This is a genomic window from Gordonia sp. SGD-V-85, assembly GCF_001456905.1.
Taxonomy (GTDB): Bacteria; Actinomycetota; Actinomycetes; order Mycobacteriales; family Mycobacteriaceae; genus Gordonia; species Gordonia hongkongensis.
This window is the reverse complement of record NZ_LNQO01000011.1, coordinates 57672-114477: the sequence shown is the minus strand read 5'-3', so window position 1 is coordinate 114477 and position 56806 is coordinate 57672. Positions and strand designations below refer to the sequence as shown.

The 56806-nt window shown below is 68.0% G+C and carries 53 protein-coding genes (2 of these 53 only partly in view); 30 read left to right on the top strand and 23 right to left on the bottom strand.

Annotation, left to right across the window (positions count from 1 at the left end; genetic code table 11):
• From AS181_RS14570 to AS181_RS14555, 4 genes are all read left to right on the top strand, one after another.
• On the top strand, positions 1 to 418 hold the 3' portion of the coding sequence (locus AS181_RS14570) for a TetR/AcrR family transcriptional regulator (RefSeq protein WP_171011686.1). It extends 230 nt beyond the left edge of the window; 418 of the gene's 648 nt are visible here — the last part of the coding sequence; its start codon lies beyond the left edge, outside the window; its stop codon occupies positions 416 to 418.
• A 133-nt stretch (positions 419 to 551) separates the two neighbouring features.
• Positions 552 to 1784: an acyl-CoA dehydrogenase family protein gene (locus AS181_RS14565; RefSeq protein ID WP_058252279.1), complete on the top strand. Its 1233-nt coding sequence runs from the start codon at positions 552 to 554 to the stop codon at positions 1782 to 1784.
• Complete coding sequence (locus AS181_RS14560) at positions 1781 to 2797, top strand: phosphotransferase family protein (RefSeq protein WP_058252278.1); 1017 nt, start codon at positions 1781 to 1783, stop codon at positions 2795 to 2797. Before AS181_RS14565 ends, AS181_RS14560 begins: the two co-directional genes overlap by 4 nt.
• Before the next feature lie 59 nt (positions 2798 to 2856).
• A complete protein-coding gene (locus AS181_RS14555) occupies positions 2857 to 3603 on the top strand; it encodes an SDR family NAD(P)-dependent oxidoreductase (protein WP_058252277.1) in 747 nt (248 codons plus the stop codon).
• 51 nt (positions 3604 to 3654) lie between these two features.
• Here AS181_RS14555 and AS181_RS14550 read toward each other — a convergent pair whose 3' ends face one another.
• The gene (locus AS181_RS14550) at positions 3655 to 4365 is read right to left on the bottom strand and encodes a histidine phosphatase family protein (RefSeq protein ID WP_058252276.1); all 711 of its coding nucleotides are present in this window, start codon (positions 4363 to 4365) and stop codon (positions 3655 to 3657) included.
• 83 nt (positions 4366 to 4448) lie between these two features.
• On the opposite strand from AS181_RS14550, the gene AS181_RS14545 reads away from it, so the two are divergent.
• On the top strand, positions 4449 to 4865 hold the full coding sequence (locus AS181_RS14545; RefSeq protein ID WP_058252275.1) for a VOC family protein: 417 nt from the start codon (positions 4449 to 4451) through the stop codon (positions 4863 to 4865).
• A gap of 25 nt (positions 4866 to 4890) precedes the next feature.
• On the opposite strand, the gene AS181_RS14540 is transcribed toward AS181_RS14545, so the two are convergent.
• Positions 4891 to 5967, bottom strand: coding sequence for a sigma-70 family RNA polymerase sigma factor (locus AS181_RS14540; RefSeq protein ID WP_058252274.1), 1077 nt, complete (start codon positions 5965 to 5967; stop codon positions 4891 to 4893).
• A 678-nt stretch (positions 5968 to 6645) separates the two neighbouring features.
• Between AS181_RS14540 and AS181_RS14535 the strand changes: the two genes are divergently transcribed.
• On the top strand, positions 6646 to 7809 hold the full coding sequence (locus AS181_RS14535; RefSeq protein ID WP_058252323.1) for an ROK family transcriptional regulator: 1164 nt from the start codon (positions 6646 to 6648) through the stop codon (positions 7807 to 7809).
• Positions 7810 to 7845: 36 nt separating this feature from the next.
• Here the strand turns inward: AS181_RS14535 and AS181_RS14530 are convergent, their stop codons facing one another.
• Positions 7846 to 8691, bottom strand: coding sequence for an ABC transporter permease (locus AS181_RS14530; RefSeq protein ID WP_058252273.1), 846 nt, complete (start codon positions 8689 to 8691; stop codon positions 7846 to 7848).
• The gene (locus AS181_RS14525) at positions 8691 to 9725 is read right to left on the bottom strand and encodes an ATP-binding cassette domain-containing protein (protein WP_058252272.1); all 1035 of its coding nucleotides are present in this window, start codon (positions 9723 to 9725) and stop codon (positions 8691 to 8693) included. The genes AS181_RS14530 and AS181_RS14525 overlap by 1 nt, the downstream gene beginning before the upstream one ends.
• Before the next feature lie 281 nt (positions 9726 to 10006).
• Between AS181_RS14525 and AS181_RS14520 the strand changes: the two genes are divergently transcribed.
• The 4 genes from AS181_RS14520 to AS181_RS14505 are packed head-to-tail and all read left to right on the top strand — an operon-like array spanning position 10007 to position 13057.
• Positions 10007 to 10408 carry a TOBE domain-containing protein gene (locus AS181_RS14520; RefSeq protein WP_058252271.1) on the top strand — a complete coding sequence of 134 codons (402 nt, stop codon included), beginning with the start codon at positions 10007 to 10009 and terminating at the stop codon, positions 10406 to 10408.
• On the top strand, positions 10405 to 11160 hold the full coding sequence (gene modA, locus AS181_RS14515; protein WP_058252270.1) for a molybdate ABC transporter substrate-binding protein: 756 nt from the start codon (positions 10405 to 10407) through the stop codon (positions 11158 to 11160). The genes AS181_RS14520 and modA overlap by 4 nt, the downstream gene beginning before the upstream one ends.
• A complete protein-coding gene (locus tag AS181_RS14510) occupies positions 11157 to 11972 on the top strand; it encodes an ABC transporter permease (protein WP_082652945.1) in 816 nt (271 codons plus the stop codon). The genes modA and AS181_RS14510 overlap by 4 nt, the downstream gene beginning before the upstream one ends.
• The gene (locus tag AS181_RS14505) at positions 11969 to 13057 is read left to right on the top strand and encodes a sulfate/molybdate ABC transporter ATP-binding protein (RefSeq protein ID WP_058252268.1); all 1089 of its coding nucleotides are present in this window, start codon (positions 11969 to 11971) and stop codon (positions 13055 to 13057) included. The genes AS181_RS14510 and AS181_RS14505 overlap by 4 nt, the downstream gene beginning before the upstream one ends.
• A gap of 847 nt (positions 13058 to 13904) precedes the next feature.
• On the opposite strand, the gene AS181_RS14500 is transcribed toward AS181_RS14505, so the two are convergent.
• The 6 genes from AS181_RS14500 to AS181_RS14475 all read right to left on the bottom strand — a co-directional run bounded on the left by AS181_RS14500 (position 13905) and on the right by AS181_RS14475 (position 19249).
• Positions 13905 to 14435, bottom strand: a complete 531-nt coding sequence (locus AS181_RS14500; protein WP_058252322.1) for a hypothetical protein — start codon at positions 14433 to 14435, stop codon at positions 13905 to 13907.
• 186 nt (positions 14436 to 14621) lie between these two features.
• Positions 14622 to 15527: a hypothetical protein gene (locus tag AS181_RS14495; protein WP_231742442.1), complete on the bottom strand. Its 906-nt coding sequence runs from the start codon at positions 15525 to 15527 to the stop codon at positions 14622 to 14624.
• A gap of 279 nt (positions 15528 to 15806) precedes the next feature.
• Entirely contained in the window at positions 15807 to 16232 is a 426-nt protein-coding gene (locus tag AS181_RS14490; protein ID WP_175404337.1) for a hypothetical protein, read from the bottom strand.
• Between the two features lie 143 nt (positions 16233 to 16375).
• The gene (locus tag AS181_RS14485) at positions 16376 to 17299 is read right to left on the bottom strand and encodes an adenylate/guanylate cyclase domain-containing protein (protein WP_058252266.1); all 924 of its coding nucleotides are present in this window, start codon (positions 17297 to 17299) and stop codon (positions 16376 to 16378) included.
• 65 nt (positions 17300 to 17364) lie between these two features.
• Entirely contained in the window at positions 17365 to 17982 is a 618-nt protein-coding gene (locus AS181_RS14480) for a TetR/AcrR family transcriptional regulator (RefSeq protein WP_058252265.1), read from the bottom strand.
• Positions 17983 to 18076: 94 nt separating this feature from the next.
• Positions 18077 to 19249: a TetR/AcrR family transcriptional regulator gene (locus AS181_RS14475; protein ID WP_058252320.1), complete on the bottom strand. Its 1173-nt coding sequence runs from the start codon at positions 19247 to 19249 to the stop codon at positions 18077 to 18079.
• A gap of 129 nt (positions 19250 to 19378) precedes the next feature.
• Here AS181_RS14475 and AS181_RS14470 point away from each other — a divergent pair, with 129 nt between their 5' ends.
• Entirely contained in the window at positions 19379 to 20590 is a 1212-nt protein-coding gene (locus AS181_RS14470) for an acetyl-CoA C-acetyltransferase (RefSeq protein ID WP_058252264.1), read from the top strand.
• A 112-nt stretch (positions 20591 to 20702) separates the two neighbouring features.
• On the top strand, positions 20703 to 22904 hold the full coding sequence (locus AS181_RS14465) for a 3-hydroxyacyl-CoA dehydrogenase NAD-binding domain-containing protein (protein ID WP_058252263.1): 2202 nt from the start codon (positions 20703 to 20705) through the stop codon (positions 22902 to 22904).
• Between the two features lie 150 nt (positions 22905 to 23054).
• Here the strand turns inward: AS181_RS14465 and AS181_RS14460 are convergent, their stop codons facing one another.
• Positions 23055 to 23729: a slipin family protein gene (locus tag AS181_RS14460; RefSeq protein WP_058252262.1), complete on the bottom strand. Its 675-nt coding sequence runs from the start codon at positions 23727 to 23729 to the stop codon at positions 23055 to 23057.
• Positions 23730 to 24275: 546 nt separating this feature from the next.
• Between AS181_RS14460 and AS181_RS25155 the strand changes: the two genes are divergently transcribed.
• Positions 24276 to 24446, top strand: a complete 171-nt coding sequence (locus AS181_RS25155; protein WP_165629180.1) for a hypothetical protein — start codon at positions 24276 to 24278, stop codon at positions 24444 to 24446.
• Between the two features lie 33 nt (positions 24447 to 24479).
• Here the strand turns inward: AS181_RS25155 and AS181_RS14455 are convergent, their stop codons facing one another.
• Together AS181_RS14455 and AS181_RS14450 are read right to left on the bottom strand one after the other, a co-directional pair.
• On the bottom strand, positions 24480 to 25337 hold the full coding sequence (locus AS181_RS14455) for an alpha/beta fold hydrolase (protein ID WP_058252261.1): 858 nt from the start codon (positions 25335 to 25337) through the stop codon (positions 24480 to 24482).
• Between the two features lie 22 nt (positions 25338 to 25359).
• Complete coding sequence (locus AS181_RS14450) at positions 25360 to 25692, bottom strand: ArsR/SmtB family transcription factor (RefSeq protein ID WP_058252260.1); 333 nt, start codon at positions 25690 to 25692, stop codon at positions 25360 to 25362.
• A 95-nt stretch (positions 25693 to 25787) separates the two neighbouring features.
• On the opposite strand from AS181_RS14450, the gene AS181_RS14445 reads away from it, so the two are divergent.
• The 5 genes from AS181_RS14445 to AS181_RS14425 all read left to right on the top strand — a co-directional run bounded on the left by AS181_RS14445 (position 25788) and on the right by AS181_RS14425 (position 30795).
• Positions 25788 to 27419 (top strand): ABC transporter substrate-binding protein, encoded by a 1632-nt coding sequence (locus AS181_RS14445; protein ID WP_082652944.1) that lies wholly within the window; start codon positions 25788 to 25790, stop codon positions 27417 to 27419.
• Positions 27420 to 27486: 67 nt separating this feature from the next.
• On the top strand, positions 27487 to 28560 hold the full coding sequence (locus tag AS181_RS14440; protein WP_396275659.1) for an ABC transporter permease: 1074 nt from the start codon (positions 27487 to 27489) through the stop codon (positions 28558 to 28560).
• Positions 28557 to 29423 (top strand): ABC transporter permease, encoded by an 867-nt coding sequence (locus AS181_RS14435; protein ID WP_058252258.1) that lies wholly within the window; start codon positions 28557 to 28559, stop codon positions 29421 to 29423. The genes AS181_RS14440 and AS181_RS14435 overlap by 4 nt, the downstream gene beginning before the upstream one ends.
• Positions 29420 to 30181: an ATP-binding cassette domain-containing protein gene (locus tag AS181_RS14430; protein ID WP_058252318.1), complete on the top strand. Its 762-nt coding sequence runs from the start codon at positions 29420 to 29422 to the stop codon at positions 30179 to 30181. Before AS181_RS14435 ends, AS181_RS14430 begins: the two co-directional genes overlap by 4 nt.
• Positions 30178 to 30795 carry an ABC transporter ATP-binding protein gene (locus AS181_RS14425; protein ID WP_058252257.1) on the top strand — a complete coding sequence of 206 codons (618 nt, stop codon included), beginning with the start codon at positions 30178 to 30180 and terminating at the stop codon, positions 30793 to 30795. The genes AS181_RS14430 and AS181_RS14425 overlap by 4 nt, the downstream gene beginning before the upstream one ends.
• 150 nt (positions 30796 to 30945) lie before the next feature.
• On the opposite strand, the gene AS181_RS14420 is transcribed toward AS181_RS14425, so the two are convergent.
• Positions 30946 to 31902 carry a R2-like ligand-binding oxidase gene (locus AS181_RS14420; RefSeq protein WP_058252256.1) on the bottom strand — a complete coding sequence of 319 codons (957 nt, stop codon included), beginning with the start codon at positions 31900 to 31902 and terminating at the stop codon, positions 30946 to 30948.
• Positions 31903 to 32302: 400 nt separating this feature from the next.
• On the opposite strand from AS181_RS14420, the gene AS181_RS14415 reads away from it, so the two are divergent.
• Positions 32303 to 33430 (top strand): NDMA-dependent alcohol dehydrogenase, encoded by a 1128-nt coding sequence (locus AS181_RS14415; protein ID WP_058252255.1) that lies wholly within the window; start codon positions 32303 to 32305, stop codon positions 33428 to 33430.
• A 24-nt stretch (positions 33431 to 33454) separates the two neighbouring features.
• On the opposite strand, the gene AS181_RS14410 is transcribed toward AS181_RS14415, so the two are convergent.
• Together AS181_RS14410 and AS181_RS14405 are read right to left on the bottom strand one after the other, a co-directional pair.
• A complete protein-coding gene (locus AS181_RS14410) occupies positions 33455 to 34024 on the bottom strand; it encodes a potassium channel family protein (protein WP_058252254.1) in 570 nt (189 codons plus the stop codon).
• On the bottom strand, positions 34021 to 36018 hold the full coding sequence (locus AS181_RS14405) for a M13 family metallopeptidase (RefSeq protein ID WP_058252253.1): 1998 nt from the start codon (positions 36016 to 36018) through the stop codon (positions 34021 to 34023). Before AS181_RS14405 ends, AS181_RS14410 begins: the two co-directional genes overlap by 4 nt.
• Before the next feature lie 399 nt (positions 36019 to 36417).
• Between AS181_RS14405 and AS181_RS14400 the strand changes: the two genes are divergently transcribed.
• Entirely contained in the window at positions 36418 to 37869 is a 1452-nt protein-coding gene (locus tag AS181_RS14400; protein ID WP_058252252.1) for a dihydrolipoyl dehydrogenase family protein, read from the top strand.
• A 36-nt stretch (positions 37870 to 37905) separates the two neighbouring features.
• Here AS181_RS14400 and AS181_RS14395 read toward each other — a convergent pair whose 3' ends face one another.
• Entirely contained in the window at positions 37906 to 38352 is a 447-nt protein-coding gene (locus tag AS181_RS14395) for a pyridoxamine 5'-phosphate oxidase family protein (RefSeq protein WP_058252251.1), read from the bottom strand.
• 93 nt (positions 38353 to 38445) lie between these two features.
• On the opposite strand from AS181_RS14395, the gene AS181_RS14390 reads away from it, so the two are divergent.
• The 3 genes from AS181_RS14390 to AS181_RS14380 all read left to right on the top strand — a co-directional run bounded on the left by AS181_RS14390 (position 38446) and on the right by AS181_RS14380 (position 40918).
• On the top strand, positions 38446 to 39189 hold the full coding sequence (locus AS181_RS14390; protein ID WP_058252250.1) for a FadR/GntR family transcriptional regulator: 744 nt from the start codon (positions 38446 to 38448) through the stop codon (positions 39187 to 39189).
• 15 nt (positions 39190 to 39204) lie between these two features.
• Positions 39205 to 39924: a sterol desaturase family protein gene (locus AS181_RS14385; protein WP_058252317.1), complete on the top strand. Its 720-nt coding sequence runs from the start codon at positions 39205 to 39207 to the stop codon at positions 39922 to 39924.
• 76 nt (positions 39925 to 40000) lie between these two features.
• Positions 40001 to 40918 carry an NAD-dependent epimerase/dehydratase family protein gene (locus AS181_RS14380; RefSeq protein WP_058252249.1) on the top strand — a complete coding sequence of 306 codons (918 nt, stop codon included), beginning with the start codon at positions 40001 to 40003 and terminating at the stop codon, positions 40916 to 40918.
• A 124-nt stretch (positions 40919 to 41042) separates the two neighbouring features.
• Here AS181_RS14380 and AS181_RS14375 read toward each other — a convergent pair whose 3' ends face one another.
• Positions 41043 to 41807 carry a pirin family protein gene (locus tag AS181_RS14375; protein ID WP_058252248.1) on the bottom strand — a complete coding sequence of 255 codons (765 nt, stop codon included), beginning with the start codon at positions 41805 to 41807 and terminating at the stop codon, positions 41043 to 41045.
• Positions 41808 to 42011: 204 nt separating this feature from the next.
• Between AS181_RS14375 and AS181_RS14370 the strand changes: the two genes are divergently transcribed.
• Positions 42012 to 43649, top strand: a complete 1638-nt coding sequence (locus AS181_RS14370; protein WP_058252247.1) for an NTF2-like N-terminal transpeptidase domain-containing protein — start codon at positions 42012 to 42014, stop codon at positions 43647 to 43649.
• A gap of 27 nt (positions 43650 to 43676) precedes the next feature.
• Here the strand turns inward: AS181_RS14370 and AS181_RS14365 are convergent, their stop codons facing one another.
• Both AS181_RS14365 and AS181_RS14360 read right to left on the bottom strand, forming a co-directional pair.
• Positions 43677 to 44144 carry a DUF3054 domain-containing protein gene (locus AS181_RS14365; RefSeq protein WP_058252246.1) on the bottom strand — a complete coding sequence of 156 codons (468 nt, stop codon included), beginning with the start codon at positions 44142 to 44144 and terminating at the stop codon, positions 43677 to 43679.
• A gap of 6 nt (positions 44145 to 44150) precedes the next feature.
• Positions 44151 to 45416, bottom strand: a complete 1266-nt coding sequence (locus AS181_RS14360) for a TIGR00374 family protein (RefSeq protein ID WP_058252245.1) — start codon at positions 45414 to 45416, stop codon at positions 44151 to 44153.
• A 115-nt stretch (positions 45417 to 45531) separates the two neighbouring features.
• Here AS181_RS14360 and AS181_RS14355 point away from each other — a divergent pair, with 115 nt between their 5' ends.
• From AS181_RS14355 to AS181_RS14345, 3 genes are read left to right on the top strand one after another with little or no spacing between them, the layout of a single operon-like run.
• Positions 45532 to 46857 carry an AI-2E family transporter gene (locus AS181_RS14355; protein WP_058252316.1) on the top strand — a complete coding sequence of 442 codons (1326 nt, stop codon included), beginning with the start codon at positions 45532 to 45534 and terminating at the stop codon, positions 46855 to 46857.
• The gene (gene macS / locus AS181_RS14350; RefSeq protein WP_058252244.1) at positions 46854 to 48065 is read left to right on the top strand and encodes a MacS family sensor histidine kinase; all 1212 of its coding nucleotides are present in this window, start codon (positions 46854 to 46856) and stop codon (positions 48063 to 48065) included. Before AS181_RS14355 ends, macS begins: the two co-directional genes overlap by 4 nt.
• 22 nt (positions 48066 to 48087) lie before the next feature.
• The gene (locus tag AS181_RS14345; protein ID WP_058252243.1) at positions 48088 to 48765 is read left to right on the top strand and encodes a response regulator; all 678 of its coding nucleotides are present in this window, start codon (positions 48088 to 48090) and stop codon (positions 48763 to 48765) included.
• A gap of 179 nt (positions 48766 to 48944) precedes the next feature.
• Here AS181_RS14345 and AS181_RS14340 read toward each other — a convergent pair whose 3' ends face one another.
• The 3 genes from AS181_RS14340 to trmB form a co-directional block, all read right to left on the bottom strand.
• Positions 48945 to 52205, bottom strand: coding sequence for an MMPL family transporter (locus AS181_RS14340; RefSeq protein WP_058252242.1), 3261 nt, complete (start codon positions 52203 to 52205; stop codon positions 48945 to 48947).
• A gap of 219 nt (positions 52206 to 52424) precedes the next feature.
• Positions 52425 to 53096 carry an NYN domain-containing protein gene (locus tag AS181_RS14335; RefSeq protein WP_058252241.1) on the bottom strand — a complete coding sequence of 224 codons (672 nt, stop codon included), beginning with the start codon at positions 53094 to 53096 and terminating at the stop codon, positions 52425 to 52427.
• The gene (trmB, locus tag AS181_RS14330) at positions 53089 to 53880 is read right to left on the bottom strand and encodes a tRNA (guanosine(46)-N7)-methyltransferase TrmB (protein WP_058252240.1); all 792 of its coding nucleotides are present in this window, start codon (positions 53878 to 53880) and stop codon (positions 53089 to 53091) included. The genes AS181_RS14335 and trmB overlap by 8 nt, the downstream gene beginning before the upstream one ends.
• A gap of 223 nt (positions 53881 to 54103) precedes the next feature.
• Between trmB and AS181_RS14325 the strand changes: the two genes are divergently transcribed.
• The 3 genes in view from AS181_RS14325 to AS181_RS14315 are tightly spaced (each overlapping or abutting the next) and all read left to right on the top strand, a layout consistent with a single transcriptional unit that may run on beyond the window.
• Positions 54104 to 54982 carry a hypothetical protein gene (locus tag AS181_RS14325; RefSeq protein ID WP_058252239.1) on the top strand — a complete coding sequence of 293 codons (879 nt, stop codon included), beginning with the start codon at positions 54104 to 54106 and terminating at the stop codon, positions 54980 to 54982.
• The gene (locus AS181_RS14320; protein ID WP_058252238.1) at positions 54979 to 56526 is read left to right on the top strand and encodes a hypothetical protein; all 1548 of its coding nucleotides are present in this window, start codon (positions 54979 to 54981) and stop codon (positions 56524 to 56526) included. The genes AS181_RS14325 and AS181_RS14320 overlap by 4 nt, the downstream gene beginning before the upstream one ends.
• Positions 56523 to 56806 carry the 5' portion of a DUF6802 family protein gene (locus AS181_RS14315; protein WP_396275656.1) on the top strand. Its footprint extends 121 nt past the window's final position, so 284 of the gene's 405 nt are visible here — the first part of the coding sequence; it begins with the start codon at positions 56523 to 56525; its stop codon lies off the right edge, out of view. The genes AS181_RS14320 and AS181_RS14315 overlap by 4 nt, the downstream gene beginning before the upstream one ends.

Below are 56806 nucleotides of genomic sequence, written 5' to 3'. Positions count from 1 at the left end.
CCTCGAACGCACGATGACCGACCTCCTGGCACGCTCGGAGGCCGCGATCGTCGAGGCAGGTCCCGAGCCGATTCGGCAGTTCGACGCCGTCGTCGAGTCGCTTCTGCGGTTCCACATGTATCGCCGCGAGCAGGCGTTCGTCGGTTCCACCGAGATCCGCAGCCTCGACGACAACTACCGGCCCACCTACATCGGACACCGGGACCGCCAGCAGCGGATGGTCGACGTGATCGTCTTCGCGGGCGTCGAAACGGGTGAGTTCACCACCGAGTACCCGAAAGATGCGGCGCGTGCCGTGGCCACCATGTGCGTCGGGGTGTCCACCTGGTTCAAGCTCGACGGTCTGCTGGGTCCGGACGAACTCATCGCGCGCAATCTCCAGATGGCCCGCGCGCTGGTCGGGTATCGCACACCCTGACGGCCGTCGCGCAGGGCGCCGTCTGCTGGGCCGCTTGACCCGGCGGGTATCGCCTGGCAAGGTATGCAACGCCGAGCGATCGATCGGTCGGTGTTCGGGGATCCCCACCCTGCTCATGCGTTAAGGAGTCACCATGCCCATAGACCTGCGGCACGACGACGACGTGCTCGACGTCGTCGCGAAGACCGAGGCCTTCGTCCGCGATTACGTCCTGCCCATCGAGGACGAGGCGGCCGGTGACATCACGGCGGCCGGTGGTGACGACATCCGTCGCGAGATGAACGCCAAGGCCAAGGAGGCAGGGGTCTTCGGCCCGCATGCCCCGGTCGAGTACGGCGGACTCGGTCTCAACATGTGCGACCGCGCGCCGGTGTTCGAGGCGGCCGGGTATTCCACGTTCGGTCCGATCGCGCTGCACATCGGCGCGCCAGACGAGGGCAATGTGCACATGCTCGCGCACATCGCGAGCGAGGATCAGCGGCAGAAGTACCTCGCCCCGCTGGCCGCCGGAGATGTCCGTTCGGCGTTCGCGATGACCGAACCGGCTCCGGGCGCCGGTTCGGATCCCAACGCGCTGCGCACGGAGGCCGTCCGTGTGGACGGCGGCTGGAAGATCAACGGCGACAAGCACTTCATCACCGGCGCCGACGGTGCGGGCTTCTTCATCATCATGGCGCGGACCTCGGGTGCGCCCGGTGACCGCGGCGGGGCCACCATGTTCCTCGCGCCCGCCGATGCGCCCGGGTTGACTGTCGGGCGCCACATCAACACGATCGACAAGGCGATGATCGGCGGTCACTGCGAGGTGACCTTCACCGACCTCTTCGTTCCCGACGAGGACATCCTCGGCGAGGTGAACGAGGGTTATCGCTACGCCCAGGTCCGGCTCGGGCCGGCTCGGATGACCCACGTGATGCGCTGGCTCGGCTCGGCGAAGCGCTGCCAGGACGTCGCCGTCGACTATGTCTCACGCCGTGAGGGATTCGGTGGCCGCCTCGGAGATCTGGGCATGATCCAACAACTCGTCGCCGACAACGAGATCGACCTCGCCGCGACTCGCGCGTTGCTGCTGAAGGCCTGCCACGAGCTCGATCTGGGCAACCACGCGTCGGACGAGACATCGATCGCGAAGACCTTTGCTGCCGAGGCGTATTCGCGGATCGCCGATCGCAGCATCCAGATGTGTGGCGGGCTCGGTGTGTCCGCCGACCTCCCGCTGGCCCGCCTGTCGCAGGAACTCCGGCCGTTCCGCATCTACGACGGCCCGTCCGAGGTCCACCGGTGGGCGATCGCCCGTCGCGCCGTCGGGCGTGCGAAGAAGGCCCAGCAGGCGCTCGAGGCGAAGGCATCGGCGGGTGCCCGATGACCGCCACGGACGCAGCACTCGACCAGGATCGCCTGCGCCGGTTGCTGATCGACAACGGAGTCGAGCCCGCAGGTGAGCTGACCATCGACCTCATCAGCGGCGGCAAGTCCAATCTCACCTACACGGTCACCGACGGCGTGACCACGTGGGTGGCGCGCCGACCGCCGACCGGCGGACTGACGCCGTCGGCTCACGACATGGGCCGTGAATGGGCGGTCACCAGTGCGCTGCAGTCGACGTCGGTCCCGGTTGCGCGGACCGTCGCTTTCGACGCCGACGGCTCGGTCATTGGTGCGCCGTGCACCGTGGTGGAGTTCGTGGACGGCCGCGTCGTCCGGACCGCGGAAGACCTCGACGCCTACTCAGACGACGAGGTCGCCCGCAATCTCGACGCCTTGGTGCAGACGTTGGCCGACCTGCACGCGGTGGACTATCGCGAGGTCGGGCTTGGCGAGTTCGGTCGGCCCGCGGGTTTCGCCGCCCGCCAGGTGAAACTGTGGGCGCGGCAGTGGGGGCACGTGAAGACGCGTGAACTCCCCGACGTCGAGCGTCTCGTCGACGCGCTCGCCGCGCGAGTTCCGAAGCAGGCGCGAGAGTCGGTGGTGCACGGTGACTTCCGGGTCGACAACACGATCATCGACGCCGACGACCCGGCCCGGATCGCGGCGGTCGTCGACTGGGAGATGTCGACCCTCGGAGATCCGCTCACCGATGTCGCGCTGATGTGCGTCTACCGCACCGGCGCCTTCGACCAGGTTCTCGGCTTCTCCGCGGCCTGGACCAGTGACCGTTATGCGTCGGTCGACGAGATCGCTCAGAAGTATTCGACCGCAACGGGTGTCGACCTGGGTGACTGGGACTTCTACCTGGGGTTGGCGAACCTGAAGCTCGGCGTGATCGCCGAGGGGATCACCTACCGCGCACTCTCGGGGGCGTCGTCGGGCGACGGCGCCGAAAAGGCTGCCGAGGCGACGGCGGCGTTCATCGCCGACGGCCTAGGCCACATCAGCTGATCGAGCAACGGCGTCAACAGAACACAGTCGCGCGGTGCGCGCACCGAAGGGGGTAGGCAATGAGTGAATCGGACAACAATCGTTCTGCGCTGGTGACCGGGGCGTCGAGGGGGATCGGTGCGGCCATCGCCGACCGGTTCGCCGCCGACGGCTGGGACCTGACCATCAGTGCCCGTGGTCGAGAAGCGTTGGAGAAGAAGGCGGCCGAGCTTCTCGAGCGTGGCGCCGGGCGGGTGGAGGTCGTCCCCGCCGACATGACCGACGCCGACGCCATCAGCGCGCTCGGTACGGCTCATGCGGAGGCATTCGGGCGGTTCGACGCGCTGATCGTCAACGCCGGGATGGGCTCGAAGGGGGCGATCGCCGACCTCCCGGTGAAGCGATTCGACCGGCTGTATGAAGTGAATGTCCGCGCTCCCTACATCCTCCTTCAGTCCGCGCTGCCCGCCCTGCGCGCCACCGCAGAGGCCCATGGGGCCGCGAAAGTCATTGCCGTGGCGTCGATCACCGGCGTCTATCCGGAGCCGGAGCTGTCCGCCTACGGTGCCACCAAGGCGGCGCTCATCTCGTTGTGCGAGACGTTCAATCTCGAGGAGTCACGCAGCGGGGTCAGCGCGACGACGATCGCACCGGGCTACGTCAACACCGACATGACCGACTGGCTCAAAGACCGCATTCCTGCCGACGAGATGATCACGGCCGACGACATCGCGGTGATCGCCCACTCGATCACCCAGCTGTCGCGGTACGCGGTGCTTCCGAACGTTGTCATCACCCGACCCGGCGAGAACCTGCACCGGGCGTAGGTTTTGAGCCGCACTGCTCCCTGAGGTGTGAGCGGAGCGAGCCTCGAAGGGTCACCGGAAGGTCGCGATCCCGCCGTCGCGGTCCGACAGGTGACCGTGCTCGTTGAACGACACCACCGAGACGCCGCTGCGTCCGACGATCAGTTTGCTGATCGACGCGTTGACCATCGTGCGGGCCATCGCCGGCCAGGTCTCGTCGGGGATGCCCCACAACTGGGCGATCCACTGGGTGATGGTGCCGGCCGAGGACACCACGAGCACCGTCTGACCCGACCCGGCGAGCTCGGTGGCGCGGGCGGCCGCGTCGGAGACGCGCGCCTTGAACTGGGGGTAGCTCTCGGCGGGGCCGCCGTCGAGGCCAGGAGCTGCGTCGTGCTCGCCGGCCGCTATCCAGGCCGCGAGCCCCTTGTCGAGCTGTTCCTGGTAGCTGCGGCCGTCGCGATACATCTCCGGCGTGGCCTCGCCGACCAGTGCGGGCAGTGAGTACTCGTTCCACCCCGGGTCGACGTGCGGCTGAGGTCGACCGGTGTCGAAAGCCCCCAGCACGCCGCTCAGCGTCTGCTGCTGGCGCGGGAGGTCGCCACTGGCGGCTGCGGTGAAGGTGCCGATCTGCCCGGCGAGGAATCCACCGGACAGCGCGGCCTGTGTGGCCCCGGCCGTGGTGAGACCGCCGGGTCCGTTGCTCAGATCGTCGGTGGCGTCGGCGATGCCATACGCCAATGCGTTCGCCTGACCATGACGAACCAGATAGATCACACCCATTCCTGCACCCTATGTCGGCTTCGATGAGTTCGAGGCGTCGGGCCGGTCAGTATCAGCGACCCCGAGATGTCTGGAGTGCGCCCGTGACGCCGATGCTGTTCGTCAACCTGCCCGTCGTAGACGTCGCGCGGTCTCGTCGGTTCTTCGGATCGCTCGGCTTCCACTTCGACGAGATCTTCTGCGATGCCGGGAGCGCGTGCATGATGATCAACGACTCGGCGATGGTCGTGCTCATGCAGCGACGACGATTCGCCGGCTACGCGGCCACCGCAGTCGCCGACCCACTGCAGGGCCGCGAGTCGTTGCTGGCCATTTCCGCTGACAGCCGCGCACACGCCGACCGGCTCGCCGAAGCGGCACTCGGTTGCGGCGGCCGGGAACTCCGCGCAGCCGAGGACCTGGGCTTCATGTACTGCCGCAGTTTCTGTGACCCGGACGGTCATGCCTGGGAGATCGTGTGGATGGACCCCTCGCAGATCCCGAAGACCGCTGACGACTGATCGGCGCCGCGCGAACCGGACGGTCTCAGTGCCAGGGGCTCGGCGACGTGCGTGCCGGTGCGTCGTACGGGGTCGCCGGCAGACCGAAGCGTGCGAAATCGCTCTCCATGTCGTCGCTGAAGAAGGCGACGACATGGCTGACCTTGGCTGTCTGCGGGTCGATCTCGAGCACCTGGAGCTGGAACGGTCGGTGGACGCCGTCCGGTTCGCGCATGTACAGCCCGTAGGCCGGCTGCCCGTTGGCTGTCGTGGGCAGCATGATCTGATCGCCCGCCTTCTCGGCCGGACAGTTGCAACGGATGAGGGTTCCGATGCTCTCTGCGCCCTGGTACCAGCCGGTGAAGGGCGGCATCTCCCAGATCGCCTTGTCGGTGAAGAGCTCCACCATCGCGTCGACGTCGTAGCGTTCGAAGGCCGACACGTAGCGGGCCAGCAGCTCGCGCTTGGCGGCGTCGTCGAGTGTCGTCGCGGCGTCGACTCCGACCGAATCCTGCTGCGGGTGTGCGGTCTTGACCTGCTCGCGGGCCCGCTGCAGCAAACTGTTCACGGTGGCGGTGGTGACACCGATGGTGTCGGCGACCTCGGCGGCGCGCCACTGCAGCACGTCGCGGAGGACGAGGACTGCGCGCTGCCGTTCGGGTAGATGCTGCAGTGCCGCGATGAACGCCAGCCGTACCGACTCGCGGGCGCCGACCACGTACGCGGGGTCCGCGTCGTCGCCGGGCGCGATCTCGTCGGCCGTGCCGGCATACGGCTCGAGCCAGGGCACCTCGTGGTTCTGCAGCAGGTCGTCGGTCGGGTCGAAGGCGTCGCCACCGAGGCCGGAGGGGAGGGGGCGTCGTTGTGAACTCTGCAGAGCGGTCAGACACGTGTTGGTAGCGATCTTGTGCAACCACGTGCGCACGGACGCCCGATGGTCGAACTTCCCGTAGCCCTTCCATGCGCGGAGGAAGGTCTCCTGGGCTAGATCCTCGGCGTCGTGGTGGGACCCCGTCATCCGGTAGCAGTGCGCGATGATCTCGCGGCGGAACGGCTCGCTGACCTCGAGAAACTCGGTGTCGGTCGCGACGCTGGACTCAGCCGCGGGGCTGGTTGTGGTCATGCTCACAATTTACCGGGGTGCACCGACAGGCTCGACCCGAGTGGCCAAGCCGACCACGGTCCGCTTCTCCATCGGTTCGCAGGTCGAGTGACCGGACGCCGGACGAGTTCGGATCAGGCTGAGTGCAACCCCTGTCCGCGTCGCGCCACGGGCCTATTCTCGCCGGTGGACGCGTGTGCGACCGGTCGTCGGTGCCCGTGACCAGGGGTGGGACGGGCTTGCCGGTACGGGGCCGCGTTGCTAGCTTGATCCGCATGACAAGTGCCGACCACAGGCTCACGGAGGTCACCTACGTGACCACCGCGCTGGGCTGTCGTCTGCCGCTTGCACGCGTTCTCTGTTGTAGTCGTCGAATGCGCTGACCGACCCCCGCCGAGTCAATCTCCTCCCCGGGGCGTCGCTTCTCGAGTCTCTTCTCAGAGCACCAGCTTCCGGCTTCCGCCCCGCGATGCGCGGGGTCTTTCGACGAGGACGATCATGACCGCCACACTGCCCGAACTCTCCACCCGTACTTTGCGCAACGCCCCCGCCTCTCCTGTCCGGCGTCAGCCGGTCACCCGCGCGGTGCGTCGTGCTCCTCAGGGCACGCGCCAGCCCGTACCGTTGACTTCCGTACCGCCGACTCGGACCCCGGGTCCGGTCGCCGACCGACGCGGACCAGTGAAGGGGGACCAGCGGGTGCACGTCGCAACGCCGCGCCTGGAGTTGTCGACCAAACCCGCGGCGCTCGTCCTCCGGGCCGCCCGGTTGTCCGGCCCGCTGTTCCGCGACGATGCGGCCGAGCGCACCGGGCTCAGCATCTCCACGGTCAATCGCCAGGTCAGTGCGCTGTTGAAGGCGGGATTGATCCGCGAACGGGCCGACCTTGCGCCCTCGGGCGCCATCGGGCGGCCGCGGTTGCCCTTCGAGGTCAACATCTCCGAGTTCCTCACCCTCGGTATCCACATCGGATACAAGGTCACCGCGATCACCACCCATGACCTGCTGCATCGCGTCGTCGGGGCCATCCAGATCCCTACCCCGCATGCCGATTCACCGGAAGAAGCACTCACCGCCATCGGTGTCAGCGCACGGCGTTTCGCCGAGCGCTGGACGGGCCGGCGGGTGCTGTGGGTCGGTGTCGCGCTCGGTGGGCGCGTGGCCGACGGCGGGATCGTCGACCATCCCCGGCTCGGCTGGGAGGGCGCACAGGTCGGCCGGACGATCGCCGAGGCCGTCGGACTGCCGGTGTCGGTTGCGTCCCACGTCGAGGCCATGGCAGCCGCCGAACTCGTGCTCAACCCCGACGACCAGCAGTCGAGCTTCCTGTACTTCTACGCGCGCGAGATGCTCGGCATCGCGTTCAGCGTCGGCGGGACCGTGCACACGCCGACCGCGGGACCGCCGGTGATCGGTCACTTCCCGACCGGATCGACCACGTTGCTCGACCCGAACCGGACGGGGCGCCTGGAGCCCGCGGTGAGCGACACCGGTGTCGTGGAAGCTGCACGCGCACTCGGCCTCTCGGTAGCCGATGTGGAAGATGTCCACGCCCTGGCCCGCAGCGGTGACCTCACGGCACGTCGTCTGCTCGAAGAGCGGGCGGAGGTGCTCGGACGTACGGTCGGGCTGATCGCCGACATCTTCAATCCCGATCACATCATCCTCGGCGGACAGGCGTTCACCGATTACGCGGCCGGCCTGCCGACGGTCGCGAAGGCCGTGCGCAAGACCTCGATCGTGAGCAAACGGGATGTGCGCGTGTCACATTCGGGAGCGACCGTGCAGCAGCAGGCCGCCGGCGCGGTGTCTCTCGACGCGATATACAGCGACCCGCTGCAAGCAATCACGTTGACTGCCTGAGCGGGTCGCGTCGACGAACCTCGGTCGGGTGGTGGTCTAATCCGAGGTTCGCTTGTTGTAGGCGCGCAGCGCGAACGGCGCGAAGATGAGCGTCAGCGCGACCGTCCAGATCAGGGTGGCGAGGACCGGATATTGCAGCGGGAGAGCCGCATCCGGACCGAATGCCGGGCCGTTACCCCACAGCACACGCAATGCCTGGACCAGTGACGACATCGGGTTCCATTCGGCGATCGTCCGGAGCCAGGTGGGCATCGGCTCGGTCGGGACGAACGCGTTCGACAGGAACGTGATCGGGAACAGGACCGAGAACATGAAGCCGTTGACGGCCTCGACCGTCCGCAGCCACGAACCGATGAGGATGCCGAACCAGATCATCGCGAAGCCGAAGAGCAGGAGCAGCGCGAATGCGAGGACCGCCTCACCGAACGAGCCCCGGATCCGCCAGCCGATGGCCAGGCCGGTCACGGCCATGACGACGATGCCGATCGAACTGTGGAGCAGGCTGGCGATACTGCGTCCGATCAACACCGACGACCGTTGGATGGGCAGTGACCGGAACCGGTCGATGATGCCCTTCTCAAGGTCGGCGGTGATGCCCGTGGACACGATGAACGCGGTGAACACGATCGTCTGACCCATGATGCCCGGGAGCAGGAACTCCTTGTACGACGCCGAGTCGGTCTGGATCGACGCGCCGAACACGTACGCGAACAGCAGCACGAACATGATCGGCTGAATGGTCACGTCGGAGAGCATCTCCGGCATCCGTTTGGTGTGGATCATGTTGCGCTTCACCATGATCCACGCCTGTTGCCAGATCGTGGTGGGGTGGATCCGCGGCTTGTCCGCGACCACAGCGTGGGTCTGTGCCGTGGTGGTCATCAGGAACGCTCCTCGTCGGTGGTGTTGTCGGTGTCGTCGGTGTTGCTCGACTCCTCGGCGCGGTGGCCGGTGAGGGAGAGGAAGACGTCGTCGAGGCTCGGCCGGGAGAGTCCGAAGTCGTCGACGGAGATGCCACTCTCGTCGAACCAGGCGGCGACGCGGGGCAGGTCGCCCAGGCCGGCTGCGGCTGTCGTGAGCCGGCGGGCCGCCACGTCGACGAACACCTCCGCCCCGTTCTTGCGCAACAGCGACTCGGCGGTCGTCAGGTCGTCGGCGTGCGAGACGGTCAGCACCAGGCTGGCCGAACCGGCCTGCTCCTTGAGCTGCAGTGACGTGCCGTGCGCGATGATGGTGCCCTTGTCGATGACGACGATGTCGTCGGCGAGTTGGTCGGCCTCCTCCAGATACTGCGTGGTGAGCAGCAACGTGGTTCCGTCGGCGACCAGATCGCGCAGGACGTCCCAGAGTTCGGAACGGCTGCGCGGGTCGAGGCCGGTGGTCGGCTCGTCGAGGAAGAGCACCGGTGGCGTGGCCAGCAGGCTGACCGCGAGGTCGAGTCGGCGGCGCATTCCGCCGGAATAGGACTTGACCTGTTTGTCACCGGCCTCTGAGAGGGAGAACTGCTCGAGGAGTTCCTCCGATCGACGCGCGAGGGTCTTGCGTCCGATGCCGTACAGACCGCCGATCATGCGGAGGTTCTCGCGGCCGGTCAGGATCTCGTCGACCGTGGCCGCCTGGCCGGTGAGGCCCATGTTCTGGCGGACCATCCCGGGCTGTTCCCGGACGTCGTAGCCGGCGATGCGGGCTGTCCCGCTCGTGGGCGGCGACAGGGTGGTCATCATTCGGACAGTGGTGGTCTTGCCGGCGCCGTTGGGGCCCAGCAGGCCGAGCACGGAACCCCGCGGCACGGTGAAACTGACGCCGTCGACCGCCGTGAAATCGCCGAAGCGTTTTACGAGGTCGATGGCCTCGATGGCGACATCGGCCGTCGCGACTTCTCCCGGCGCGGTGGTGGGAACTGTGACTGAGCTCATGTTTCTCCACGGTATAGAGGGGGTGTGACAGCCGCGACCGAATTACGTGGCGCGCGGGTGACGTCAGGGAACAATTCAGGGCATGTTCGGGGTGTGGCGATCTCGTACTCGAAGTCAGACCGTCTGCCCGCACCGAATTCATCGGTTGCGGGGCTGCGAATCCGACGGTCGGACCGAAACCGAGCGTAAGACTTCAAGTTGAGTTGAAGTCAACCTTTTTGAGATCCGTGCCTGCGGATGCCGGAGACCGATATCTCCGCATATGCGGATAAGATGTCGTCGTGACCGCTATTCGGATCAAAGACGCAGCCACTCTGCTCGGCGTCAGTGACGACACGGTTCGACGGTGGGTGGCCACCGGCGTCTTGGAACAGTCCGATGGCGGACCGGTCGCCACCGTTGATGGCGCACGGCTCGCCGCGCTGGCCCGCGAGCGCGCGGTGGCACCGGACGACTGGGCATCGGTCGGACGCTCGGCGCGTAATCGGTTCACCGGTCTCGTCACCGATGTCCGCACGGACGCGGTGATGGCTCAGGTGACCCTGCAATGCGGTCCGTTCGAGGTGACGTCGTTGATGAGTGCGGACGCAGTTCACGAACTCGATCTACGGCCCGGCGTCGTGGCCACGGCCGTCGTCAAGGCGACGACGGTGATCGTCGAGACCAACAGGGAGGCCAGATGAGGAGGTCCATCGTCGCGGTCGCCGCGGCCGGACTGCTGATCGTGGCAGGGTCCTCGTCCGGTGGCTCAGATGCCGGCGGGTCTGCGGCCTCGACCCTCGACATCTCGGCGGCGGCGTCGCTGAAGACGACGTTCACGGCGATCGCCGATGAGTTCGAGGCACAGCACGACGGCGTCACGGTACGACTCTCGTTCGACGGATCGTCGACGCTGGCCAACCAGATCCAGCAGGGGGCGCCGGCCGATGTGTTCGCGAGCGCCGACGAGAAGAACATGCGCAAGCTGGGTGATCTCGCCGTCGACCCGGCGGTCTTCGCCACCAACACACTCGTGATCGTCACGGCGCCGGGCAATCCCCGCGGGATCCGGTCATTCTCCGATCTGAACAAGCCTGACGTCACGACGGTCATCTGCCAGTCGGCTCAACCGTGCGGCGCCGCGACCGAGACCGTCGAGCGCAACACCGGTGTCACCATCGACGCCGCCTCGGAGGAACAGTCGGTGAGCGCGGTGCTGACCAAGGTGACGACCGGCCAAGCGGATGCGGGCGTGGTGTATGTGACCGACGCGCGCGGAGCCGGCGACAGGGTGGCCACCGTGACCGATCCGGCATTCGCCGCCGTGGTCAACTCCTATCCGATCGCGGCGCTCGCCGGCGCCGGGGATGGCGAACTCGCCACGCAGTTCGTCGACCTCGTCCTGGGCGCGGACGGTCAGCGCTTCCTGCGCGACGCCGGGTTCGGGGCGCCTTGAGCACGGTCCTTCGTTCCCGACGGGACCCGGCGGGGTTGCCCGGTTGGACGTACGGCTTGGCACTGATCGGCGTCGTGTTGATCGTGCTACCTCCGCTGGCGCTGCTCTTCCGTTCGCCGTGGGGCACCTTCGTCGACCAGATCTCGTCGCCCTCGTCGCTCGACGCGCTGCGGTTGTCACTGATCACCGCCGCGTGCAGCACCGCCATCTGCCTGATGGTCGGGGTGCCGATGGCACTGGTGTTCGCGCGATACGACGGTCCGGTGATCCGGGTGCTCCGCGCACTCGTGTTGTTGCCCTTGGTCTTACCGCCCGTGGTCGGTGGTCTTGCCCTGCTGTACACCTTCGGCCGGCTCGGGGTCGTCGGTGAACATCTGCATGCGGCCGGCATCGACATCGCTTTCACGACAACGGCGGTGGTACTGGCGCAGAGTTTCGTCGCACTGCCCTTCCTCGTGATCAGCGTCGAGGGCGCGGTGCGCGTCGTCGGGACGCGATACGAGGAGGTCGCCGCGACCCTGGGTGCGGGGCCGACTCGGACGCTCTGGCGGGTCACGCTCCCGTTGGTCCTGCCGTCTCTGTTCGCGGGTCTCGTGCTCGCGTTCGCGCGGGCGCTGGGCGAGTTCGGTGCGACGATCACGTTCGCCGGCAACGCGCCCGGGGTGACCCAGACCGCGCCACTTGCGATCTATGTGTCGGCCATCGACGACCCACAGGCCGCGATCCCGTTGTCGCTCATCCTGGTTGTCGTATCCCTGATCGTGGTCGTCGGAGTGCACAGCCGCCGTTCGCGCGTCGGGGGTGGTTTGTGACCGGCGCGGATCTGGAGGTGATCATCGACCTCGAGGTGCCCGCGTTGCGGGTCGAGCACCGGTTCGCCGCGGGCGCGACCACCGCGGTCGTCGGGCCCAACGGCGCCGGCAAGTCGACGATGCTGCGCGCGATCGCCGGACTGGTGCGCGGCGACGATCGGTCCCGGATAGTGCTCGGCGACAGGGTGTTCTGTGACGCGACGACCTTCGTGCCGCCCAGCCGGCGCGGAATCGCATTACTGTCACAGGACGCGCGGCTGTTCCCACATCTGACGGTCGCCGACAACGTGGCGTTCGCGCCCTCGGCGCAGCGTCTCTCGAGGTCGGAGATCAGGGCACGAGTGGAACGCTGGCTGACGGCAACGGAGGTCACCGACCTCGCCGACCGTAAACCGCACCAGCTCTCCGGCGGCCAGTCGCAGCGGGTTGCTATCGCCCGAGCGCTGGCGGCGCAGCCCCGAATCCTGCTGCTGGATGAACCGTTTCGGGCCCTGGACGTCGACGTCGCGAGCCGATTGCGGGCGCTGTTGCGCACACTTCTCGCCGATCGGGACCGCACGACGATCATGGTCACCCACGACTCGGTGGACGCTCTCGGGTTGGCCGACGACATCCTGGTCCTCGAGGACGGTCGCGTCGTCGAATCCGGTCCGACGCGTGCGGTTCTGGCACGACCCACCAGTCGTTTCGCGGCGTCGCTGTCCGGGCTCAACCTGTTCGTGGGACGCATGGACGCGGGCGACGCCGTCGTCGACGCCTCCGGCAATCGGGTCGTCGGCGGTGTCGAGGTCGATGGACCCTCACCGGGGGCCGGGGCAGCGGCCACGTTCTCGCCGCGCGCCGTCGCCGTCTATCTCGAAGCGCCGCATGGCAGTCCGCGTACGACGCTGGCCGCGACCGTCCGTGACGTCGCGCCCCGGGGTGACCACGCCGTGATGACCGCCGAGGTGGGCGAGCAGATCGTCGCCGCCGAGGTGACCTGGGCGGCGGTCGCTGACCTCGGACTCGTCACCGGACTGGCGGTCTACCTGGTGGTCAAGGCGAGTGAGGTGCGGATCAGCGGCGTAGGGCCCGGTTCGCTCTGACCGGCGAACCTCAACTCGACCGGCAGACTTCGATCGAGGTCTGGGGGTCGAGTTGAGGTCTGGCGGGTTGGGGCTCGGCCCCTCAACCGGCTATCGCGTGGCCACAGAACATACGGGCAAAGATTACGATCCCCGACGGAAGGCAGATCGCAGCGTTGATGAGGTAGCTGGTCGCGTCCGACGCGGACTGTGAAAGGCGTGCTGAGAACGCCTCTGCCGGCTCTCGACCTTCTGCGTGCCTATGCCGTCGCTCGTAGCGACGACTCATCGGGCGGATGGTCCTTTCATCAGTTAGCTTTCGCTTGATCCGAGGCCGCTACCGATCGTCATGCCGCGCGGACGGTTCCGCCGCGGTTGACGACCGCCTATTCGGCCGCCTGTCACGTGAATATGCTGATGCCAGCGAACAGTCCGACACCGAACATCGAAGCAGATGGCAGGACCGCCAAGAAGTGGCGGGTGTAGGTCCTGACGCCGCCGAACCAGTAGTCGAGCCCACGCGGAAGCGACTTTGCGAGGTGACGGGGCCGTGGTCTTCCCTGCATGTGCGGGTGCCGATCTGTCGACTTGTTCGAGGGACCTCGGCTTCTGACGTCGTGATTCGATTACATACTGCTCCCTGCGACTTGACGATGCGCGCCGCGTCATCGTCGCGCCGAACACGAACTCCGACACAGGGCTCGACCGCTGGACTGCGATCGAAGTCGAAGAGTCGGCGTGAGGTTCACCGGTAGCTCTCGGCGCCGTGGTCAGGACGTGCTGGTGAAGTAGGCCAGGACCAATCCAAGTATGAAACAGAGGATCGGGTAGGTGACGAACATCGAGAACCTCCCACTGAAGTAGGTCCTCAGTTCCCGCCACTTGTTGTTGTCGTCGTCCGCAGCCAACGGTCCTCCATCTCGGTGATCTCGCTGATTACCCGGTCCCAATCGGCGATCGGGACGGTACCGGTGAACAGGGACAGCATCGAGTGCCCATCCGATCCGCGGTAGGCCAACTGCGATCGGCGAAGGCGCAACTCGCGACCCTTGGCTGTGTAGTTTCCGTCGTCCACACAGAGATAGCCGTCTCGGTGCGCACTGTGGTTCAGCACTGTAGCGTTCTCCAGTGCTGCGATGTCCAGCGTGGTATCGAGTGTGTCCAACCGAAGGACGTCAATGGGGCCCAGGTCGAAGTATTGGACCACCACGTTCGAGACGAACTCTGGAACCGGACTCTCCGAACGTAGGAGGACTCGACTTGCGCTAGCTTCGTGAGCGGTCTCGGTGTCCATGTCATACCAGGCCGGTGCCGGCGAGAAATCCAGCGCCGGCGTCGAAGCGCGAAGCGTCGCCGTGCTGCCGAGATTCACGATCGCGTACTCGATTGCAGCGATCACGTGCTTGCTCTTGTCACGACAGAGCTCCTCCGGTGAGCAGACCGAGAACAAATGCGAGGGATGCCGGCAGGCATACCAGCACGTTCTGGAGGCGGGAAGTGACATACGCGGTGTAGTAGTTGGTTGGAAGCCGCCTGGATCGATGACGAGGTCGCCCGACCCTGACCGCCTTTCTGCTGGCCATCATCAGTCGAAAATCCCTTTCACCCACTTGCCGGTTTTGGAACCGAGATTACTGCCGATCGCAGCGCCGATCCCTGCTCCAACTGCTGTGCCAATCGGACCAGCGAACGATCCTATAGCTGCCCCCGCGGCCATGCCGCCGAGCACGCCGCCGCCCACCGCACCAACGCCCGAGGCGACCGCGTCTCCGCCATCCTGTTCACCGCGTTCGTACTTGCTCCATTCGTCGAACGCCGTGACCACCACGCCTCCGACCAAGGAACCGCGATAGAGATTGGTGCCGATCTTGTTGAGACGAGAGAGGTCATCCGGGGTCAATCCCGCGCGTCCCGCTGAATGGCGTCCGCCGGGGCGATCGGTGTCGTAGGCGTAGCGGATATCCTGGCCGCGTTGTTCGAGGGCGCCAAGTGCGGTGGTGACCGCGGGCCCCGCAAGCGAGCTTCCTGCAGGGAGCCCCAACGCGTTCTTGAGGTACTCCAGTCTTGAAGGATCGACGTCTGTGGGCTGCCCGGTTTTCAACTTTTCCAATTGCTCCGGGGTCAGGTTCATTGCGCGAAGGAAGCGCCCCCGCTGCTCCAGAGTTGCCGTGCCATTGCGCACCGCGGCGGCGTCACTGGCCGCGAGACTCGCATCGACGATCCCGCGGTTGACCGCGTTCGCAGCGGGTGTCATGCCGCCGAGTTCACCGAGTGCGGAATTGATCGCGTCTCGGGTCGCGGTGACCGCGTTATCGGCCGCGGTGCCGAGACCGATCAGCGCGGCGTGGTGTTCGTAGGCTCGTCCCGCGTCGTACTCGGCACCCTCGGGTGCGCGACCGGCGTCGAAGTTGACGGTGTACTCGCGGCTTCCGCGGTCGAGGACGTAGCCGTCGGAGTCGGCAAGGCTGGTTCGGGTCTCGAGAGCCTTCATCGCGTCGCGGATGTTGCTCTGTCCGTTCGTGAGTACGGAAGCCAGATCACCGAACTCGTCGGCAACACCGCGAATCCATCGTGTGATCCCCTCCGCGCGATCGTCGGCGGGCCCACGCGCGACCCCCGTCCACTGTGCGCGGGTCAGGTTGATGACGGGATCTCCGGCCTTTGGTGCCTCGACCTCCAGATGTGCCTGCAGTCGAGTGATCCCATTCGCGATCGACGTCATGACCTCGGGGTTCCAGGACATGACGTCGTCATAGCTGGGCGGCACGACCTATTGGACCGACAGCAGAACGCTGAGCGGGACCACGTGGTCGGTCTGCTGTCCTTGCCGTGCGGGATACGCCGTGGCGTCCTTGATCGTGCTCGCACTCGCCTGATCGGTCTCGACGGTGGTGTCTTTGGCACCGAGCACCAGTTCGGAGAACGAGGAAACCGTGCCGGACACATTGGCCAGCGCGGATGCGATCCGTTCGTCCGCACCCGCCGCCACCGCGGACATATCGCTCGAAGCCCCGCGGAACTGTCCGGCCAACTGGCTGAAGGTAGCCGTCGTACCGTCTAGGCCGGCATGCGAGGTGAGTTCCAACGCCATCAGACGAGACGCGCATCTCGAGATCTCCGTCGCTGACGCCCCGACAGCCGCTGGATCGACGATCAAGTCAGACAAAACTCCCCCTTTGACTTCGCGAACCACCATAAATATTCGGTGACGACCCTAGTCGGGCGGGGCGTGAACAGTCGGTCTCCGTCCACAGCCCGTCTCGCTCTGACCGGCGAACCTCGACTCGACCGATGGACCTCGATCGAAGTCCAGGAGTCGAAACGAGGTTCGTCGGTGGCTTACTCCCCGAGCGGGCCGTCGCGGTGTGCTTCGAGGACACGGGCCTTGAGGTGCTTGTACCCCCGAACGCGCAGTGTCGGTATCGATTTGAGGTAGAAGCGGTCATCACCGCCGAGCTGATCGGCGATCGCGTCGTCGATGAGTGTGGTTCCGGGACGGGCGGATCCGGCGAGGCGGGAAGCGATGTTCACCGGCTCGCCGAAGACGTCTCCGAGCCGGGCGAGGACGGAGCCGCGCGCCATGCCGACCCGCAACGGCGGAAGACTGTCGTCCGTGGAGAGCTGATGGATCTCGAGCGCGGCACTCGCGGCGGCGGGGGCGTCGTCGAAGGTGAACATCACCGCGTCGCCGAGGGTCTTGATAACGCGGCCACCATGATCCACGACCACGTCGAACGTGTCGTCTTCGAACGAACCGAGCAGGGACTCCAGGTCATTCAGATCGATGCGCCGGGAAAGGCTTGTATAGCCGACGATGTCGGCGAAGCCGACGATCAGGTCGATCTCTTCGTCGTCGGAGTGATCGGTGTGACGCTCGATCGCCTGCGCCATGTGCCGACGCCAGATGAGTTGCTGGATCTGGCCGAGCGCGAGGCTCATCTGGTCGAAGTCCCACGGCACCGCGGGGTCGTCGACGATGTCACGCAGCAGGTCGGCCTCCCACTCCGCGAGTCGGGACATCGTCTGTCCGATTGCCCGGGCCATCGCGATCTGGCTGGTCTCCGGCATCGCCGCCGAAGAGGATGCGAACATCCGGAGCGCGGCGAGGTCGCGATCGGAGAAAACCTTGTCTGAGGACGGTTGACGCACGAAACCGAATGCATTCCAAGCTTTCTCGGCGAAATCAGCGGACAGTCCGAGTTCGGCGACCAGTTCGTCGCGAGTGTAGCGGGGGCGGTCCCGCGCTTCCGAGGCGTCGTTCATCCGATCCGAGTCCCATCTCCGGCGTCGGCTCAGCATAGCGGGCAGGCCGGTCCGGCAGGGTCGGTCTAACGCGCGGAGAGCATCCGCATCGTCGCGTCCGATACCGTGCGGATCACGTCGTTGAGAGACAACGGGCCACCCGGGCGGTACCAGCGCCACACACTCCCCAGGACGCCCAGTACGAGACGCGCCTGGAGCATGGCGTCCCCGTCGACGAAATCGCCGGCGTCCATTCCACGCTTGATCAGGTGTGCCCAGTTGCTCTCGATCTCGGCGACCAGTTCGCGCGACCGGACGCGTTCGGCCTCTTCTCCGTCCGACCGGCGAGGAGTGCCCAGGATGACAATCTGGTTCTGGACTATTCGTCGCTGCAGCACGTCGACGGTTTCCCCGCGCAGCGATGACGCAACTGCTGAGCCGAAGGCTTCAACCGGGTCAGGAATACCGGCGGTCCCCGCTCGGAATCGCTCGATCGAATCGGCGAGCTGGATGCGCATGATGGTCAGAAGACAGTGTGCCTTCGACTCGAAATAGTGGTAGAGCGCGGTCTGTCCGATGCCGACCTCGTCGGCGATCGATGCCCACTTCGTGTGTTCGTAACCGACTGTGCCGAAGTGTTCTGTCGCGACGGTCAAAATCTGCGCGCGCTTGGATCCGGAACCGTCATCCACAGCTACCGACATCGTGCCCCCTCTCTCGTGCCGGACGTTACAACGTGGACAGCGTCGGGTTCATCTGAGCCGCGGCACGAATCAGCGCACTCCGCGTCGGCGCGGATCAGAGCGCGAGCACGCCCTTCATGAGGTACGCCATCCGCGCGGCGAACTGCGGACTCTCCGAGCCGCGTCGCATGCGCACGGCGTCGTTGACGATCGAGAGCGCCGCGTGCACGGCGACCGCGCCTTGATCGCGCTTGATCTCCGGATCGACTTGCATGAGCAGATCCACCCAGCGCGCCACATAACGTCGCTGCACGTCGACGAGATCGGTGGCGCTCGCTTGTCCGGCGAGCGCGGGGGAGTTGTTGAAGCTCACCGACAGATCCGGGGTGCTGGTGATCACGTCGACATACGAATCGACGAGCGAGGCAAGCAATTTCGCGGGGTCCGAGGTGGCGCCGTAGGCCGCCATCACCCCCGCCTCCAGGCGCGCGCCGCTGCGCTGTCCGATGGCGACGAGGATGGCCAGCTTCGACGGGAAATGTTTGTAGACACTGGGACCCGCGATGCCGACGGCGCCGCCGATCTCGTCGACGCCGACATCGGTGTAGCCGCGGTCGGCGAACAACTCGGCGGCGGCGTCGAGGATCTCGTCACGCCGCGAACCGGGCACAGAGGTGACCGTCGGCGACGTCGCGAACGGCGGTGCCGCAGCGGGGCTCAGGGCGAGAATCCGGCGGATGAGCTTCTCGATCTCGTCTCGTGCCCGCGCCCCGGACATGCGGGTGTGGTGCACGGTGAGGCTGCCGCTGACGCTCAATACCGCCCACGCCAACTGCACGGCCTCACGGTCGGTCAGATCCGTGCGCCGGGCGGCGAGCGCCGACGCCCAGTGGCCGATCACCTCGCGGGTGCGGACTGCCACCAGTTTGTTCTGTTCGGTGGTGAGGTAGTTGCTGGTCCATCGCCACAGCGATGCCGCTTGGGGACGCTGGACGGCCAGGTCGCAGACCGTCGAGATCAGCGAGTTCGCGTCGACGCCGTCGGCGAGCGCCCGGTCGGTGCAGGACTCGAGATCGTCGACGCCGGCCAGGACCGCCGCGGCCAGCAGCGACTGCTTGTCGTCGAAATGCCGGTACACCGACGGCGCGGTGACCCCCGCCGAGCGCGCGATGTCGGCCAGCGAGACCTGCGCATACCCACGCTGGAGGAAGAGCGCGGCCGCGGAGTCGACGAGCTGTCGTTTGCGGTCGGCGCCCCTGGTGCGGGTGGCGGGTTTGCGGTCAGGCATGGTGAACAGACCATAGCGCACATTCGACAGAACGCCAGACCTCTTGACCACCGGGTATAGCCAAACTAGTTATTCCGCGTTAGCCTCGGTGGGTAACCAACCAGTGGTTCGTGTGAAAGGAACACTTTCGTGCCTGATCAAGCATTCATCTACGAGGCGATCCGTACGCCTCGTGGCAAGCAGCGCGGCGGTTCGCTGCACAGCGTGAAGCCGGTCGACCTGGTCTCCGGTCTCATCAACGAGGTCCTGTCGCGTCACGGCGGCCTCGATCCGGCCGACGTCAACGACGTCATCCTCGGTGTCGTCTCCCCGGTCGGCGAGCAGGGCGCGGTCATCTCGCGCACCGCCGCCCTCAACAGCGGTCTCCCCGAGACCGTCCCGGGAACCCAGATCAACCGCTTCTGCGCCTCGGGTCTGGAGGCCGTCAACCTGGCCTCGGCCAAGGTCGCCTCCGGCTTCGACGACCTGGTTCTGGCCGGTGGCGTCGAGTCGATGTCGCGCGTCCCGATGGGTAGCGACGGCGGTGCGCTGTTCACCGACCCGGCCACTGCATACGACCACTACATCGTCCCGCAGGGCATCGGTGCCGACCTGATCGCCACCATCGAGGGCTTCTCGCGCGAGGATGTCGACGCCTACGCGGCCGAGTCGCAGGCTCGTGCCGAAAAGGCATGGAACAGCGGCTACTTCACCAAGTCCGTGGTTCCGGTCAAGGACATCAACGGCGTCACCGTCCTCGATCACGACGAGCACCGTCGTCCCGGCAGCACCGTCGAGAGCCTCGGCAAGCTGAAGGCCGCCTTCGCCGCCCTGGCCGACATGGCCGGCTTCGACGACGTGGCACTGCAGAAGTACCCGAGCGTCGAGAAGATCAACCACGTCCACACTGGCGGCAACAGCTCCGGCATCGTCGACGGTTCGGGCCTCGTGCTCGTCGGCAGCGAGGAGGCGGGCAAGCGCAACGGTCTGACCCCGCGCGCCCGCGTAGTGTCCTTCGCCGAGATCGGCAGCGAGCCCACCATCATGCTCACCGGCCCGACTCCGGCCACCGAGCTGGCTCTGAAGAAGGCCGGCCTGACGGTCGACGACATCGACGTGTTCGAGCTGAACGAAGCCTTCGCCTCGGTCGTCATGAAGTGGATGAAGGATCTGAAGATCCCGCACGAGAAGGTCAACGTGAACGGTGGCGCGATCGCCATGGGTCACCCGCTCGGTGCAACCGGCGCGATGATCTACGGCACCTGCCTCGACGAGCTCGAGCGCACCGGCGGCCGCTACGGCCTGATCACCCTCTGCATCGGTGGCGGCATGGGCGTCGCGACCGTCATCGAGCGTCTCTGACCCTTCGAGGCTCGCTTCGCTCGCTCCTCAGGGGGCGGCGGGGCGCGTCGCTTCGCTCGCTCCTCAGGGGGCAGCGATGACCACTTCACGAGAAAGAACTCTGCGAATCACCATGAGTGACAACATGATCAACTGGGAGAAGGACGCCGATGGCGTCGTCATCCTGACCATGGACGACCCCAACCAGGGCGCCAACACGATGAACGCGCTGTACCAGGAGTCGATGGCCGCGACCGTCGATCGCCTGGAGGCCGAGAAGGACGACATCACCGGTGTCGTCCTCACCTCCGCGAAGAAGACCTTCTTCGCCGGCGGCGACCTCAAGGACATGACGAGCGATCGCAGCGGTGTCTCCAAGGAGGAGATCGCCACGCAGATCACCGAGACCACCAACGCCATGAAGAAGGTGCTGCGTCGTCTCGAGACCCTGGGCAAGCCGGTCGTCGCGGCCATCAACGGTGCCGCACTCGGCGGCGGCCTGGAGATCGCGCTGCACACCCACTACCGCATCGCCGCGGACGTCAAGGGTGTTCAGATCGGCCTGCCCGAGGCGACCCTCGGCCTGCTGCCCGGCGGCGGTGGCGTCGTGCGTACCGTCCGTCTGCTCGGTATCCAGAACGCCCTCATGGGTGTTCTGCTCCAGGGCCAGCGCTTCAACCCGACCAAGGCCAAGGAGACCGGCCTGGTCAACGAGGTCGTCGGCTCCATCGAGGAACTGATCCCCGCCGCGAAGGCATGGATCAAGGAGAACCCCGAGGCTCAGCAGCCGTTCGACGTCAAGGGTTACAAGATCCCGGGCGGTGCCCCCACCAACCCGGCGTTCGCCGCGAACCTCCCGGCTCTGCCGGCATTGCTGCGCAAGCAGATCAAGGGCGCCAACATGCCGGCTCCGCGCGCCATCCTGGCCGCCGCGGTCGAGGGCGCCTACGTCGACGTCGACACCGCCGACATCATCGAGACCCGCTACTTCGTCTCGCTGGTCACCGGCCAGGTCGCGCAGAACATGATCAAGGCGTTCTTCTTCGACCTGCAGCACATCAACGGCGGCGGCTCGCGCCCCGAGGGTTACGACAAGTTCACCGCCAAGAAGGTCGGCGTCATCGGCGCCGGAATGATGGGCGCGGCAATCGCTTACGTGTCGGCGAAGGCCGGCATCGAGGTCGTCCTCAAGGACATCGACCTCGACGCCGCCAAGCGTGGCAAGGGCTACTCGGAGAAGCTCGAGGAGAAGGCTCTCGCCAAGGGCAAGACCACCCAGGAGAAGAGCGACGCGCTGCTCGCCCGTATCCACCCGACCGTCGATGCCGCCGACTTCAAGGGCGTCGACCTCGTTATCGAGGCCGCCTTCGAGTCGGTCGAGGTCAAGCACAAGGTGTTCCAGGAGATCGAGGACATCGTCGAGCCCGACGCCGTCCTGGGTTCCAACACCTCGACGCTGCCGATCACCATCCTCGCCGAGGGTGTGAAGCGTTCCGAGGACTTCATCGGAATCCACTTCTTCTCGCCGGTCGACAAGATGCCGCTGGTCGAGATCATCAAGGGTGAGAAGACCTCGGATGCCGTGCTGGCCAAGGTCATCGACTACACGCTGGCGATCCGCAAGACCCCGATCGTCGTCAACGACAGCCGTGGCTTCTTCACCAGCCGCGTCATCGGCACCTTCGTCAACGAGGCCATCGCGGCCGTCGGCGAGGGCGTCGAGCCGGCGTTCATCGAGCATGCGGGCACCCAGGCCGGCTACCCGGCCGCGCCGCTGCAGCTCATGGACGAGCTGACCCTGACCCTGCCGCAGAAGATCCGCAAGGAGACCGAGGCAGCGGCCAAGGCCGAGGGCAAGGAATTTCCGCAGCACGGCTCGAACGCGGTCGTCGACTGGATGGTCGAGAACGGCCGCACCGCCAAGAAGGACGGCAAGGGCTTCTACGACTACGACGAGAACGGCAAGCGCACCCAGCTCTGGCCGGGTCTGCGTGAGCACTTCAAGTCGGGCACCACGGAGATCCCGCTCGAGGACATGAAGGAGCGCATGCTCTTCGCCGAGTCCCTCGAGACCGTCAAGTGTTTCGACGAAGGTGTGCTCACCTCGGTCGAGGACGCCAACATCGGTTCTATCTTCGGCATCGGCTTCCCCGCCTGGACCGGTGGTGTCATCCAGTACATCAACGGTTACGAGGGTGGCGTGCCCGGCTTCGTCGCGCGTGCCAAGGAACTCGCGGGCAAGTACGGCAAGCACTTCGAGCCGCCGGCCTCGCTGGTCGAGAAGGCCGAGCAGGGTGTCACCAAGCTGACCAACGAAAACCTCGCTGCGAAGTAGGGATTTCGCTGGGTGACCAGCAGACAACAAGGGCCCCGGCCGGATTCGTTCCGGCCGGGGCTTTGTTGTGCCAAAACCGTTCCCGCGTGGCCATTTCCATCCCGCTGATCTGATCCGATCAGCGGGACGGAGACGGGACCGCGGGAAGGCTCAGTCCTCGGTCGCCACCTCGGCACCGCCGACGCTGAGGACGACGCGGGCGCCATACGGCACCGACTCGACGAGGCGCAGCTGGGCCAGTGCCGGGTGGGCATCGAGCAACCGGCCCGCGTTGGCCAGCGCGCGCAGCGCGGCGGTCTCCGCGCGTGCCGCCTCGAGCTTGGCCTGACCGCGGGTCTTCGCCGTGATCACCTCGAGGGCCGCGGTGCGGACCTCGGCCGGGACGATGACGTCGCGACAGACGACCTCGAGAACCTCCAGACCGACGGTGCCGGCTACCTCGGCAGCCGCGGCGCGGATCGGCGTGACGTCGACGGTGTCGCCGCGACGGATGAGGTCGTCCGAACCCACGCCGGCGCAGACCTCGCGCAGCGCGACCTGCGCGGCCAGGTAGACCGCGCCGATCGGGTCGGCAGACCGCTCGACGAAGGCCGCCGCGTCGATCACGCAGGCACGCAACGTCATCGAGACACGAACCGACATGGAGTCGGCGGTCAGTATCTCCTGCGGCGCGACGGGGATCAGTCGCTCGCGCAGGTCGACGTCGAACGTGGCGTCAGGCTTGCGCACACGGTGGCGGCCGGCGGGCAGCGCCTGGACGGCGGTACCCCGGTAGGCCAGCACGGTGTGGCCCGGCGGGACGGTGATTCGGTTGTGGAACAGCATGGCGATCCTCCTTCCGTTGCGTCGCAATGCTTGTCGGGTCGGGTGTGGGTTCGGATGGCGACACCGCTCGCGGGTGGACCAGCCGGTGGGGTTCGCCGCGGAGTCGCGGACGACTCGGACGACGACCACAAGACCGGCCCGGCCCGTGCTCCCGGGAGCGGTGCCGTGTCAGGACTCGAACCTGCTCGGGATGTATCCCTTGCCATCTGAAGGCGGACGAGGATTCCGACGCGCAGAAACACTTTGCGGTACCCCGCTCCGGTCTGCTGGTCCTCGTGCCGAACGGGAACTATGCCAGCGTCGTGCGCTGGGGCGCAACGGAATTAACGAGCGTTGATCCCTGGTCTGATGTGCGAGCGCAACCCCTGCTCCCTGAGGTGCGAGCGAAGCGAGCCACGAAGGGTCGTCGCAGTTCGTCTCACCGAGCCCTTCGTGGCTCGTCGCTTTCGCTCCTCGCACCTCAGGGAACAGGAGTTAGGTCGTTCTTTCGGATTAGTAGGGAGCGGGGGATGGAACCGTTCGGGCGCCGGACGCGTCCAAGTGTTTGTGATCCCGATACCCACCGATCGTTCCGGCCTCATCCTGCGCGAGCACGCGGTGCGTGCCGGATTCTCCGAAGCCGACCTCGACGAGGCGGTGACCCGCGATCACCTGGTGTGTCTGGGTCCTGGCGTGTTCGCCATTGCGGTCGGGTACCTGTTGTGGTCGCGGGGGTGACGACGCCCGGCGGCGCGACTCGACCACAAGCAATCATCGGGCGAGGAAGGCTCCCACCGTCGCCTCGAAGGCGGCCTTCGCCTCGATCATCACCCAGTGTCCGCATCTCGGGAAGATGTGCAGCTCGGCGTCGGGGATCAGGCGCATCGGGACCATCGCCATGTCGGGTGGGCTGACGCGGTCGTCGCGGCCCCAGGTCAGCAGCGTCGGGCAGGCGACTTTGTGCATCGACGCCCAGTACGGCGGGTTGTCGGACGCGGCCATGAACTGCTGCTGCATCTCGAATGCCGCTGAGCCGTACATCATCTGCGCGGTTTTCTGCGCGTCGGGATTGATCGCCGCCTCCCAGCGCTCGGCGATGAGCTCCTCGGTGACCAGGGAGCGATCGAAGACCATCGAGTTCAGCCAGCGGACCAATTTGTCCTTGTCCGGGGCGTCGGTGAACTCCTGCAGCAACCGCAGGCCCTCGCTGGGGCTGGGGCTGAACACATTCGGGCCGACGCCGCCGATGGTCACGAGCTTCTCGACACGCTCGGGCTTCTTGATAGCGAGGTTGACGCCGACGACGCCGCCCATCGAGTTGCCGATCATCGCGGCCTTGTCGATGCCGAGCGCGTCCATGAACCGGATGACCGAACCGCCGGCGGTGAGCACCGGGTGGCCCTCGACGGCGTCGCTCACCCCGAAGCCGGGGAACTCGAGAACGAAACAGTGGTGCGTCTGAGCGAAGTGTCCGAGGTTCCCGCGGTAGTTGCGCCAGCCGGTCACGCCGGGGCCGGACCCGTGCAACAGGATCAACGGCGGCGCGTCGGCGTCACCGGCCTCGTGATAGCGCAGCGTGCCCTGGTCGGTCGTCAGTTCCCGTTTGGTCGCATCGAAGGTGACATCCACGTCGACCAGACTAGAACGTGTTCTAATCCGTTGTCACCGGGTGGGCGTGATCCGGCCGATCCGCTGAGGTCAGATGCCCGACCCCGATGATGTCGTGCAGGATGCGGTGCACGATCGCGTCGCCGACGACCTCGTAGTGGACCGCCCGTCCGGATTTCTCCGAGCGGACCCACCCCTGGTCGCGCAGCTTGCGGATCGACTGCGACGCGGCGTTCTCGGTGACGCCGATGCGGGAGGCCAGTTCGGCGACCGTGGAACCCGGGCGCGCGTGCATCTCGGCGACGAGACGGAGCCGGTTCGGGTCGCTGAGCAGCATGAACCGCGCGGCCCAGGAATCCGCGTCGAAATCGGTCATCGGGCCTCCTGATGGTTCCGGCGACATAGCAATAGTTGTACGCCGATCGTTCACCGCCCTGTCGGGTGGCGGCAAACGTGTGTCTGGGAGAACATATGTCTGTGCGCACAGGTGTTGGGAGAACGACGTCGACGATCCGCGGGATCGCCATCGCAGGCGCGGCCGCGCTGATCGCGACCGCCGCGCTCGCCGGCTGTTCCTCGTCGGATGGGACAACGGCGACAGATCAGATCGTCCTCGGCGAAGGTCAGGACCTCGGCGACTTCAACCCCATGCTCGGGTATGGACAACTCGGCGTCTCGCCGATCTACGACGGTTTGCTGAGCCCGGCGGCCGACGGTGACGACCGGGTGCCCGATCTTGTGGCATCGCTCGCCGAGTCGGAGCCCGAACGAGTCGGGCCGCGCACCTGGCGGGTACCGCTGCGATCGGGTGTGACGTTCTCCGATGGCACCGCGTTCGACTCCGCCGACGTCGTGGCGACGTACGGCGCGGTCGTCGATCCGCAGGTCGCGTCCGACATCTCGACCGATTTCGCCCCGATCGTCGCGATCGAAGCAGATGGGCCGCAGGCCGTCACGGTGCGGATGAACACCGAGGCCGACCCGTCGCCGTATCTGCTCCTCGGGATCGTGCCCTCGGAGAAGGTGGAAGCGAAGCCTGCCGCCGAGTGGGCGCTGAACACGGCACCGGTCGGTACGGGCGCCTACGTACTGGACTCGCTCGAACCCGATCAGGCCGTCCTTGTGGCGCGTGAGGGCTACTGGGGTGAGCAGCCGTCGGTGACACGCCTGGTGTATTCCCATGTGCCCGATGACAACACACGGGCACAGCGCATCACCACCGGCGAGATCGACGGCGCCAATCTGCCACCCCGAGCGGCCGAGAGCCTGGCCGGCCGCGACGGTATCGACGTCGTCGCGGTGAAATCCGCTGACTGGCGCGGTGTCTCGTTGCCCAGCGCCAACGCGTTCACCGCCGACCCCGCCGCACGACGGGCGATGAACCTGGGTGTGGACCGGCGCGCCGTCGTCGACGACGTCCTGATCGGCAAAGGAGAAGCGGCCAGCACGCCGATCGCGTCGGTCTACGGTGAGGAGGTCTACGACCAGGGCGCGCAGTTCCCGTTCGACACCGACGCGGCTGCGGCGGCCCTCGATGCCGCGGGATGGCGCATCGGCGACGACGGCGTCCGCGCTCGAGGCGCCGATCGTGCGTCGTTCCCGCTGCTCTACAACGCCGAGGACACGCTGCGGCGCGACCTCGCGGTGGCGTTCGCGGCGCAGATGAAGGCCATCGGGGTCGAAGTCCTGACCCGGGGAACGTCGTGGGACGAGATCGAGACGAAGATGACCTCCGCCGGTGTGTTGCTCGGTGGCGGGGCGACGCCGTACAGCATCGACTCCCAGGTGTACGACACCCTGCACACCCGCGTGCCCGATTCCTCGCCGTACTCCAACCCGGGCAACTTCACCGCGCCTGGACTCGACGCGCTGCTCGACGAGGCACGCGAGAGTGCGCCCGGCCCCGAGAACGATGCCCGGTACAAGCGGATCCAGCAGATCTACGAGCAGCAGCCGTCGTATGTCTTCCTGGCCTTCCTGCACCACACGTACGCATCGCGAAGCGCGGGCTGGCAGCATGACGCCCCGATTCTCGAACCGCACTCGCACGGCGTCTCGTGGGGGCCGTGGTGGAACATGCCGTCGTGGCGTCAGCAGGGGTGACCCCGTCGGGTGGGCCCCGCCCGAGCGGAACCTCATGACACGGTCAGGCACACGGGATGCGGCGCTGCTGGGGACGGGTGTAACCGCAGCGGCCGGAGCCCGACGCCCGGATGTGGCGAAGACACCCGGGAAACCGCTGGGCGAGAGGCCATCGCGTCGCCGCTCGCGGGTGCGGGCTGTCGGCCGGCTGCTGGCGCGTCGTGTCGCGCTGATGGTTCCCACGGCAATCCTGGTGTCGCTGGGCATCTTCGCCATCGCCGCGGCGTCGCCCTTCGACCCCCTGACCGCCCATCTCGGTGACAACTACCAGTCCGCTACCCAGTCTCAGCGCGACGCGGTCACGGCCGCCTACGACCTCGACCAGCACTGGCTGCAGGCGTGGTGGAACTGGTGGGGCGCACTGCTGCACGGCGATCTGGGCTGGTCGTCGACACGAGGTCAACCTGTCGCCGACGTCATCGCCGAGCGCTGGCCGTTCACGCTCGGGATGTCACTCGCGGCGCTCGTGTCGGCGGCGGTGATCGCTGTCCTGGGCGGGGCTGTCATCGGGATGCGCCGGGGCGGAATCCTCGATCGCGCGTGCACGGCAACGGCCGCACTCCTCGCCGCGACCCCGCCCTTCGTGGTGTCGCTCGTCCTGGTCAGCGTGTTCGCGGTAGGTCTGGGGTGGTTGCCCACCTCGGGCGCCCGTCGTCCCGGCGACGACTATTCGCTCGACGGTCTGCTGACCCACGCGGTCCTGCCGTACGTCGCGCTGACGTTGTCGATGATCCCGTGGTTGCTGCTCACCATGAGATCCGCGGTCGTCGACGCCGCGGCATCCGACGCCGTGAACGGCGCTCGCGCGCGCGGTGTCAGTGGCTGGGCACTGCTGCGAGGCCACGTTGTTCCGGTGTCGGTGCTGCCGACGCTGGCACTCCTCGGCACTCGCCTGCCGGAATTGATCGCCGGGGCGGCCATCGTCGAAACGGTGTTCGGCTGGCCGGGTCTGGCGCAGTCACTCGTGGATTCCGCTGTCGCGCTCGATTTCTCGTTACTTGCCGCGTTGGCGGTGGGATCAGCTCTGCTCGTACTGCTCGGCTCCGCGCTCTCCGATGCGGCCGCGGTGTGGGTGGACCCACGGATCGGCATGGTCGCATGACGGCATTGGCGGCGCATCAGCATTCCGCATCGGGCCGCCGCGCCGAGTTCGCGTTCCGACTACGGTTCCTCGCCCCCTGGATCGTGATCGCGGTGATGGTCCTCGTCGCAGTCGGCTGGCCGCTGATCGCCGGTGAACAGACCGCCGATTTCGCGAGGTCCCTCCAGGCTCCCGGTGGCGAGTCGCTGCTCGGCACCGACCACTCGGGGTACGACCTCGGGGTCAGAACAGCGGAGGGGCTGCGCATCTCGTTGCTGATCGCAGCTGCCTGCGCGGTTCTCGCGACTGCGCTCGGACTGATGATCGGCATCGGTTCGGTCACCGCGGGCGGTTGGGTCGACGCGATCGTGATGCGGGTCGTCGACGGCGTCAACGCACTTCCGCACCTCGTGGTGGGCGTGGTCATCGCGGCGATGTGGCGGGGTGAGCCGGTCGCGATCATCGCCTCCATCGCGTTGACGCATTGGCCTGCGGTGGCTCGCGTCGTGCGGGCCGAACTGCTCGAGGTCACCTCTGCCGGATGGGTGGAGGCGTCGCGGCTTGCCGGGGCGTCGCGGACATTCGTGGCCACCCGGCACCTCCTCCCGGCCGTCAGCGGTCAGGTGCTGGTGGCGATGACCGTGCTGCTGCCGCACGCGGTGTGGCATGAGACGACCCTGTCGTTCCTGGGCGTCGGCCTCTCACCCGATGCCGCGAGTCTGGGCACCCTTCTCGGACAGGCACGCGGCGACGTCCTGACCGGTGCGTGGTGGACGCTGGTGGTGCCAGGAGTCGCACTGATGGTCACCGCGCTGGCGTGCGCGGCCGCGGCGTCGACTCTGCGCAGGGCCACCCTGCCGCCGGCCGGCGGGGTGTGGCGATGAGTATCGCGGTCGAGAACATCACCGTCGACATCGCCATCCGTGACCGCTGGCGCCGGTCGTTGGTGCGGGTCCTCGACGCGGTGACCCTCGAGGTACCCGCCGGATCGATGACCGCGCTCGTGGGCGAGTCCGGTTGCGGAAAATCGATGATCGCCTCCGTGCTGACCGGACTCCTGCCTCCCGGGTCGACCGCGAGCGGAAGTCTGCGGATCGACGACGAGCAGTTCCGCGACGACGCGCTGGTCGACGACCCGCGCTGGCGCAGGTTGCGTGGGCACCGCATCGGGTTCGTCCCGCAGTCCGCCGCGACATCCTTCACTCCGGTGCGCACGATCGGCGCCCAGCTCGACGAGGTCATCGGCGTCCTGGGCGGCACGTCCGATGCCGTCGAGTTGTGCCGGCGCGTACACCTCGACCCCGATGCACTCCGGTCGTATCCCCACGAACTGTCCGGCGGTATGGCACAGCGCGCCGCAATCGCGGTGGCGCTGGCCGGAAACCCGGACATGATCGTCGCCGACGAGCCGACCTCGGCGCTCGACTCGGAGCTCGCCGCCTCCGTCTGGGAACTCCTCGCCTCCGCCGCTCGGGAAGGCGCTGCGGTCCTGGTCATCACACACGACGTCGAGACGATGCGGCTCGGGTGCGATTCGGTGGCCGTCATGCGTGCGGGGCGGATTGTCGAGCAGCGCCGGCTCGATCAGATCGCGGACTCCGACGACGCCTATGTCGCCGGATTCTTCGAGGCTGCGTCGTGAACACCGGCGAGCTCCTCGTCGGTACGGGGTTGAGCGCTCACTTCGATGACACGGTCGTGTTCGACGGCCTCGACGTCGCCGTCGGACCCGGGGCGGTGACCGGGGTCGTCGGACGATCGGGGAGCGGCAAGACGACGCTGCTGCGCATCCTCGCGGGTCTCACCGCCCCCGCGGGCGGGACGGTCGAGTGGCGCGGGGACCGCCGGCGGCCCGGGGATGTCGGTCTGCTGGCCCAGCATCCGCGCCTGGTCACCAATCCGCGCTGGACACTGCGCCGGATCGTCGCCGAACCCGCGACAATTGCCGGACGTACCTGCGACATCGAGTCGGTGGCAACCCGGGTCGGTCTCGACAGTTCGCTGCTCGACCGTTACCCCGCGCAGGTGAGCGACGGCCAGTTGCAGCGGGCATGCATCGGGCGGCTCGTGGTGCAGGGGCCGCGGATCGTGCTGTGCGACGAACCGACCGCGATGCTGGACCCCATGGCGACGCGCTCGGTGACGGCGCTGCTCGACGACCTCGTCGCCGACGGGGCAGGGCTGCTGCTGGTGAGCCACGACCGACGGCTCGTGGAATCCCGCAGCCGGGACGTCATCGACCTTGATCTGCGCTGACGGTCCGGCCGGCGTGCGGGTCGCCTTGTGGCTTCGACTCGGCGCCTCGACCTCGACGCGCTCCTTCGTCGCTTGCTCGGCCCGGCGGCTGCGCTCGGTGCCGGCTCAACCAGCGGTGGGGGGCTCGACCAGCGGTGGGCGGAGGGACTGTCACATCTGCAGGCGGATGGCGTCGTCCTCGCCGAACTGGTCTTCGAGGACCTCGGGGGAGTAGTCGAGGTCGATCTCGGTGACCGGGCGGCCCCGGGCGGACTCGATGGCCGACAGCCGGCGCTGGGCGCGGTCGGCGGCATAGGCCAGGAACTCGTCGTTGTCGAGGCCGAAGGGTTGGACCTCGAACTGCTGGTTGACCCACTCGATCATGCCCAGGGCGAGCGGCAGCAGCTCGTTCATGCGTTCGCCGACGGCGTCCCAGAGCGAGTCATCGGCGGCCACGTGCCGGCGGCACGTGAAGGTTCCCCACGCCATGTGCCGGCGCTCGTCGTCGCCGATGAACCGGATCAGCTTCTGCATCCCGGGGAAGATCCCGTGCTGGGTGCAGACCTTCTGCCACGCGTGGTAACCGGTGAGTGCCAGGCTGCCCTCGATCACGTGGTTGTAGGTGACGCTGGCGCGGATCTGGTTCCGTGGCGACGGGTCGTGGTCGAGGATGTGCAGGGACGCCGGCAGCTCCTCGTAGAACAGCTGGTGGTAGTACGGATTCGCGCTGACGAAGTTCTGGAGGTCGCCGGTGAGGCCGACGGCGTCCATCCATCGCCGGAACACCTGGGTGTGCTTGGCCTCCTCGAAGCAGAACTGGGACAGGTACATCTCGTCACCGAAGCGTCCCTCGGTCGCCATCGCCTTCATGAACGGCTGGATGTCCTGGGTGACCGCCTCCTCGCCGGCGATGAACTGACTCACCAGATAGGTGGCACTCCGCCGCTGCTCGTCGGTGAGCTCGGCCCAGTCCTGAGCGTCCTGCGCGAAGTCGATGGCGACCGGGTCCCAGAACCGGGCATTGCCTTTCACGAAGAGCCGCAACGGAAACGAGTCCCAGTTGAGACCGCCTTGTCGCAATGACGAGAAGTCCTGCCGGCCCTCCGCTTTGTGTTCGATGAGAGTCATGAGATCACCAGCCAGACACTTCGGAAGTGGAATACCCCGACGCTAACCCGTTCCTCGATCCGCAGACATGAGATCGGCCAACTCTGTTGTCGCCGAGGTACTTTGCGGTGTGATGCCGACCGTCCGGCGCCGTCGTCGCTTCGGACCCGTCGTCGACGGTGCGCCTCGTTCGTCGACTGTGCGTCTTTCGCCGTCGACTGTGCAGCGGTTCCCGGCCGCCGGGACAGCGGTCGCGCCCGCCACGAAATCCTCGGCTGGAACGTCACCCCCAATCCTGTGCCATGGATTGCGTGAAACGCCTGCGAAGGTGTCATCGGTGGACCACCATGTGATCTACGTCGCATAAGCAGACGGCGATATCTGACGCCCCGATTCGGGGTAGCACGAGCGAGGAGCACGAATGAAGACCAAAGGTGCAGTTCTGCGCAATCCGGGCGAAGAGTGGAAGATCGAGGAGTTCGAGCTCGGTGATCCGGTCGCGGGCGAAGTCCAGGTCAAACTCGTCAGCTCGGGTCTGTGTCACTCGGATCACCACCTGCGGACCGGCGACAGCCCGGCACCCATGCCGGTGCTCGGCGGACACGAGGGCGCCGGCATCGTCACCAAGGTGGGCCCGGGTGTCACCCGCCTCAAGGAGGGTGACCACGTCGTCACCGCCTTCATCCCCGCGTGCGGCACGTGCGAGCCGTGCTCACGCGGTCAGCAGAACATCTGCGACGAGGGCGCGCGGCTCCTGACCGGCCTGTCCATCGCAGACGACACGAACCGCGCGTACACCCACGACGGGGTGCCACTGGTGCAGATGTGCATGCTCGGCACCTTCGCCCCGTACATCACGGTCAATCAGGCGTCGCTGGTCAAGATCGAGGACGACATCCCCCTCCAGACGGCTGCGCTGCTCGGTTGCGGTGTGGCGACCGGCTGGGGTTCGGCCGTCGAGATCGGCGGCACGCATGCCGGTGACACCGTGGTGGTCGTGGGCATCGGTGGTGTCGGTATCAACTCGGTGCAGGGTGCCGCGGCGGCCGGTGCGCGCAACGTCATCGCCGTCGATCCGGTGCCGTTCAAGTTGCAGATGGCCGAAAAGCTGGGTGCGACACACACGTTCCCGTCGATGGAGGCGGCGCTCGAGGCGATCGGTGACATCACCTGGGGCAAGATGGCCAACACGACCATCCTCACGGTGGGTGAGATCGACGGGTCGATGATCGCCCCGGCTCTGGCTCTCACCGGCAAGGCGGGACAGGTCGTCGTCGTGGGCATGGGCAACTTCGCGTCCATGGACGCCCAGATGAACCTCTTCGATCTCACCCTCATGCAGAAGCGCGTGCAGGGCGCCATCTTCGGCGGTGCGAGCCCCCGCACCCAGGTTCCGGCGCTCCTGAACGAGTATCGGGCCGGCAAGCTCAACCTCGACGGCCTGGTGACCAACACCTACCGACTCGACCAGATCAACGAGGCCTACGACGACATGCTGGCGGGCAACAACATCCGCGGCATGATCGTCTACGGGGACGACGACTACTGAGACTGAGCCAGTAGCGACGCCAGGTCACCGTCCGGTGGCCTGGCGTCGCTGGTTCACCAGCAGGTTGAGGAAGCGCACGCCCAGACCGAGGAGCAGCAGGGTGCTCGCCATCTGGATCGACACCGCGACGCGCGCACCCTGCGAATCCGGCGCGATGTCGCCGAAACCCGTCGTGGTGAACACGGTGAGGCAGAAGTACAGCGCGTCGACCCGGGTGAGCGACTCGTTGAAACTGCCGGGATCGTATTCGGAGAACAGGAAATACGTCGTCGCGAATGCGACGATGTAGAACCCGGCCAGCGCCACCAGCATCTCCATCGCGGTCGCGACGGGCCGGTCGGAACCGGCGAACTTGCGGACCTCCCAGACACAGAACGCGATCAGCAACGCGGCCCCGACGACGAGCCCGAGATAGTTCAGATCGCTCTCTTTGTCGATGGGCAGCAGGAAGTATCCGGCGAGCAGGACGACGGCGGCTCCGATCGGTCGCAGCAGAGCGACCGTGAGTTCGCGTCCCCGCACCAGACCCAGTGATGCGGCCGTACCCGGCGGACCCTCGTCGCGCGGATCGGGTCCGCCGGGCACGTCGTTCACCAGATCCGCACGCGTTCGGCGGGGTCCAGGTACAGCGAGTCCCCGGGCTTGACGTCGAAGGCCTCGTAGAACGCGTCCATGTTGCGGACGACGCCGTTGCACCGGAACTCCGGCGGCGAATGCGGGTCGATCGAGAGGCGTCGGATGGCTTCGGCATCTCGGGTCTTGGTCCGCCAGATCTGCGCCCAGCTGTAGAACACGCGCTGTGTTCCGGTCAGGCCGTCGATGATCGGCGGTTGGGCCCCGCTCGCCTCGTTCGCGATCTGGTACGCGACGAGTCCGATCGACAACCCGCCGAGGTCACCGATGTTCTCACCGATGGTGAAGTCGCCGTTGACCTTGTGCTCGGGATCGAGTCCGGTCGGGGTGAACTCACCGTACTGGTCGATGAGTTTGCGTGTCCGCGAGGAGAACTCGGTCCGGTCGGTGTCGGTCCACCAGTCGACGAGGTTGCCGTCGCCGTCGTACTTCGCGCCCTGATCGTCGAATCCGTGCCCGATCTCGTGACCGATGACCGCGCCGATGCCGCCGTAGTTGACCGCGTCGTCGGCGTCGGGGTCGAAGAACGGTGGCTGCAGGATCGCGGCGGGGAACACGATCTCGTTCATGCCGGGGTTGTAGTAGGCGTTGACCGTCTGCGGCGTCATGAACCATTCGTCGTGGTCGACCGGTGAGCCGATCTTGGCGAACTCGCGGTCCTGCTCGAACGACGCGGACCGGGCGACGTTCCCGATGAGGTCGCCGCGATCGACGCTCAACGAACTGTAGTCGCGCCACTTGGCCGGATAGCCGATCTTGGGGGTGAACTTGCCGAGCTTGACCAGCGCCTTCTCCCGGGTCTCCGGGGTCATCCACGGCAGGTCGGAGATGTTGCGGCGGTAGGCCTCGACCAGGTTGGCGATCAGCTCGTCCATCCGTGCCTTGGCCTCGGGCGGGAAGTGCTTGGCCACATAGAGTTTGCCGACCGCGAATCCCATCGCGGCCTCGACGAACCCGACGCCCCGCTTCCACCGGTCGCGGTTGGCCTCCGCGCCGGTCAGGATGCGGCCGTAGAAGTCGAAGTTCTCGTCGACGAACGGTGCGGACAGGTACGACGCGGCCGAATGCACGAGCCGCCAGGTCAGCCAGGTCTTCCACTCGTCCAGGGGGCGATCCGTGAGGAGGCCGGCGACGCCCGACAGGAACGACGGCTGCGCGACGACGACCTCGGCGAAGGTCGCGTCACCGCTCGTGCCCAGGCCGCCGAACCACTCCGAAAACGGGAAACCGTCTGCGGTGGTGCTCAACTCGTCGAGGGACATGAGGTTGTAGGTGAGCTCGGCATCGCGGCGTCGGACCACATCCCAGTGCTGAGCGGCGATAGCCGTCTCGAGGTCGAGGACCGTCGCGGCCCGGGCGGCGGCGTCGTCGAAGCCGGCGAGCGCGAACATGCGCTCGACGTGCGCGACATACGCCGTCCTGGTCTCGGCGTGCTTGTCCTCCCGGTAGTAGGACTCGTCGGGAAGTCCGAGACCGGACTGCGTCAGGTGCACGAGGTATCGGTCGGACTGCTTCGCATCCGTGTCGACGTAGTAACCGAACAGGCCACCGGTGCCGTGGCGCTGCAACCGTCCGATCCGCCGGGCGAGCGCCTCGAGCGAGTCGATGGCCGCGATCTTCTCCAGTTCGCCGGTGATCGGGCCGATCCCGAGGGCCTCGATGTGGTCGGTGTCCATGAACGACGCGTACAGGTCGCCGATCTTCTGCTCGTCGGAACCGCTTTCCGGGTTCGACGAAGCGCAGTCGGTGATGATGTCGCGCACGTTCTCCTCGGAGTTGTCGCGCAGCACGTGGAAGGCGCCGTCGACGGAACGGTCGTCGGGGATGACGTGCGACTCGAGCCACTTGCCGTTGACGTGAGCGAACAGGTCGTCCTGAACGCGGACGGAATCGTCGACCCACTCGAGGTCGAGTCCGGAGCTGAGGTCGGTATTCGATGCAGTCACGCGCTCCATCCTGTCACCGGATCGTCCATTCGTCAGCCGCCTCCGCCGTGGGCGAAATCGGAGAACCGCTGGTCGATGCTGCTGGAGACCCTTCGTGACGGCCCTCCGCAAGCTCCGGGCCTCCTCAGGGAGCGGGAGGTGCTGTCCTCCGCAAGCTCCGGGCCTCCTCAGGGAGCGGGAGGTGCTGTCCTCCGCAAGCTTCGGGTGTCCTAGGGGAGCGGGGGGTACGACGAGTCCGGGGGCATTGTAAGCCGCTGAGCGGATCAGACTGCCCCGGACTCGATGCGGCGCCCGCTGCAATCTGAAATACGCTGCGAGAGAGCGGATCATGTCCCTCGAGCCGGTGGGAGCCTCGAGGCAATCTGTGCACTCGCCTACCCGGTTTCGAATCCGACCTACGCTGAACCCATGGATGCAACCTTCGACGTCGTCGTAATCGGTGGCGGTCCGGTGGGCGAGAATGTCGCCGACTATGCGATACGGGGCAGCGATCGAACTGCTGTCGTCATCGAGCACGAGCTCATGGGGGGTGAGTGCTCGTACTGGGCATGCATGCCGAGCAAGGCGCTGCTGGGTCCGGGGTCCGCGCTCGAGGAAGCCCGTGCCCTGGCGGGTGCGCGTGAACGGGTGAGCGGCGATCGTCCGGACGCCGACGCCCTCCTGGCGTGGCGCGACACAGTGAACGACCGACGGGACGGGCCCGGGGCGACCCACGACGACTCCGGGCAGGTGAAATGGGCCGAAGGCGCCGGGATGACGGTGATCCGCGGGCATGGGCGGTTGTCGGGTGAGCGGCAGGTGACTGTCGGCGACACGGTGGTGACGGCGCGTGAGGCGGTCGTGGTGGCGACGGGGAGCACTGCGTCGATCCCGCCGACACCGGGTCTGGCCGAGGCGCACCCGTGGACCTCCCGCGACGCGACGAATCTCGTCGAGGTGCCGGATCGGATTCTCGTCGTCGGCGGTGGCGTCGTGGCGTGCGAAGCGGTGACCTGGTTGCTCGACCTCGGTGCGGAGGTCGTCATGGCCATCCGCGGTGACCGGTTGCTGCCCAAGATGGAGTCGTTCGTCTCAGAGCGGATCGCGGACTCGCTGACTGCCCGCGGCGTCGACATCCGGTTCGGGACGACGATCGAGTCGGTCGACCGGCCCGGCGCCGCCGACACCGGCTACGGACGCATCCACGGCGGCCCCGCCACCGTGCGGCTCAGTGGTGACGGCGCAGGCGAGCTCGTCGTCGACGAAATCCTGGTGGCGGCGGGACGCTCGCCCGCGACGCGGGATCTCGGTCTGGAGTCGGTGGGACTCGAGGCGGGCGGCCCGCTGCGCGTCGATGACCATCTGACGGTGGCCGACCACCCGTGGCTGTACGCGGTGGGAGATGTCAACGGCCGAAATGCGCTGACACACATGGGTAAGTATCAGGCGCGGGTGGCCGGGGACGTGATCGCCGCACGCGCGGAGGGTCGGGACCTCGACGGTCCGCGGTACGTCGCGAGCTCCGACCACGGTGCCGTACCGCAGGTGGTGTTCACCCGACCGGAGATCGCATCTGTCGGGCTGACCGCGAAGCAGGCGAACGACGCCGGCATCGATGTACGGATCGCCGACGGGGACATCTCCGTGGCGGGGTCCTACCTGACCGATCCCGAGTACTCGGGACACGCCTGTCTCGTCGTCGATGCGAGCCGCGACATCCTCGTCGGGGCGACCTTCGCGGGGCCGCAGACCGCGGAACTCGTCCATTCGGCGACGGTCGCCATCGTCGGCGAGGTCCCGCTCTCGCGGCTATGGCATGCGGTTCCGTCGTACCCGACCATCAGCGAGGTCTGGTTGCGGTTGCTCGATCAGCTGCGATGAGCCGCGGCCCGGCGGTCGCCGAGTCGAAGGCCCCGCTCAGAAGCTCAGTCGCCGGATCTTGTCCGGCCGGATGACGATCCGCACCCAGTCGTCGGCGAGGATCTCCGCGAGATCCTGTGCGCGGGTGGGATCGTCGAGGTCCCAGTAGCGGTCGGCCAGTCGTGCTGCGAGTTCGCGCGCGGCCGCACCGTCGGTCTCGATGCGCGTGGCGCCGGAAACGGAGATCCAGCGCTCGCGTTCCTCGACCGGGGTCGCGACCACGATCGAGGCGCGTGGATCTGCCTTGAGGCGACGCACCTTCAGCGAATCGGGACCGGTGAAGAGCTGGATCTCGCCGTCCGCGGTCGCCTCGAACCACACCGGCCGAGGCTGCGGCGGCGTCGGGCCGGTCGCCGTCGAGAAGAAGCCGAGGAGTGGGCGGCTGAGAAAGTCCAGATCGTCGGCGGTCAAGGTGTTGGACGAAGGCGCGGCGATGTCACTCATGGTGGGTACAACCCGAGCGCCCACCGAACATTCCTCGGTGGACGATTGGTCTTACCACTTGACCACCAGTCCTCCTGGTTCTACGGTCGGTGCATGCCGTTCGAGCCCGTGTCCCAGCAGAGCGCCCCCGAGATCGTGTTCGACCAGATCGTCGAGGGCGTGCTGTCGGGTGACCTACCGGCCGGCGAGGCCCTTCCAAGCGAACGGGAACTGGCCCGCATCCTCGGCGTCTCGCGGCCCACCGTGCGGGAAGCGTTGAAGCGGGTGGCGGCGGCCGGTCTGGTCTCCATTCGGCAGGGCGACGGCGCACGGGTCCAGGACATCGCGCGGACGGGTGGCCTCGATCTGTTGCCGCGACTCCTGATCCGGGGCGGCGCGCTCGTGCCGAGTGTCGCTCGCTCGATCGTCGAGGCACGTGCCGCGGTCGGCCCGAATGTCGCCGGGCTGGCGGCGAGGCGGGTGACCGACGACCAGATCGCCAGGCTGACAGCGCTGCTCGCCGATCTCGCCGCCGAACCGGACCCGGTCGGACAGCAGGTCGCGGCACTCGAGTTCTGGAGCGCGATCGTCGACGCGGCCGACTCGATCGCATTCCGTCTCATGTACAACTCGCTCCGCGCCGCGTACGAACCGGCGCTTCCCGCGCTCGCGTCGATGCTGGAGCCGGAGGTCGGCAACATCGACGGCTATCGCGCGCTCGTCGACGCGATCACGTCTCGCGAACCCGGCCGCGCCGAGGCCGCTGCCCGTGAACTGCTCGCGCCCGCGACTGCGGCATTGCTCGAACTCTGTCAGGCACTCGAGGGTGCGGAGTCTGACATCGGAGAGGGGAACTGAATGTCTGCCGAGAGCATCGACGCCGACCACATCGACCACAGAGCGCGCCGGCAGGTGGCGGCGGAGGAACGGCGAATGCGATCACGGCGGTCGACGACCCTGCGTGCCGCATTCGCCGAGTTCCTCCGGCACCCGTCGCCCTGGATGATCGCCGCGTTCCTGGTGACCTCGTCGGCGGCGCGAATTTGGCTGGGCGGGTGGGGAATCGCCGATCTGGTCGTCCCGGTCGTGATGATCGCGAGCTTCCCGCTGGCCGAGTGGCTGATCCACGTCGTCGTGTTGCACTGGCGGCCGAAGCGCCTGGGACCGGTCACCATCGATCCGCTGGTGGCGCGTAAGCACCGCGAGCACCACTCGGACCCGCGGAACATCCCCCTGGTGTTCATCCCGTGGCAGGTGCTGGTCACGGTCGTCCTCGCGGCCGTCGCGGTGGGGCTCCTCGTCTTCGCCAGTGCCGAGCGCGGTCTCACGTTCATGGCGACGCTCGCGGCGATCGGACTGGTCTATGAATGGACGCACTATCTGATCCACTCCGATTACCGGCCGCGCCACGCCTACTATCGCCGGTTGTGGCGCAACCATCGATTCCACCACTACCGCAACGAGCACTATTGGTTCGCGGTCACCACCGCGGGCACCGCGGACCGGTTGCTGCACACCTATCCAGATCCCGACACGGTCGAGAAGTCGCCCACCGCAAAGGATCTGCACGCTCTATCGCAGACGGGGGACTGACCGGCGAACCACATGTCGGTGCGGTTTGTCCCGGTAACCGGGACAAACCGCAACGCGATCCGGGATACTCGCCCGCATGCGGGTATTCGTCACCGGCGGTACGGGGGCCATCGGGGGATACGCGGTGCCCGCATTGGTCGCCGCGGGACACGACGTGCGTGCGCTGGCGCGCTCGGATGCCGCCGCTTCCGCGCTGCGTGCCCACGGCGCCGCCCCGATTCGGGTGTCGCTGTTCGATCGACACGGACTCGCCCAGTACTTCGACGGCTGCGGCGCGGTCGTCAATCTCGCGTCCTCCCTTCCGGGGACCGCCTCGTTCGTCCGGAAGTCGGCCTGGGCGGACTGTCATCGCATCCGGCGGGAGGGCTCGGCCGCGGTGGTCGACGCCGCACTTGCCGCCGGCGTGCCGCGGGTGGTGCAGGAATCGGTCGCCATGGTGTACACCGACGCCGGTGACCGGTGGATCGACGAGGAGTCGCCGGTCGACCACTATCCGATCGCGGTGGGCAACCACGCCGCCGAGGCCTCGGCCCGCCGGTTCACCGATTCGGGTGGGGTCGGCGTGGTGCTCCGGTTCGGGTTGTTCTACGGCGTCGGCGCCGCCCACAGCGAGCAGCTCATGGCGCTCGCCCGACGACGGATCGGTTTCCGGGCCGGCCGACCTTGTGCCTACGTCTCCTCGATCCACCTCGCCGATGCCGCCGACGCCGTGGTGTCCGCACTCGAAATCGGTTCCGGCACCTACAACATCGTCGACGACCTACCGGTCACCAAGAAGCACCACACGGCTGCCCTGGCGGGTGCGGTCGGCAAACATCCGTACGTGACCGGTCCCGGCCGGGCCGCCCTCCTACTCGGCGAACGCACCACGTCGCTGACACGTTCGCTTCGGGTGTCCAACAGACGGTTTCGGTCGGCGGCCGGTTGGCGACCGCGGTACGCCTCGGTGTGGGAGGGGTACGCGCAGATGGCGCGGGACCTCGTCGCGGCCTGAGTTCGTGACGTTCCGCCCTCACTGCCAGACCTCAAACTCGACCGCCAGACTTCGGTCGAAGTCTGGCGGTCGAGTTGAAATCCATACGTCGCCGGCCGGACCACGGGAGGGGCTGGTGTCCGGTTCACGCACCACCCAGCCCGGCGGCCATCGACCACACCAGCACCTCGGCGTCGGAGTCGTCGCCGGCGCGGATCGGGAACGACGCGGAGTCGACGCCTCGGAGGGCGTCACCCGGGCCCAGAACGCCGATCTCCCGGACGCCGACCCCGTCGACCTCGATCTGTCCGTGCACGACGAACAGGTGGGTGAACCGGGAAGCGGGTACCTCGACGGTCTCGCCGGGGCGGAGTCGCGCCGCGAACAGGGTGGCGCCCGAGTTGGCGACGGAGACCGCGGCGTCGACATCGGCGACGCCCGACGCGATCGGTACGAGTCCGCCCGCGGCGAGTCGGTCGCGGACATCGGCCTGCGCGTACGACGGCGCGAGGCCGTGGCGGTCGGGCATCAGCCACATCTGGACGTAGCGGACGGGCTCGGTGCCGGCGTCGGGCAGGTCGGGCCATGAGTCGTTGCGCTCGGAGTGTTCGACGCCGGTGCCCGCGCTCATCCGCTGTACCAGGCCGGGGTACAGGACACCGGAGTGCCCGGCCGAGTCGCGGTGGACCAGCGTCCCCGCGACCACCCACGTCACGATCTCGCTCTCCTGATGGGTGTGGAGATCGAAGCCCGCGCCGGGTGCGACGACCTCGTCGTTGACGGCGAGCAGCGCGCCGAAGTGCGTGTTCGACGGGTCGTAGTGGTCGCCGAAGGAGAAGCAGTGCCGTGAGGTCAGCCAGTCGGTGGCGGTGACCGGACGATCGTCGCCACGGAAGACGGTGAAAACCATGCGCCCATTGTCGCAGTGCGGCAAGGTGAGGGCGGTCGGGGACGGCCGGGTCCGGGATCTGTCGACGTCGGTCCTCGGACGGCGATCGCGCACGCCGCGGAGTGTCAAAAGTCCCGTGGGCGAGATGAGTTCGTGACCGGCTTGATCCCCGAATGGAAGCTGGCGGCGTCGATTTCGAGTGTTACACGAGTGAAAATTGTCGTCATGAAGATCTGGGTCAAGCGCGCGACGACAGCCGCTTGTGCCGCGGTCACGTGCGCGGTCATGGTGAGTTCCTGTGGGTTCGCCGGTTCGACCGACACGGGCGCCGCTGCCGCCATCGACGCATTCGCCGACGCCCTCAGCCGCCAGGACGCCGGCGGGGCCGCCACGTTCACCACCGCACCGGGACAAGCCGGTGACAGTCTCACCACCACTCTGAGACAGATGGATGCCCAACGCGTCGACGTCGACGTCGAGAATCCGGTCGAATACAGCGACGGGACCGCGACCTTTTCCGTCACGACCACGTGGAACTGGGACAAGGGCCGCGTGTTCGAATCGACCAGCGGTGGTACCGCGCGGAAGCTGTCGTCGGGGTGGAAGGTCACCTGGGACCCCGCGATCCTGCACGCCGGCCTCGCCGCCGGTGGCACGCTGCGCGAGATCCGCACCGACGCGAAGCCGGCGCCGACCGTGCGCAGCCGGACCGGCCGGATCTTCATGTATGCCCAGCCGGTCAACGAGATCGTGCTCGACCCAGCCCGCACCTCCGACCTGAACGCCTCGGTCCGGGCCCTCGCCAGGGTGATCGCGCCGATCGCACCCCTGATCACCGGCCAGGTGATCCGCGAGAAGCTCGACGCGGCGCCGGGCAGGGCCATCACCGCGGTGGGTCTGCGCGACTCCGACATGGAGGTGCTGGCCGGCGACCCGCGTCGAGTCCCCGGTGTCGTGGTCAACCGGTCCGACCAGCTGGTGATGGCGGACCGGCGCCTGTCCTCCCCCCTCGAGGACGGGCTGACCAACTACTGGCAGGCCATCCGCGACGCCACCGCCGGGTGGCAGGTCGAGATGCTCGGTCCGGGTGCCGCGCCCCGCAAGTTGGCCGGCGAGCAGGGTCCTCCCGGACCCGACGTCCCGACCACCATGGACCAGGGCGTCCAGCTGTCCCTGGGCGACGCGGCCGTCGAGGTCGGTCAACCCGCGACGATCATGACCCTCGACGCGCAGACCGGTGCGATCACCGGGATGGCGCAGAACTCGTATGCGATCGACAGCGGCGTCGACCTCGACCAGCCCTATCCGGTCGGCACCACCCTCAATCCCGTCTTCGGTGCGATCGGGCGAGCCGTCGGGTCGGACCAGCAGCGTGGCGACGAACTGCTCGACCGGCTCGGGCTCGGCGTCCAGTTCACGGTGCCCGGTGCGAGCGTTCCGACCGCTGACCGTCCCGGGATCGCGACCATCGACTACCGTCCCGGCTCGAGCATGATGTCGATGACCAACATGGCCGCCTTCGGTGTCGCCATGGCGCGTAGCGCCTCCGGGCAATCCTCGTCTGTGCCGCCGTTCGTGCTGAAAAACGTGCCGACGAAGATCGCGGGCGGCGAGCTCGGCGGGCTCGATCCGGCCGTCGTCCGGCCGGTGCTGCAGGCGATGACCGCCACTGCCGCCACCGGCGACGCCAGTGACCTCACCCGCGCGCCGGGACTGCGTGCCCTCGTCGGCACCAACGGCCCCGAGGGGCCCGGCTGGTTCGTGGGGCTCCAGGGCGGTCAGGTCGTCGTCATCTACACCGAGGGACCCAAGTCGGGGACCGCCGCACTCCAGGTCGCGCAGAAGTACTTCACGATCAAGTAGGTCCGCGAACGCTCGCGGCCCTCGTCGTCAGGCGGCGGCGCGACGACCGAGGTAGGCGAAGACGGCTCGCCAGCCGAGCAGGAAGAGCGCGAGCACCACGGCCGCGACGATGACGAAGCTGACCGCCACGCCCTGGCTGAGGATGAAGCGCAGGATCATCGCGACGGTCACCGTGCAGAACCAGATGACGAGACCGACCGGGACGACCCGGTCCGGCCGGAAGTCGTGACCGAAGAAGTCGCTCGACCGCACATGCGCGTAGACGTAGGTGATCGACCAGCCGGCCGCACAGCCGGCGAGGAACGGCCACAGCGTGTGCAGCACCGAGGTCAGCGCATAGCCCTCTTCGTGACTGGCCCGGCCGATGAGGACGAAGACCGTGATCGCCACGGCGTCGAACAGGGCGGCGACGGGACCCGTCGCCGTTCCGCGCGCCGGCGAGGACCCCGTCTCCGCCGTCGCGTCGGAGCCCCGGTCCGTCTTCGAGCTCAGCATGGTGGATTACCGTACCGGGTCCGACGGCGGATCGGTGTCGGACGTTCGTGCGGAGTCCCCTCGTTGCGGGTTGTCGGGTCCGTCCGCGGGCGGGGCCCCCGGGCCCGGCGGTTCGACACCATCCGGCGGCGGGATGGGGAGCGCCGTACCGTCGGGCGTCGTGGGCGACGGGTCGTCGGCCGAGCGTTCGAGGGCGTCGGCGTCCCGCTCGACCTCGTCGATGAACGTGTCGTCGCGCTTGATGCGGTTACGGAACATGAGACCGATGACCACCCAGCCGATGCCCGACACGATCACATAGCTGATCAGCCGGTAGATGAGGACCGCGGTGATGGCGTCGGCGGCGGGCATGCCGGCGCTGGTCAGTGCGGGGACGAGCACCGCGTCGACGACGCCGATGCCGCCCGGCAGCAGGGGGATCGCCGAGCCGACGGCCTTGCCCGCCGCGTAGGCGACCATCAGTCCGGAGATGCTCGGGTGGGCGTCGACCGCCCAGCAGGCGAACATCAGGCACCCGACGTCGGCGACCCAGTTGAACAGGCTCCAGCCGAATGCGACCGAGGTGTCGCGCTTGGTGAGTTGCACCGCCCGGAGCTGTTCGAGGGTCTCGAACAACTTCTCGGTGCCGTGGTCCTCCGGCTTGTTCCGGAGTTGATTCACCCAACCCAGGACTCGAATCCCGGTGCTCTTCAACGATTCCGGATGACTGGCCAGGTACTGCAGGACCACCGCGACCGCGAGGAACCCGGCAACGGAGAAGACGACCGAGAACGGGCTGGTCTTCGCTCCGGCCAGGAGGGCGCCGCCGAACCCGAGCACCGCGAGACCGATGCCGGCGAGCAGGCCCGACATGACGACCTGCCACGACGCGATGACCGGTGTCGCACCCCACTTGCGGGTTTCCCGATAGGTGAACGCGGGGGCGAGGACCTGGCCGCCCGGCATCGTCTGGCTCAGCGAGTTGGCCGCGAGGATGACCGACAGGGACTTCCACTGCGTGACCCGCAGGCCCGCCGAGCGCAACAGTGCGCGCTGGACCTGGGCGAAACTGTCCATCGACAGCATCGCGGCGACGAGACACGCCGCGACCCAGTGCCACTCGATCTCACCGATACGCAGCCAGGCGCCCCGCAGTTCGGGCCAGATGAGAACGACTTCGACGGCGAGGATGACCAGGACGACGGTGAGCAGGACCCATCGGACCCACCAGAACCGAGGACGGGTCACCGGGGCTGCCGCGCCCCCCGGCGAGCCAACATCCTCCGACGACATACGTGCCACCCTAGGGTAGGGGGGCCGGTGTCGGTGACGACCCCCGTCGGCGACCTGCGCAATCGGGGGTGTGTACGGCGTCCTGTCCCCGCGGTGCAGCACTAGTGTGACTCTCGTGACCGAAGCCGAACGAGCCGACCGGCCGCGCGACGTCCGGGACCTCGCGTCCATCGACCGGGCGAAGGTCCATCCGCAGGTACGCGCGGCGGCGGAGTGGGCGTGGCGGCTACTGCTCCTGGTCGCGGCCGCTTACGTCGCGACCAGGCTGTTCCGGGAGTTCGAGGAAGTCCTCGTGCCGGTCGCCCTCGCCATCCTGATCTCGGCGATGCTGGTTCCCGGGGTCGACGCACTCGACCGGCGCGGTCTGCCGCGTTCGCTGGCGGTGATCGTCAACCTCGTCGTCGCGATCGGGTTGCTCGCCGCCGTCATGACCTTCGTGGTCCGCGAGTTCATCGACGGTGTTCCCGAACTCGCCGAGCAGGTCACCGTGACCGTCGAGAAGACCAGGGAATGGCTCATCAACGGGCCTCTCGGGCTCGATCGCGACCAGGTGCGCAACTTCGGCACCGACACGCTCGACTTCATCCAGCACAACCAGGACCGTGTCACCAGTGGTGCGCTGGCCACCGCCACCACGGCCAGCGAGATCATCACCGGCGCCCTGCTGACGTTGTTCCTGTTGATCTTCTTCCTCTACGGCGGTGGTCAGATCTGGCAGTTCTCGGTCAAGCTCATCCCAGAAACCAATCGGAATCGGGTGTGGGAGGCGGGTATCGCCGGTTTCGGCACACTCGTCGGGTACGTCCGGGCGACCGTCGCGGTGGCCTTCGTCGACGCCTGCGGCATCGGGATCGGACTCGCCATCCTGCAAGTGCCCCTGGCGCTTCCGCTGGCCTCGCTGGTCTTCCTGGGCGCCTTCATCCCGATCGTCGGTGCCCTGGTCACCGGCACGCTGGCGGTGCTCGTCGCCCTGGTGACCCAGGGCTGGATCGCCGCGGTCGTCGCCCTCGCCATCGTCGTCGGTGTCATGCAGCTCGAAAGCCATGTGCTGCAACCGTTCCTGCTTGGGCGGTCGGTGCGCCTGCATCCGGTTGCGGTGGTGCTCGGGATCGCGGCCGGCCTGGTGTCGGCCGGCATCATCGGTGGTCTGCTCGCGGTGCCCCTGATCGCGTTCTTCAACACCGCGATCCGACGCCTGAAGGGGGACTCGACCGAGCCCGTGGACGGGCGCCCGGGGGTCGTCGCCGAGCCGGATTCACCGGCGTGGGACACCGACGACCCCGACGCCGCGGCCGAGACGCTCGCACACGAGGCCCCCGGCACCCCCTCGAAGGCCGGGAACCCAGGATCCGAACGCCCGGCGGATGGTCGCCGGGACGAGGTCGAGACCGACCGCGAGGGCAGTGACCGGGGCGGGGACGGTCGGGGCGCGGGAACGTGACGCGCCGGTGGCCGGGGCTCGAGGTCGGCCCGCCGGACCGGGACACCGATCCGGATCGTCTGGCACGTGTCATCGACGACGACCCGGTCGGTCCGCTGTGGCGGGGCGCCCAGATCTTCCGGCTGCTGTCCTATCTGTACGCACTCGGCTTCCACATCGCCGTCAATCCCGACCTCGACCGCGGCGGCGTCGCCTGGGTGCTCTTCGGCCTGCTCTCCGCGTGGACACTGGTCAGCGGGATCGGCTACTTCGTCGGGTTCGCGCGAAACCGGGTGTGGGTCGGTGCCGAGGTGCTCGTCGTCTGCGCGCTGATGTTGTCCACGTCGTATGTCGCCGGCGCGGAGTGGGCGTGGAACAACCAGAGCTGGCCGACGACGCTGTGGGCCACCAACGCGGTCATCTCGGTCGCGATCCTCACCGGCCCGGTCGGGGGGATCGTGTCGGGGCTCGTCATCGGCGGCACCAGCACCTTCGTGAAGGGCGAACTGAACCTCGACTTCGGTCGGAACGCCACCATCATCGTCATCGTGGCGACCGGTATGGCGGTCGGGCTCGCGGCTGCGAACGCGCGTCGGGTCCAGGACCAGCTGTCCCGGGCGGCGCGGATCGCTGCGGCTGCCGAGGAACGCGAACGGCTCTCCCGTGAGGTGCACGACGGGGTACTCCAGGTGCTCGCGCTGATCGCGCGTCGCGGACGCGAGATCGGCGGTCCGACAGGTGAACTCGCCACCCTCGCGGCGGAGCAGGAGCGTACGCTGCGTCGGCTGATCTCCGACACGGACGAACCCGTCGCCGCCGATACCGATGCGCAATGCAGCGTTGATCTCGCCGCCGCCCTGCGCGTCTTCGCCGACGCGCGGGTGTCGGTGAGTGCTCCCGCGGACCCGGTCATGGTGTCAGCGCAGAGGGGCGCGGAGATCCGCGCGGCGGTGGTCAACGCGCTCGACAACGTCGTGAACCACGCCGGTCCCGGTGCGCGTGCGTACATCCTGGTGGAGGATCTGGGGCGGGACATCGTGGTGAGTGTGCGGGACGACGGGATCGGCATCCCGGACGGCCGGCTCGCCGAGGCGGTTGCGCAGGGACGCGTCGGGGTGTCGAAGTCGATCGTCGGACGGATCGAATCCCTCGGCGGCGCCGCGCGCCTCGACACCGAACCGGGTGCGGGTACGGAATGGGAGTTCACCGTCCCGCGGGACGAGAGCTGAAAGGCGAAGGGGAGCATCGAGTATGAGTGCAGGCCGGAGTGACGAGGGGCGGGCGCCGCTGCGGATCATGGTCGTCGACGACCACCCGATCTGGCGAGAGGCGGTGGCCCGCGATCTCGCCGACGAGGGATTCGACGTCGTCGCCACCGCGGACGGCGTGGGCAGTGCCGGTCGACGTGCGGCCGCCGTCACCCCCGATGTGGTCCTGATGGACATGCAGCTGACCGACGGGACCGGTACGGAGGCGACGACGGCGGTCCTGGAGGTCTCGCCGAAGACCCGCATCCTCGTGCTGTCCGCATCGGGTGAGCGCGACGACGTTCTCGAGGCCGTGAAGGCCGGGGCCAGCGGCTATCTGGTGAAGTCGTCGTCACGCGAAGAACTGGTGGACGCGGTCCGGGCGACGGCCGACGGCCAGGCGGTCTTCACCCCGGGTCTCGCGGGGCTGGTGCTGGGCGAGTACCGGCGCATGTCCCAGCAGCCCGACGCCGCACCCGCCGCGCCCGCGCTCACCGAGCGTGAGACCGAGGTGCTGCGTTTGGTCGCAAAAGGACTGAGCGCCAAGCAGATCGCGCGGCGCCTCGACCTGAGTCACCGGACCGTCGAGAACCACGTCCAGGCGACGCTGCGCAAACTCCAGCTCGGCAACCGCGTGGAACTGACCCGCTACGTGATCGAACACGGCCTGGACGAGGACTGAGTCCTCGGCCAGGCCGTGTTCGACGGTGGCGGGTGCCGCCGGGTCACTCGCTGACGGCGAGCCCCGAGGTCGTCAGCGAACCGCTCGCGGGCGCGTCTGCCGGCTTGGGTGACTTGACCAGCATGACTCGCGATCAATCCGCTTACGAGACCCGTGGCCGCGAACGGGGGTCCGAGCGGTCACTTCTGTGAGCGACTCCGCTTCAGCAGTTCCTGGACGCTGATCTGGCCGTCGTCACCGGTCTCGTCGGACCGGGCGTGCCGGTCGGTACGCGGGCGACGGCGGCGGTTCGACTCGTCGGCCGGGCGATCCTGCTCACCCGAGGCGGGACCGGCGTCGGACCGCGCGGCGGCCGGGGTCGCATCGGCGCTGAGTCCGCGCTCCATCGGCGACGGACCGTTGCTGCGACGACTCCGAGACGACGGGGTCGAGGTCTCGGGGCTGACCGAGGCGGCCAGGGGGCGACGACCGGTCTCGTCGAGGGTGGGCCGGCGTCCGAGCGGTGAGCGCTGGCCGGTCGGCTCCGGCGTCGGCCGGGCGGTTCCGGGATTCGGCCGCCCGGTCTCCGGCACCCGTGGCGGGGCGGACGGGGGAGTGACCGCCGGACGGTCCCCGTTCTCCGAGCGAGGTGCGGGGTCACCGAGTCGGATGCCACCCTCGCCGAGGCTCCAGCCGCCGGTGTCGGGACGATCACCCTTCGACACGGTGGAGCGGCGGTAGGGCGTCGCGGGACGGCGTCCGGCCGGTTCGGGGGCCCGGGCACCGGGCACGGGCGTCGGTCCGACGCGCGCCGGCGGAGTGCGCGGCGGGGTCGGCGCAGTACCCGGGCGGCCGGTGGTGGTCGGCGGCGGACCCGAGGGGGACGGCGGAGTCGGGGTGGGACCGGGACCTGTGCGCTGGTCGGGGGCCTGACCCGTCGGGCGACCGTTGGTGAGCGGTCGGTCCGGGGCGGGCCGTGCCGGTGCGGCGGGGCGACCGACGGCGCCCGGGACACGACCCCGGGCGGGGACCGCGCCGGCGGCGACCGGTTGCCTGCGTGCCGCGGCCATCACCGAGGTCGGCGCCTCGGCCACCACGGTGCCCGCACTCATCGGGCGGGCGCCGGCACCGGCGTCGCGCTGTTCGTCGGGTTCGTCGTCGAGGACGGTCTCGCCGAGGCCGATCTTGCGCTGGACCACGCGCATCCACCGCGGTGCCCACCAGCAGTCGTCCCCGAGCAGCTTCATCACCGACGGGACGAGCAACATGCGGATCACCGTGGCGTCCAGGATCAGCGCGGCGATCATGCCGAACGCGATGTACTTCATCATCACGATCTCGGACAGGCTGAACGCGCCGGTGACCACGACCAGGATCGCGGCGGCCGCGGTGATGATGCCGCCGGTGTGCGCGGTGCCGCTGCGGATCGCCTCGGTGGTGCTCGCGCCCTTCTGTCTGGCCTCGACCATGCGGGAGAGCAGGAACACCTCGTAGTCGGTCGAGAGGCCGAACACGATGGCGATGATCAGCACGAGCACCGCTGCGAACAGCGGGCCGGGGGTGAAGTTGGCCAGCTCGGCGCCGTGACCGTCGACGAAGATCCACGTCAGGATGCCGAGCGTGGCACCGAGACCCAGGGCCGTCATGAGCGCGGCCTTGATCGGCAGGACGATCGAACCGAACTGCAGGAACATCAGCAGGCCGGTGATGAGGACGAGCATGACCGCCATCAGCGGGAGCCGTTGCATCAGCGCGTCGATCGAGTCCTGGGTGAGGGCCGGGGTACCCGAGACGTACATCGTGAGGCCCTCGGTGTCGATCGCGCGTAATTGCTCGATCGCCTGGGCGGCGGTGTTCCGGTCCACCAGACCAGCCGACACCTGGTAGACGCCCACGTTCGGGTACCGCTCGGCGTCGAACGACCCGAAGTCGGACTTGTCGGCGTCGCTGAACTTGTTGGTGAAGCCGGGCACCGCGTCGGCGCGTTGCGCGATCGCATCGAGCTTGTTCTGGTCGGCCTGGCTCGACTCGTCGTAGATGATGACGAGCTTGATGGCCTCGGTTCGCTCGCTCGGGAAGTATTCGTCGAACTTCTCCTGCGCGACCCGGTTGGGGTTGTCCGGCGGCAGGAACTTCTCGCTGATCCCGCCGAACTGGATGCTGCCGAACGGGATGATCAGCGCGAGCAACAGGAGCACGGTGGGAACCGCGGTCTTGACCGGGTGCTTCATCACCCACGTCGCGAGTCGGCCCCAGAAGCCGTTCTCGACTTCCTGGCTGGTCTTCATGCGACCGCTGAAGCGGTTCTGGATGGCCGCTGCGCGTTCCTCGCCGGAGAAGCGCCGGGCCAGCGGAACGGCGGTGTACTTCATGACCGTGCTGATCGACAGCATGTTCACGCGGGGTCCGAGGATGCCCAGGATCGCCGGGAGGACGGTGATCGACAGGATCGCGGCCAGCGAGACCGACGCGATCGCGCCGTAGGCGACGGATTTGAGGAACCCCTGCGGCATGATCAGCAGACACGCCAGGGCGGCGACGATGATCGTCGCGGAGAAGACCACCGTCTGACCGGCGGTCATCACGGTTCTTCGGACCGCGGCCTTGGTCGAATAGCCTTCACCGAGTTCTTCGCGGAAACGCGACACGATGAACAGGCCGTAGTCGATCGCGATGCCGAGACCGATCAGCGTGACCACCGACTGCGCGAAGATGTTGAGCTCGGTGGTGAGCGCGAGGATCTTCATGATGCCCAGCGAACCGGCGATGGTCAGACCACCGATGAGGACGGGCAGGCAGGCGGCAACGACGCCGCCGAACACGAAGAACAACATGATCGCCACCAGCGGCAGCGCGAGGACCTCGGCGCGGTGGATGTCCTTGTCCATGCCCTCGGCCATCGATCCGGCGACCGGTTGCAGGCCGGCGAGTTCGAAGGTCGTACCGGGTAGATCGAAGCGTTCGGGGATGTCCTCGAAGAACGGTTCGATGGTCTTGTAGTTGTTGAGGACCGTCGTGTCGTCGTTGCCGGCGACGCCGATGCTGATGAAGGCGTGTCTGCCGTCCTCGGTGAACAGCCGCTCCTGCAGCGTGCTCTGCGCGGGCTGGACGAGGAACGGGTCGTATAGACCGGGATCGGCGCGTCCGACGATGTCGGGGTGCGTCGCGATGAGGTCCTCGACGAACGTCTCGACCTTCGCGCCGAACGCCTTGTCGTCGACGCGGGTGCCCTCCGGCGGGGTGACCAGCAGGATGATGTCGGACGTGTGGTCGCGCCCCAGCGCCTGGTCGGCGTAGCGCGCACCGGTGTCGGACTCCGACGTCGGATCGAACCAGCCGCTCTGACTGAGGTGCTTGCCGAGATCGAGACCGTACAGCCCGAGTCCGGCCATCATCGCGATGAGCACCGCGATGACGAGGAAGCGCATTCGGTAGACGAATGTGCCGATGAACCGGAACACGCGATGTCCTTTCGTGTACGACTGGTCGGGCCTGTTCGGCGCCGTCGTCTCGGGGCGCCGGTGGCGATTCTGTCAGTTTCCCGGAAGATCCTGACAGTGCTGCCTGAGTGATCCCTGAGGCGTGGGCCTCGGGGGCACGTGCGGGCACACCCGTGTCGGCGTCGGATGCCGGGTCGCGGACCGCCGCCCGACGACCTCGGCAGGGCCGCGACGCCGCAGTCAGCGCAATAGTGCGCTGAGCGGGCGGAAGGGTGTGAGCCAGGCGCCCTCGTCCGGCAGGGAGTCCAGGCCGATGCGTGGCAGCGGCTCGCGGAACACGCCGGGGATGTCCTCGAGATCGATGAACTCCAGTTCTTCGGTGCTCAGTGCCCAGCTGGCGTGCTCGCGGAACCCGATGACGGTGACGGGCACCCCGTCGCCGACCACCTCGAGCAGCGGTTCGCGGAATGCCTGACCGTCGGCGGACGCCACTATCACGCCGGCTAGTCCAACAGTGTGCCTGCGAAGTTCGATGTGGTCGAGCATGTCGGAGTCGACGTCGCTGTCGTCGGACAGTTTCGGCTTGGCGAACACGGCGAAACCGACATTACGGAGAGCGTCCACCCACGGCCGGACGACGTCGGCGCTACCAGGGGCGATGTTGGTGAACACGGTGGCCTCGGGCTCGACCGCGCCGCCTCCGTCGGTGAGAGCGGACACATCTGCGGTCCGCTGCAGCAGCCACCGGCCCAGGGCGTCGAACCGGGGACGGTGCGCGGCGGTGGGGCGTCCACCGAGCAGGGCGCCGAGGCCCATGTCCATGTTGGGTGCGTCCCACACCAGCAGCATGCGGCGCGTCCCCGTTTGGCCGGAGATGGTGTCGGCGAAGCCGGTCGGGCTGTGGTCACTCATGGCGGGCTCCCGTCGGGGTGTCGCCGGTCGAGGTGGCCGGCGGGATGGGCCGCGTGTAGACGAACTCGCTGACGTAGCGGCCCTCGCGTTCCGCGCGTCCCTCGAACTTCGTCGTCGGCCGCTGCAGCGAGATCGGCGACTCCCGCGTCAACTGCACGACGTGGGGGCGGTCGGCGTCCTGGGTGGCGAGCGCCTCCGCGATCCACTCCGCATAACCGGCGTGATCGGTCGCGATGTGCAGCACCCCGCCCGGGACGAGCCGGTCCGCGATCAGTTCCAGTGTGCCGGTCTGGACGAAGCGTCGCTTGTGGTGACGCGATTTGGGCCACGGGTCGGGGAAGAACAGCCGCACACCGGTGAGGCTCGACGACGGGATGAGCTCGGTGAGGACGATGGCCGCGTCGCCGCGGATCAGGCGGACGTTGGTCAGGCCGTTGCGGTCGACGAGGCCGAGGAGCTGGGCCAGGCCCGGCTTGTAGACCTCGACGGCCACGACGTCGACATCCGGTTCGGCCTCGGCCATCGCGGCGGTCGAGATGCCGGTACCGCTGCCGATCTCGAGGACCTTCGGGGCCTCGCGCCCGAACAGTTCGGTGAGGTCGAGTTGCGGCTCGGGGACCCGCTCCGGCCCGATCTCGAGGTCGCGGCCCAGCACCGGCCACAGGGTCTCCCAGTTGCGCTGCTGACCGGTCGTCAGCGTGCCGCGGCGGAAGCGGAAGCTCGTCACGCGGGGGTACAACCGGGACCTGTCGGGGCTGTTGTTCACGCGTCCATCGTTGCGCATCGTGTCGTTGCGGCGAAGTCGCGGGGGAACGGCGGCCCGGACGGCAGCGGTGCGGACGCGGACCCGTCCGGCCCCGCGAGGGGATGTGGAGCCGTCTCCGCCGTTCGCCCGGATCCCGATTATTCTCGGCCCTGTCGCGGTTCACGTGCGCCGATGCCCGGGGTGGCGGTGCGGTGGACGCGGGTCGTGGGAGGCGCAGGGGTCGGATGGCGAGGAGGCTGGGGTGGGGGCACCGGTGAACGGTGGCCGGCGTGGCGTGCCCGCCGGGAGCGAGTTGTGGACGGCCGCCGAGCAGGGACGACTCGTCGACCTCGTCGACCCGGTGTCGCCGCTCGTGCCCGTCCTGGCCGGTGCGGGCCGGCGTTTCCTCCGTCCGTTGCACGTCCAGGTCGTCGGCCGGCCCGGGACCGGTCGGGACACGATGGCCCGTGCGCTGCGAGAACGGCTGTCGCTCACCGTGATCGGGCCCGGTGAGGACGAGCAGGGGGCCGCCGACACCGATCTGTGGATTCTGGTCCTGGCGGGGCCGCCGCGGCGCGCCGACCGCGAACTCTTCGCGTCCCTCCCGGCCGACCGGCTGCTCGTGGTGCTCGGGAAGGCCGACACGCACGGCGACTGGGATGCGGCGGTCGCGGTGGCGGCGTCGTGTGCAGGGCGTCTGGACACGCCGGTGTACCCGGTCTCGCAGTTGCTGGCCTGCGCCGACCTCGACGATGCCGAGTTCGCCGCGCTGGCGACGATGGCGGCCGCGGGCGTCGGCATGCCGTCGATGGCCGGCCGATTCCTCGTGGGACGTCCGGGTTCCGACGAACGGCTGATGCGGCAGGGGTTGCTGCGCCGGCTCGACGCCTTCGGCATCGACACCGCGCTCGCGCTCATCGAGTCCCGTTCCGCCGTGGCCGCGAACGCCGAGGCCCTGAGCCGGGCGCTCCGCGACGCCAGCGGCGTTCCTGATCTCGCGGGACCGATCGGGGAGCGGGTCGACCGGATTCGACAGTGGCGTGAGGTCGAGTTGCGTGCCCGGTTGGAGGAGGCGGCCGCGGCGGGCGTCGACCGCGCCGGTGCCGAGCGACTTCTGGCCGGGGCAGGAGCGGGCGCATGACCGACACGGCACTCGCCGCCGCGCGGGAGCTGACCGGCTTCGACGCCGTCGGGGTCGACGCGGGCACCGACGTGCTGGTCGTCGGGACCGACGGGGTGGGCGTCCGCACGCTGGTCGAGGCCTGCCGGGCGCTCGCCCCGGACCTCGACATCGTCGCCCGCGGCGGGCGCTCGCGTGCGTCGGCCGGTGCGGCGGTCGTGGTCGTCGACCCGTCGTCGTCGGTCGGTGAGGAGGAACGTCTCCTCGTCGAGCAGATGCGCGCGCAGGTCGGGATCGTGGCGATCGTGTGCACGAAGATCGACGCGTTCTGGGAGTGGCCGCGGACCGTGCGCGCCCACCGGGCCGTCCTCGACCCGTTCGCGACGCTGCCGTTGTTCGGGGTGTCGTCGGTCGCGGCCCTCGAGGGTGCGGTGGACGAGTCGGGGATCGACGCCCTCGTGGAGTGGCTGCGTGAGACGACTGACGCGCCGGGCGTGCTCCGCGCCGAGCGGGCAAGGCTCGCGGCGGGCCTCGGGGCGGTCGAGCATCTCCTCGGCGCGCCGACGGGCGGCGTCGACGAATCGGCGTCCGCACAGGCTGCCGTCGACGATCTCCTGGCCACGCGTCGCGAACTGGTCGCCGCACGTGACCGCGGACGCCCGGACCGGTTGGCGGCGGTACGCGCCGGACTCGCGCGCGTCCGTTCGCAGACGTCGGCGGAACTGCACGCCGGGGTGCGCGATCTGGCGGCGTCCGCCGCCGGCCACGCTCCCGCCGCGGATTCTGCGTACGGCGCATGGGCCCGTACCGGCTGGGCCGCCCTCGCCGACGGCGTCCGTCGTCGCGCCGACGAGCGCGTCGACGCGGTCCGGTCGACCGCCCTGGTGGGCCTGGACGCGGAGCCGTCGGCCGACGAGAACTGGCCCGCGGTACCCCTCCACACCGAGCGGTCGCGCGGCCGGGCGCGGCGCGCAGGCGCCGAAGACGCGTTGGTGGTCGTCCTCGGGGCCTCGACCGGTCTGGGTGTGGGACGCCTCGTCGTCGCACCGATGGAGTCGGTCCAGACGTTGCAGTGGGTCAGCATGCCGCTCGCCCTGATCCTCGGAGTCGCGGTGGCGGCGTGGGTGATCCGTGTCCGGCGCAGTGCTGCGGAGCGTTCCGATCGCGAGGCGCGCACCGCCGAGCTCCTCGCCGAGGCGCGGGCGACGCTCGATCACCAGCTCGCCCTGCGCGTCACCGCGGCCGAGACCCGGATCGCCGGCCAGATCGCCCGGGCGCACGAACGCCGGAACCGAGAGGTGGCGGCCGAGGTCGCGCGCCTCGACGAGGAGATCCGCCGACTGCGCAGCGGGGTCGGGGTCCGCGACGCTCGAACCCGTCGCGAGCGCGCGGCGGAGATCCGCCGTGAGTTGGTGGCGCGGTCGGAATCGCTCTGGGCGGACGCCTCCCGCACCGACGACCCGGGTGAGGAATCCGATGATCCGGCGGGACGTCGGGGTGACCGAGGGCATGACGACGGAACGGCCGGGGTCGCCCGGGCCGGCCACGACGACGGGAAGCAGTGATCTCGATGGACCCGATGTTCCCCGACGACCTTCCGGACCCGGCCCGCCCGGAGGAGGCCTCGCCGTTCGGCGCGGCCGAGGGCGCCGACCCGCACTCGGTCGACTCGGTGGCCGCACTGCACGAGACACCGGCGTCCGACGATCTCGACGATCACCTGTGGATGCACGACGACGGCCGGATCTGGGATCTCGGACCCGCCGAGGTGGACACCGACAACGACGGCATCAACGATTCGCTCACCCGCAACGGGCCCGACGGCTTTACGGTGTACACGGACAG

Bases quoted from the DNA above. Each gene is read 5' to 3' on its own strand.
- AS181_RS14565 (WP_058252279.1), top strand. From the start codon at position 552: ATGCCCATAGACCTGCGGCACGACGACGACGTGCTCGACGTCGTCGCG.
- AS181_RS14560 (WP_058252278.1), top strand. From the start codon at position 1,781: ATGACCGCCACGGACGCAGCACTCGACCAGGATCGCCTGCGCCGGTTG.
- AS181_RS14555 (WP_058252277.1), top strand. From the start codon at position 2,857: ATGAGTGAATCGGACAACAATCGTTCTGCGCTGGTGACCGGGGCGTCG.
- AS181_RS14550 (WP_058252276.1), bottom strand. From the start codon at position 4,365: ATGGGTGTGATCTATCTGGTTCGTCATGGTCAGGCGAACGCATTGGCG.
- AS181_RS14540 (WP_058252274.1), bottom strand. From the start codon at position 5,967: ATGACCACAACCAGCCCCGCGGCTGAGTCCAGCGTCGCGACCGACACC.
- AS181_RS14530 (WP_058252273.1), bottom strand. From the start codon at position 8,691: ATGACCACCACGGCACAGACCCACGCTGTGGTCGCGGACAAGCCGCGG.
- AS181_RS14525 (WP_058252272.1), bottom strand. From the start codon at position 9,725: ATGAGCTCAGTCACAGTTCCCACCACCGCGCCGGGAGAAGTCGCGACG.
- modA (WP_058252270.1), top strand. From the start codon at position 10,405: ATGAGGAGGTCCATCGTCGCGGTCGCCGCGGCCGGACTGCTGATCGTG.
- AS181_RS14495 (WP_231742442.1), bottom strand. From the start codon at position 15,527: ATGAAGGCTCTCGAGACCCGAACCAGCCTTGCCGACTCCGACGGCTAC.
- AS181_RS14490 (WP_175404337.1), bottom strand. From the start codon at position 16,232: ATGGTGGTTCGCGAAGTCAAAGGGGGAGTTTTGTCTGACTTGATCGTC.
- AS181_RS14485 (WP_058252266.1), bottom strand. From the start codon at position 17,299: ATGAACGACGCCTCGGAAGCGCGGGACCGCCCCCGCTACACTCGCGAC.
- AS181_RS14480 (WP_058252265.1), bottom strand. From the start codon at position 17,982: ATGTCGGTAGCTGTGGATGACGGTTCCGGATCCAAGCGCGCGCAGATT.
- AS181_RS14475 (WP_058252320.1), bottom strand. From the start codon at position 19,249: ATGCCTGACCGCAAACCCGCCACCCGCACCAGGGGCGCCGACCGCAAA.
- AS181_RS14465 (WP_058252263.1), top strand. From the start codon at position 20,703: ATGAGTGACAACATGATCAACTGGGAGAAGGACGCCGATGGCGTCGTC.
- AS181_RS14460 (WP_058252262.1), bottom strand. From the start codon at position 23,729: ATGCTGTTCCACAACCGAATCACCGTCCCGCCGGGCCACACCGTGCTG.
- AS181_RS14450 (WP_058252260.1), bottom strand. From the start codon at position 25,692: ATGACCGATTTCGACGCGGATTCCTGGGCCGCGCGGTTCATGCTGCTC.
- AS181_RS14445 (WP_082652944.1), top strand. From the start codon at position 25,788: ATGTCTGTGCGCACAGGTGTTGGGAGAACGACGTCGACGATCCGCGGG.
- AS181_RS14435 (WP_058252258.1), top strand. From the start codon at position 28,557: ATGACGGCATTGGCGGCGCATCAGCATTCCGCATCGGGCCGCCGCGCC.
- AS181_RS14430 (WP_058252318.1), top strand. From the start codon at position 29,420: ATGAGTATCGCGGTCGAGAACATCACCGTCGACATCGCCATCCGTGAC.
- AS181_RS14420 (WP_058252256.1), bottom strand. From the start codon at position 31,902: ATGACTCTCATCGAACACAAAGCGGAGGGCCGGCAGGACTTCTCGTCA.
- AS181_RS14415 (WP_058252255.1), top strand. From the start codon at position 32,303: ATGAAGACCAAAGGTGCAGTTCTGCGCAATCCGGGCGAAGAGTGGAAG.
- AS181_RS14405 (WP_058252253.1), bottom strand. From the start codon at position 36,018: ATGGAGCGCGTGACTGCATCGAATACCGACCTCAGCTCCGGACTCGAC.
- AS181_RS14400 (WP_058252252.1), top strand. From the start codon at position 36,418: ATGGATGCAACCTTCGACGTCGTCGTAATCGGTGGCGGTCCGGTGGGC.
- AS181_RS14395 (WP_058252251.1), bottom strand. From the start codon at position 38,352: ATGAGTGACATCGCCGCGCCTTCGTCCAACACCTTGACCGCCGACGAT.
- AS181_RS14390 (WP_058252250.1), top strand. From the start codon at position 38,446: ATGCCGTTCGAGCCCGTGTCCCAGCAGAGCGCCCCCGAGATCGTGTTC.
- AS181_RS14380 (WP_058252249.1), top strand. From the start codon at position 40,001: ATGCGGGTATTCGTCACCGGCGGTACGGGGGCCATCGGGGGATACGCG.
- AS181_RS14375 (WP_058252248.1), bottom strand. From the start codon at position 41,807: ATGGTTTTCACCGTCTTCCGTGGCGACGATCGTCCGGTCACCGCCACC.
- AS181_RS14370 (WP_058252247.1), top strand. From the start codon at position 42,012: ATGAAGATCTGGGTCAAGCGCGCGACGACAGCCGCTTGTGCCGCGGTC.
- AS181_RS14365 (WP_058252246.1), bottom strand. From the start codon at position 44,144: ATGCTGAGCTCGAAGACGGACCGGGGCTCCGACGCGACGGCGGAGACG.
- AS181_RS14360 (WP_058252245.1), bottom strand. From the start codon at position 45,416: ATGTCGTCGGAGGATGTTGGCTCGCCGGGGGGCGCGGCAGCCCCGGTG.
- AS181_RS14345 (WP_058252243.1), top strand. From the start codon at position 48,088: ATGAGTGCAGGCCGGAGTGACGAGGGGCGGGCGCCGCTGCGGATCATG.
- AS181_RS14335 (WP_058252241.1), bottom strand. From the start codon at position 53,096: ATGAGTGACCACAGCCCGACCGGCTTCGCCGACACCATCTCCGGCCAA.
- trmB (WP_058252240.1), bottom strand. From the start codon at position 53,880: ATGCGCAACGATGGACGCGTGAACAACAGCCCCGACAGGTCCCGGTTG.
- AS181_RS14320 (WP_058252238.1), top strand. From the start codon at position 54,979: ATGACCGACACGGCACTCGCCGCCGCGCGGGAGCTGACCGGCTTCGAC.